The 57,671-nt window shown below is 40.5% G+C and carries 52 protein-coding genes and 2 pseudogenes (1 of these 54 running past the window's edge); 21 read left to right on the top strand and 33 right to left on the bottom strand.

Annotated features, from left to right (window positions below; translation table 11 throughout):
* Window positions 1-376, bottom strand: partial view of a carotenoid isomerase gene (gene crtH / locus IQ230_RS13120; RefSeq protein ID WP_193932425.1) — the 5' portion only. 1,154 nt of this gene lie to the left of the window's left edge; the window shows 376 of its 1,530 coding nt (coding positions 1-376); its start codon is at window positions 374-376; its stop codon lies beyond the left edge, outside the window.
* A 485-nt stretch (window positions 377-861) separates the two neighbouring features.
* Here crtH and upp point away from each other — a divergent pair, with 485 nt between their 5' ends.
* The 3 genes from upp (at window position 862) to IQ230_RS13105 (ending at window position 2,439) form a co-directional block, all read left to right on the top strand.
* Complete coding sequence (gene upp / locus IQ230_RS13115) at window positions 862-1,512, top strand: uracil phosphoribosyltransferase (protein WP_193932424.1); 651 nt, start codon at window positions 862-864, stop codon at window positions 1,510-1,512.
* Window positions 1,513-1,688: 176 nt separating this feature from the next.
* On the top strand, window positions 1,689-2,030 hold the full coding sequence (locus IQ230_RS13110; protein WP_193932423.1) for a hypothetical protein: 342 nt from the start codon (window positions 1,689-1,691) through the stop codon (window positions 2,028-2,030).
* A 127-nt stretch (window positions 2,031-2,157) separates the two neighbouring features.
* Window positions 2,158-2,439: a YggT family protein gene (locus IQ230_RS13105; protein ID WP_228054858.1), complete on the top strand. Its 282-nt coding sequence runs from the start codon at window positions 2,158-2,160 to the stop codon at window positions 2,437-2,439.
* Between the two features lie 13 nt (window positions 2,440-2,452).
* Here IQ230_RS13105 and IQ230_RS13100 read toward each other — a convergent pair whose 3' ends face one another.
* Window positions 2,453-2,881, bottom strand: a complete 429-nt coding sequence (locus IQ230_RS13100; protein ID WP_193932422.1) for a hypothetical protein — start codon at window positions 2,879-2,881, stop codon at window positions 2,453-2,455.
* Window positions 2,882-3,014: 133 nt separating this feature from the next.
* Here IQ230_RS13100 and IQ230_RS13095 point away from each other — a divergent pair, with 133 nt between their 5' ends.
* The 3 genes from IQ230_RS13095 (at window position 3,015) to IQ230_RS13085 (ending at window position 4,623) form a co-directional block, all read left to right on the top strand.
* Window positions 3,015-3,626 carry a hypothetical protein gene (locus tag IQ230_RS13095; protein WP_193932421.1) on the top strand — a complete coding sequence of 204 codons (612 nt, stop codon included), beginning with the start codon at window positions 3,015-3,017 and terminating at the stop codon, window positions 3,624-3,626.
* 222 nt (window positions 3,627-3,848) lie between these two features.
* Window positions 3,849-4,004 (top strand): hypothetical protein, encoded by a 156-nt coding sequence (locus IQ230_RS13090; protein ID WP_193932420.1) that lies wholly within the window; start codon window positions 3,849-3,851, stop codon window positions 4,002-4,004.
* Between the two features lie 55 nt (window positions 4,005-4,059).
* A complete protein-coding gene (locus tag IQ230_RS13085) occupies window positions 4,060-4,623 on the top strand; it encodes a carbonic anhydrase (protein ID WP_193932419.1) in 564 nt (187 codons plus the stop codon).
* On the opposite strand, the gene IQ230_RS13080 is transcribed toward IQ230_RS13085, so the two are convergent.
* The gene (locus IQ230_RS13080) at window positions 4,620-5,489 is read right to left on the bottom strand and encodes a shikimate dehydrogenase (protein ID WP_322742407.1); all 870 of its coding nucleotides are present in this window, start codon (window positions 5,487-5,489) and stop codon (window positions 4,620-4,622) included. The two genes, IQ230_RS13085 and IQ230_RS13080, sit on opposite strands and share 4 nt — an antisense overlap.
* Before the next feature lie 93 nt (window positions 5,490-5,582).
* On the opposite strand from IQ230_RS13080, the gene IQ230_RS13075 reads away from it, so the two are divergent.
* Window positions 5,583-6,524, top strand: a complete 942-nt coding sequence (locus IQ230_RS13075; protein WP_193932418.1) for an alpha/beta fold hydrolase — start codon at window positions 5,583-5,585, stop codon at window positions 6,522-6,524.
* Window positions 6,525-7,013: 489 nt separating this feature from the next.
* On the opposite strand, the gene IQ230_RS13070 is transcribed toward IQ230_RS13075, so the two are convergent.
* Both IQ230_RS13070 and IQ230_RS13065 read right to left on the bottom strand, forming a co-directional pair.
* Complete coding sequence (locus IQ230_RS13070; protein ID WP_193932417.1) at window positions 7,014-7,976, bottom strand: aldo/keto reductase; 963 nt, start codon at window positions 7,974-7,976, stop codon at window positions 7,014-7,016.
* 106 nt (window positions 7,977-8,082) lie between these two features.
* On the bottom strand, window positions 8,083-8,775 hold the full coding sequence (locus IQ230_RS13065; RefSeq protein ID WP_193932416.1) for a diacylglycerol/polyprenol kinase family protein: 693 nt from the start codon (window positions 8,773-8,775) through the stop codon (window positions 8,083-8,085).
* Window positions 8,776-8,836: 61 nt separating this feature from the next.
* Between IQ230_RS13065 and yidD the strand changes: the two genes are divergently transcribed.
* The gene (gene yidD / locus IQ230_RS13060) at window positions 8,837-9,049 is read left to right on the top strand and encodes a membrane protein insertion efficiency factor YidD (RefSeq protein ID WP_228054855.1); all 213 of its coding nucleotides are present in this window, start codon (window positions 8,837-8,839) and stop codon (window positions 9,047-9,049) included.
* Window positions 9,050-9,067: 18 nt separating this feature from the next.
* On the opposite strand, the gene IQ230_RS13055 is transcribed toward yidD, so the two are convergent.
* From IQ230_RS13055 to IQ230_RS13040, 4 genes are read right to left on the bottom strand one after another with little or no spacing between them, the layout of a single operon-like run.
* Window positions 9,068-9,763, bottom strand: coding sequence for a DevA family ABC transporter ATP-binding protein (locus IQ230_RS13055; protein ID WP_193932414.1), 696 nt, complete (start codon window positions 9,761-9,763; stop codon window positions 9,068-9,070).
* Between the two features lie 9 nt (window positions 9,764-9,772).
* Window positions 9,773-10,948 carry an ABC transporter permease DevC gene (gene devC, locus IQ230_RS13050; RefSeq protein ID WP_193932413.1) on the bottom strand — a complete coding sequence of 392 codons (1,176 nt, stop codon included), beginning with the start codon at window positions 10,946-10,948 and terminating at the stop codon, window positions 9,773-9,775.
* Window positions 10,945-12,135 carry an ABC exporter membrane fusion protein gene (locus IQ230_RS13045; protein WP_193932412.1) on the bottom strand — a complete coding sequence of 397 codons (1,191 nt, stop codon included), beginning with the start codon at window positions 12,133-12,135 and terminating at the stop codon, window positions 10,945-10,947. Before IQ230_RS13045 ends, devC begins: the two co-directional genes overlap by 4 nt.
* Before the next feature lie 27 nt (window positions 12,136-12,162).
* On the bottom strand, window positions 12,163-13,719 hold the full coding sequence (locus tag IQ230_RS13040) for an FAD-dependent monooxygenase (protein ID WP_193932411.1): 1,557 nt from the start codon (window positions 13,717-13,719) through the stop codon (window positions 12,163-12,165).
* A 129-nt stretch (window positions 13,720-13,848) separates the two neighbouring features.
* Here IQ230_RS13040 and IQ230_RS13035 point away from each other — a divergent pair, with 129 nt between their 5' ends.
* Window positions 13,849-14,517 (top strand): TetR/AcrR family transcriptional regulator, encoded by a 669-nt coding sequence (locus IQ230_RS13035; protein ID WP_193932410.1) that lies wholly within the window; start codon window positions 13,849-13,851, stop codon window positions 14,515-14,517.
* A gap of 133 nt (window positions 14,518-14,650) precedes the next feature.
* Here IQ230_RS13035 and IQ230_RS13030 read toward each other — a convergent pair whose 3' ends face one another.
* Complete coding sequence (locus IQ230_RS13030) at window positions 14,651-16,864, bottom strand: serine/threonine-protein kinase (protein ID WP_193932409.1); 2,214 nt, start codon at window positions 16,862-16,864, stop codon at window positions 14,651-14,653.
* 609 nt (window positions 16,865-17,473) lie between these two features.
* Here IQ230_RS13030 and IQ230_RS13025 point away from each other — a divergent pair.
* The 5 genes and pseudogenes from IQ230_RS13025 (at window position 17,474) to IQ230_RS13005 (ending at window position 23,305) form a co-directional block, all read left to right on the top strand.
* Window positions 17,474-18,535, top strand: a complete 1,062-nt coding sequence (locus IQ230_RS13025; RefSeq protein WP_193932408.1) for a WD40 repeat domain-containing protein — start codon at window positions 17,474-17,476, stop codon at window positions 18,533-18,535.
* A 106-nt stretch (window positions 18,536-18,641) separates the two neighbouring features.
* Complete coding sequence (locus IQ230_RS13020; RefSeq protein ID WP_193932407.1) at window positions 18,642-20,258, top strand: malectin domain-containing carbohydrate-binding protein; 1,617 nt, start codon at window positions 18,642-18,644, stop codon at window positions 20,256-20,258.
* A gap of 146 nt (window positions 20,259-20,404) precedes the next feature.
* Window positions 20,405-21,112 (top strand): M15 family metallopeptidase, encoded by a 708-nt coding sequence (locus IQ230_RS13015; protein WP_193932406.1) that lies wholly within the window; start codon window positions 20,405-20,407, stop codon window positions 21,110-21,112.
* 263 nt (window positions 21,113-21,375) lie between these two features.
* Window positions 21,376-22,389, top strand: a pseudogene (locus IQ230_RS13010) (peptidase domain-containing ABC transporter); the annotation flags it as partial.
* A 184-nt stretch (window positions 22,390-22,573) separates the two neighbouring features.
* A complete protein-coding gene (locus IQ230_RS13005) occupies window positions 22,574-23,305 on the top strand; it encodes a peptidylprolyl isomerase (protein ID WP_193932405.1) in 732 nt (243 codons plus the stop codon).
* An 87-nt stretch (window positions 23,306-23,392) separates the two neighbouring features.
* Here IQ230_RS13005 and IQ230_RS13000 read toward each other — a convergent pair whose 3' ends face one another.
* Together IQ230_RS13000 and IQ230_RS12995 are read right to left on the bottom strand one after the other, a co-directional pair.
* The gene (locus tag IQ230_RS13000) at window positions 23,393-24,982 is read right to left on the bottom strand and encodes a glycosyltransferase family 39 protein (RefSeq protein WP_193932404.1); all 1,590 of its coding nucleotides are present in this window, start codon (window positions 24,980-24,982) and stop codon (window positions 23,393-23,395) included.
* A gap of 16 nt (window positions 24,983-24,998) precedes the next feature.
* On the bottom strand, window positions 24,999-26,729 hold the full coding sequence (locus IQ230_RS12995; protein ID WP_193932403.1) for a hypothetical protein: 1,731 nt from the start codon (window positions 26,727-26,729) through the stop codon (window positions 24,999-25,001).
* A gap of 151 nt (window positions 26,730-26,880) precedes the next feature.
* Here IQ230_RS12995 and IQ230_RS12990 point away from each other — a divergent pair, with 151 nt between their 5' ends.
* Entirely contained in the window at window positions 26,881-27,231 is a 351-nt protein-coding gene (locus tag IQ230_RS12990; protein ID WP_193932402.1) for a hypothetical protein, read from the top strand.
* Window positions 27,232-27,370: 139 nt separating this feature from the next.
* Here the strand turns inward: IQ230_RS12990 and IQ230_RS12985 are convergent, their stop codons facing one another.
* The gene (locus IQ230_RS12985) at window positions 27,371-27,850 is read right to left on the bottom strand and encodes a hypothetical protein (RefSeq protein WP_193932401.1); all 480 of its coding nucleotides are present in this window, start codon (window positions 27,848-27,850) and stop codon (window positions 27,371-27,373) included.
* Between the two features lie 261 nt (window positions 27,851-28,111).
* Here IQ230_RS12985 and IQ230_RS12980 point away from each other — a divergent pair, with 261 nt between their 5' ends.
* Both IQ230_RS12980 and IQ230_RS12975 read left to right on the top strand, forming a co-directional pair.
* Window positions 28,112-29,404: a hypothetical protein gene (locus IQ230_RS12980; protein ID WP_193932400.1), complete on the top strand. Its 1,293-nt coding sequence runs from the start codon at window positions 28,112-28,114 to the stop codon at window positions 29,402-29,404.
* A 114-nt stretch (window positions 29,405-29,518) separates the two neighbouring features.
* On the top strand, window positions 29,519-31,711 hold the full coding sequence (locus IQ230_RS12975) for a GumC family protein (RefSeq protein ID WP_193932399.1): 2,193 nt from the start codon (window positions 29,519-29,521) through the stop codon (window positions 31,709-31,711).
* 5 nt (window positions 31,712-31,716) lie between these two features.
* Here IQ230_RS12975 and IQ230_RS12970 read toward each other — a convergent pair whose 3' ends face one another.
* The 19 genes from IQ230_RS12970 to IQ230_RS12885 form a co-directional block, all read right to left on the bottom strand.
* A complete protein-coding gene (locus IQ230_RS12970; protein ID WP_193932398.1) occupies window positions 31,717-32,844 on the bottom strand; it encodes a DegT/DnrJ/EryC1/StrS family aminotransferase in 1,128 nt (375 codons plus the stop codon).
* 6 nt (window positions 32,845-32,850) lie between these two features.
* Entirely contained in the window at window positions 32,851-33,915 is a 1,065-nt protein-coding gene (locus IQ230_RS12965) for a GNAT family N-acetyltransferase (RefSeq protein ID WP_193932397.1), read from the bottom strand.
* 3 nt (window positions 33,916-33,918) lie between these two features.
* Complete coding sequence (locus tag IQ230_RS12960; RefSeq protein ID WP_193932396.1) at window positions 33,919-34,806, bottom strand: phytanoyl-CoA dioxygenase family protein; 888 nt, start codon at window positions 34,804-34,806, stop codon at window positions 33,919-33,921.
* Between the two features lie 35 nt (window positions 34,807-34,841).
* Window positions 34,842-35,465 (bottom strand): sugar transferase, encoded by a 624-nt coding sequence (locus IQ230_RS12955; protein WP_193932395.1) that lies wholly within the window; start codon window positions 35,463-35,465, stop codon window positions 34,842-34,844.
* Window positions 35,466-35,585: 120 nt separating this feature from the next.
* Window positions 35,586-36,350 (bottom strand): class I SAM-dependent methyltransferase, encoded by a 765-nt coding sequence (locus IQ230_RS12950; protein ID WP_193932394.1) that lies wholly within the window; start codon window positions 36,348-36,350, stop codon window positions 35,586-35,588.
* A gap of 22 nt (window positions 36,351-36,372) precedes the next feature.
* Window positions 36,373-37,485 carry a GNAT family N-acetyltransferase gene (locus tag IQ230_RS12945; protein WP_193932393.1) on the bottom strand — a complete coding sequence of 371 codons (1,113 nt, stop codon included), beginning with the start codon at window positions 37,483-37,485 and terminating at the stop codon, window positions 36,373-36,375.
* 290 nt (window positions 37,486-37,775) lie between these two features.
* The gene (locus IQ230_RS12940; RefSeq protein ID WP_193932392.1) at window positions 37,776-38,903 is read right to left on the bottom strand and encodes a glycosyltransferase family 4 protein; all 1,128 of its coding nucleotides are present in this window, start codon (window positions 38,901-38,903) and stop codon (window positions 37,776-37,778) included.
* Window positions 38,896-40,017, bottom strand: a complete 1,122-nt coding sequence (locus IQ230_RS12935; protein WP_193932391.1) for a glycosyltransferase family 4 protein — start codon at window positions 40,015-40,017, stop codon at window positions 38,896-38,898. Before IQ230_RS12935 ends, IQ230_RS12940 begins: the two co-directional genes overlap by 8 nt.
* Window positions 40,014-41,228 carry an O-antigen ligase family protein gene (locus IQ230_RS12930; RefSeq protein WP_193932390.1) on the bottom strand — a complete coding sequence of 405 codons (1,215 nt, stop codon included), beginning with the start codon at window positions 41,226-41,228 and terminating at the stop codon, window positions 40,014-40,016. The genes IQ230_RS12935 and IQ230_RS12930 overlap by 4 nt, the downstream gene beginning before the upstream one ends.
* Window positions 41,229-41,261: 33 nt before the next feature.
* Window positions 41,262-42,368, bottom strand: a complete 1,107-nt coding sequence (locus IQ230_RS12925; RefSeq protein ID WP_193932389.1) for a glycosyltransferase — start codon at window positions 42,366-42,368, stop codon at window positions 41,262-41,264.
* A 21-nt stretch (window positions 42,369-42,389) separates the two neighbouring features.
* Window positions 42,390-43,490, bottom strand: coding sequence for a glycosyltransferase family 4 protein (locus tag IQ230_RS12920; RefSeq protein ID WP_193932388.1), 1,101 nt, complete (start codon window positions 43,488-43,490; stop codon window positions 42,390-42,392).
* Window positions 43,481-44,836: a murein biosynthesis integral membrane protein MurJ gene (gene murJ / locus IQ230_RS12915; RefSeq protein ID WP_193932387.1), complete on the bottom strand. Its 1,356-nt coding sequence runs from the start codon at window positions 44,834-44,836 to the stop codon at window positions 43,481-43,483. Before murJ ends, IQ230_RS12920 begins: the two co-directional genes overlap by 10 nt.
* 287 nt (window positions 44,837-45,123) lie before the next feature.
* The gene (locus IQ230_RS12910; protein ID WP_193932386.1) at window positions 45,124-46,575 is read right to left on the bottom strand and encodes a DUF4832 domain-containing protein; all 1,452 of its coding nucleotides are present in this window, start codon (window positions 46,573-46,575) and stop codon (window positions 45,124-45,126) included.
* Window positions 46,576-46,867: 292 nt separating this feature from the next.
* Window positions 46,868-49,621: a polysaccharide biosynthesis protein gene (locus IQ230_RS28090; protein ID WP_193932385.1), complete on the bottom strand. Its 2,754-nt coding sequence runs from the start codon at window positions 49,619-49,621 to the stop codon at window positions 46,868-46,870.
* Between the two features lie 681 nt (window positions 49,622-50,302).
* On the bottom strand, window positions 50,303-50,443 hold the full coding sequence (locus IQ230_RS12900) for a hypothetical protein (RefSeq protein ID WP_193932384.1): 141 nt from the start codon (window positions 50,441-50,443) through the stop codon (window positions 50,303-50,305).
* 22 nt (window positions 50,444-50,465) lie between these two features.
* Complete coding sequence (locus IQ230_RS12895; RefSeq protein WP_193932383.1) at window positions 50,466-51,797, bottom strand: ferredoxin reductase family protein; 1,332 nt, start codon at window positions 51,795-51,797, stop codon at window positions 50,466-50,468.
* Window positions 51,798-51,929: 132 nt separating this feature from the next.
* Window positions 51,930-52,280 carry a phage holin family protein gene (locus tag IQ230_RS12890; protein WP_193932382.1) on the bottom strand — a complete coding sequence of 117 codons (351 nt, stop codon included), beginning with the start codon at window positions 52,278-52,280 and terminating at the stop codon, window positions 51,930-51,932.
* Between the two features lie 247 nt (window positions 52,281-52,527).
* Window positions 52,528-52,650 (bottom strand): hypothetical protein, encoded by a 123-nt coding sequence (locus IQ230_RS27385; RefSeq protein WP_265576213.1) that lies wholly within the window; start codon window positions 52,648-52,650, stop codon window positions 52,528-52,530.
* A gap of 132 nt (window positions 52,651-52,782) precedes the next feature.
* Window positions 52,783-54,093 carry an APC family permease gene (locus IQ230_RS12885; RefSeq protein ID WP_193932381.1) on the bottom strand — a complete coding sequence of 437 codons (1,311 nt, stop codon included), beginning with the start codon at window positions 54,091-54,093 and terminating at the stop codon, window positions 52,783-52,785.
* Between the two features lie 411 nt (window positions 54,094-54,504).
* Between IQ230_RS12885 and IQ230_RS12880 the strand changes: the two genes are divergently transcribed.
* The 4 genes and pseudogenes from IQ230_RS12880 (at window position 54,505) to IQ230_RS27380 (ending at window position 55,630) form a co-directional block, all read left to right on the top strand.
* Entirely contained in the window at window positions 54,505-54,717 is a 213-nt protein-coding gene (locus tag IQ230_RS12880) for a hypothetical protein (RefSeq protein ID WP_193932380.1), read from the top strand.
* 413 nt (window positions 54,718-55,130) lie between these two features.
* The gene (locus IQ230_RS26635) at window positions 55,131-55,421 is read left to right on the top strand and encodes a hypothetical protein (RefSeq protein ID WP_228054853.1); all 291 of its coding nucleotides are present in this window, start codon (window positions 55,131-55,133) and stop codon (window positions 55,419-55,421) included.
* Window positions 55,361-55,498 (top strand): annotated as a pseudogene (locus tag IQ230_RS27910) (hypothetical protein); the annotation flags it as partial. The gene IQ230_RS26635 and the pseudogene IQ230_RS27910, both read left to right, overlap by 61 nt.
* Window positions 55,499-55,630: a hypothetical protein gene (locus IQ230_RS27380; RefSeq protein WP_265576212.1), complete on the top strand. Its 132-nt coding sequence runs from the start codon at window positions 55,499-55,501 to the stop codon at window positions 55,628-55,630. It begins immediately after the preceding pseudogene.
* A gap of 88 nt (window positions 55,631-55,718) precedes the next feature.
* Here IQ230_RS27380 and IQ230_RS12870 read toward each other — a convergent pair whose 3' ends face one another.
* Window positions 55,719-56,933 carry a PQQ-dependent sugar dehydrogenase gene (locus tag IQ230_RS12870; protein WP_193932379.1) on the bottom strand — a complete coding sequence of 405 codons (1,215 nt, stop codon included), beginning with the start codon at window positions 56,931-56,933 and terminating at the stop codon, window positions 55,719-55,721.
* Window positions 56,934-57,671 lie beyond the last annotated feature (738 nt).

Raw genomic sequence — 57,671 nt, 5'->3', positions numbered from 1 at the left:
GCTCTTGCAAAAATTTCTCATAATTTTTGTGGACTTTTAGCTCAATGCCCTTGGGCAAATGATAGTGAATCTGCACAGGGTCGGCAATTGTTTCTAGTTTGACTTCAACCGCTTCTAGAGCTTTTGTGAGTAGGTTAGTTGTACCTTGAGTCCCAAAGCCAAAAATCATCGAAGCCCCAACATCAAAGTGATAGCCTTCTCTTTCAAAGTATCCTGAACTACCACCAGGAATCGTATAGCTCTCAAGAACGAGAACCTTAGCACCCTTTGCTGCTAACTGAGTTGCACTCACTAGTCCTCCAATACCAGAACCTATAATGATGGCGTCGAAGCACAGGTGAGCATTTGGATGCGATCGCAAGGAATTAGCAAGCATGAAAATATTAGGTTACAAGAATTCTCGAAATATAGTGTAACGCTTCTTGCGATCGCTAAGCACTAGTTACTAAGGGGTGAGCCTATAAAAAAATAGGGATCAGTCTGCTACTGCTGACTAACCCCGTCTGCCGATCTTTAAAGAGAGGAGAACACTGAAAGTCAATATAAACTTGATTGATAAATCTTGTCAATAGCTAATGAAAATAATTTTCAACAAAGTGCAAAAACTCTCCATTGAATTGGCAATCAAGGTTACTCAAAGACTGGGAACACCAGAACCTGGGAACGTAAAAAGAATATCTCCCTGTCTCCAAAAATAAACTTAATGTTTAACGACTGATACCAATTCAAAAATAGTTGCAACAAATCACAATTCTCCTCTGCTCCCCAATATGTAGCAACCTGAAAGCAAAATGGCATGACAACCTCCCAAGCCGCGTTGGAAGAGAGTATGATGATGCAGACCAGTAATCTGATGAGACTATGACGCTGCAGTTGCGTGTTTACGTTCCACCCCACCCATTAATTCAGCATTGGCTAGGCGTTGCTCGTGATGCTGCTACGCCTTCAGTTCTCTTTAAAAGTGCTATGACAGAATTAGGACGCTGGTTAACTTATGAAGCAGTAAGAGACTGGCTACCCACGCAAGACGTAACTATAGATACGCCTTTGGCGAATGCACCTGCAACTTTAGTTAATCCTGAAGTACCGATCGCTGTTGTTCCTGTTTTACGCGCAGGATTAGCTTTACTAGAAGGAGCGCAAACACTGCTACCTTTGGCATCAGTTTATCACTTGGGCTTAGTCCGCGATGAAAAAACACTAGAAGCAAGTTGCTACCTGAATAAACTCCCTGAACGGTTCGCGCCAGAGACACGAGTTTTAATCACTGAGCCAATGTTAGCAACAGGTGGCTCAATTATGATGACATTAGCAGAATTAGAAAAACGGGGAGTTGATCCCAGTTTGACGCGGATTATTTCAGTTGTTGTCGCTCCTCCGGCACTGCAAAAAATAGGTGGAGCTTATCCAGGTTTAGTGATTTATACTGCAACAATTGATGAAATGGTTAACGAAGACGGATTTATTGTTCCTGGTTTAGGAGATGCGGGCGATCGCACTTTCGGGACTTAAGAAACTTAAACTCTCAGCAATAAGCTTAATCGCCTACCATTTGAATAAGATGAATTAAGCAGCCGGAGTGCAACGATAGTTACTTCATAAAGTCTACAATTTTGTTAATTGGGGAAAATCAATAACAAGCAATTGAGCACCAGGTGACAGCGTATTCCCAGAAGGCGGTAATTAATATGAATCAACGTGATAGCTTTGCCAGTGGTTTTTTAACTGGCACAATTGTTGGAGGGATTGTAGGTGGTGTTATTGGAGCTTTACTAGCTTCCCAAAATGCTAATTATGAAGCAACAGGCGATCTTCCCGAAAAGCGCAACTCAAAATTATCCGACAATAATAGACTGAAGCGACGCCCACTCAAAGCAGCATACTCCGATCAGAGTATTGAAACTGCACGGCGCAGTTTAGAAGACAAAATTGCTCAACTCAATGAAACGATTGATGAAGTTCGATTGACACTAGGACAAGTTAACGGCAATCAACCAGATAGCGAGCGATCGGTGTCTCAGGATTCCTAGTACACGACCTGCGGTTAATGTCAATGAGTTTGCAGATCTTTCTTGTTAAAGATCCCAAAAGCGTTAATATCGGCTAAATTAAAATCATTCTTGGTCTAAATGCAATTTAGTAACTGACTTCCTATCTATGAGTTCCATTTACTTACTGACGAGTACACTCGTTACATTCATCACCATTTACACCTACATCTTAATCATTCGGGTGCTGCTCACTTGGTTTCCTAACATTGATTGGTATTCTCAACCTTTTGCAGCAATTAGCCAGATTACTGACCCTTATTTAAATCTATTTCGCTCGTTCATTCCTCCATTAGGAGGAATTGATATCTCACCGATTTTGGCCATTTTGCTATTACAAGTAGCAGGTAGTTTGATCGGTGGATTACCAGGAGCCTTCGCTTACTACTAAAGAGTAATCTGACTTACCGTCGGACTTGACCACTAAAACCGGCTGCTTTAAACTGCTTTAACTTTAAAGGAGTAGGCTGATTAGCCGGTACAGAAATTCTTAGCTCAAAGTCGCTGATGCCTGGTGGTACTTCGGTAATGGAACCCAACCGAGTACGATTTTGCATGACGGGTTCGTTGTTGGCATCGTAAATTCTGCCAAAAATATCAGCATCATAGACTGGTTTGTTAGAAGCATTTTCAGCTTTACCAGTCACAATAAAACAGTTTGCTGCCATTGTAGTCCCACTTGTTACTGCTCCTTCGGAGAGTTCTTGGGGACACTCGTGATAAGTAACATTAGATAGTTTAATTTGAGTGAGTGCTAGTGCTGAAGGACTCCAGAAACAAGTTATCAGCCCGATGAAGCAGGTGACGAGAATGACAGTAAAACCGCGATACATAATAGACGAAGACAGAAAAACAGTAGTTGTTACCAACCTCAGCTTAAGCTGAGTTTTTTGTATGGACAAGCATTTTTAGAAGTTTTGTATTCAACTTTATATCGTAAAATAGGGAACCGAGACTTAACTTGCTATGAACCCTGCGGAGATCGAAGCTACCCTGCAAGCAGCATTTAACAACTGTGAAGCAGCTGGCTGCGCTCTTACTGAACAGCAAAAAGAAATTCTGATTCAAGCGATCGCACATCAGCAAAGTTCACTCGAAGATATAAATCGTGCTTCTACAAACCCACTTGCAGAACTCACAATAGAGGAACGTCGTAGTTTTTGGGAATACATTAAAGAACAACAACAGCAAGAACGTGATTGGAAAATTCAACTGTTGAATGATTGGTTAATGAGCCGTGATTCTGGAAAAGTGCAGTTTATTCGCGATCGCTACGGCTTGCAATGGTTAAATCGCATCAAACCAGTTCACATTGCCGAATATGCAGATGAGACAGAAGATGCTTTGAGACTCAAAGTTGGCGATCGCATTGAAGTCTCAAATGGCTTGTGGGAATGGGTACAAGAAACAGGTCCTTGTCAGCGTGAATGGTATAGCTGTACTGTACTCCAAATTAAAGAGGCATATGATGGGAATAATACTACAAGCTGTATTGTTCGTTTGAGTAATGGCGCAGAATACGAAATTCAAGGCGTGTATAGCTGGAACCGTTATAATTGGCGTTGGTCGCCAGAATGAAATTGACTTCGGGCGCATCACGCACTTCAACTAGATGATTGTCAAATACTTCTACTAAAGCATCAAGCATATTAAAAATAGCTGGGTCAAGTACAAAACGGATGCGATTTGTGCTTAATATGGACACCGCTCGACTTGTTGCGCTAGAAGACATTGACCATGACTTAAAATGACGAAACTATAGCTTACTACTGAGTGGGTTGCAACCCCAGGTAAAGCATAATGCTAGAACGTAGTGGCTTACTCGACAAAATAGGTCAAGAAAACTGTTTTGAAACTACCGATGCCGCAATTTGTGCGCTGTCTCCTGAACTAGGATGCCATCAAGAGTTAATATCTGTTCGTGAAGATCAAACGACTAAATTGCCTCTAGTTTGATGAGTGCCATACGAGCTTATTTCTTTTTATAGAAACATTTATACCAGATATCAAAATGCAACAAATTAGTGGCTGTGCCTGTAGTCAACCTCATCAATTTCCTCGTCGTCATTTTTTGCGATCGCTCTTGCCTGGAATTGTTGCTTTTCCTCTTTTGCTAAAAATACCAGCTACCGCAAATCATCAGGCGAAAGCACTAGTACTTAGTTGTATTGATTTTCGCTTTCTAGAAACAGAGCGATATTTTTTGTCGCTTCAACATCTTAGCAATCAATATGACTGGACAGCTTTGGCGGGTGCTTCTCTAGCATTATCTGGCTTTCCCCACACTGCTGAAGCCGAGGCATTTTGGGATCAACTAGAGTTATCTCACAATTTACATCACATCACAAAAGTGATCGTCTTAGATCATCAAGATTGTGGAGCATACGCTCGTAAAATTGACCTTGAGTTGAGCAATGACCGAGAACGCGAACAACAAGTTCATGCAGATTATTTAAATCGAGCTTATTGGGAGATTCGCAAGCGCTATCCTGATATCAACATAGAGCTTTATTTTGTGACTCTTAATGCCGAGGTTCAGTCTGTGATGCCTACAGCTGAATCAAGTCTCAGCTAACACTTGATTAATTGCTGTTGTAATGCCTGTCGCATAATATCGACAGGTACTGATTGCTGTAACCAGATTTTTAGCGCAGCCGCACCTTGTTGGACGAGCATTTCTAGTCCATCTATTGTCATTACACCTTGTTTTTCAGCTTGTTGGAGAAACTGAGTGGGACGTGGAGTGTAAACTAAATCGTATGCGATCGCTTCTGAAGATAAGAGCTTCATTTCCGTAATACTTAATGGTGATGCTTCAGTGTGCGGATGCATGCCAATAGGAGTCGTGTTTACTAATAAGGTTGCTTGAGGAATCAACTGTGGTAGTTTGTCCCAAGAATGAACTTGTAGTTTACTGCTGATATCCGCATCATTCCAACTAGCATAAAACTGCTGCAGCTTTTGGTAGTTACGACCGATAGTATAAATTCTCAGACAACCTAATTGAGCGCAAGCAGCTACAACTGCCCTAGCGGCTCCTCCATTGCCTAAAATAAGTACTACAGCACTGCTCCAATCGCGATTTAAATCTTGTAAAGGAGCAAGAAAGCCTTCGACATCAGTGTTAGTACCTACCCAAGTATTATCCTTACGCCAAACCGTATTTACAGCCCCCACAGCTTGAGCGACAGGAGAAATTTCTGACAGCAACGGTAGAATTGCCTGTTTATGGGGAATCGTTACATTAAAGCCTTTTAAGTTGATTGCTGCAAATCCAGCAACTGCTGTTGTTAAAGCTTCTGGTTTAACTGATAGAGGTAGATAGACATAATCGAGCTTTAAGTGGGCGATCGCTGCATTATGCATTATCGGAGACAGTGAGTGTTCTACCGGATGCCCCATAACGCCAAGTAGTTGTGTTTTACCTGTAATCACTTGTATTGATAAATGCAAATTTAACCTATCTATTTACATAGATTACATGGTTATACTCCGCGTTAAGATTATTAAAGTAACTTAACATTTATTGAGATTATGCAGGTGACTTCTGCTACTACCTCAATTCCTGGCAAATATTGGCAGTGGCGAGGGCAGTCAATTTATTATGTACGCGCTGGACAATCTTCACAGCATCCACCGATACTACTAATACATGGATTCGGTGCTTCAACCGACCACTGGCGAAAAAACGTTGCTGGGCTGTCGCGTGATTTTGAAGTATGGGCAGTTGATTTATTAGGTTTTGGGCGTTCTGCTAAGCCAAAGTGGCAATACAGCGGAGATCTATGGCGCGATCAGTTGTATGACTTTATTCGAGAAGTCATTGGTCAGCCAGTTGTGTTAGCCGGTAACTCTTTGGGTGGATATACTAGTTTGTGTGTTGCTGCCCAGCGAAAAGACGCAGCTGCGGGATTAGTTTTATTAAATAGTGCAGGTCCTTTTCATGAAGATCAGCCTACGCCGGAATCAGAAGCAGTACAATCAGAGATTCAACCACCAAAACAGTCTGATTTTGTGCAGAAATTCTTGCAAGAGTCGGCAAAGTGGTTTTTTCAGCAGCCCTTAGGACGTTTCTTATTATTTCAGTACATCCGTCAACCTTGGGTTATCCGGCAAACCTTAGAAAAGGTATACCTTGATAAAAGTGCGATCACAGATCAATTAGTAGAAGACATTTACCGTCCTGCTTGCGATCCTGGTGCCATCGATGTTTTTGCCTCTGTGTTCAGTACTCCTCAAGGGGAAAAAGTTGACACGCTGCTACGACAGTTGGATTGTCCCTTACTACTATTATGGGGAGAAGCTGACCCTTGGATGAATGCTAGAGAGCGATCGCCTAAGTTTCGCAAGTATTATCCAGAATTGACGGAATATTTTTTACGGGCAGGACACTGCCCTCATGATGAAGTCCCAGAACAAGTTAATTCTTTATTAAGCGAGTGGGCACTCACATTGAAAAGCTCTCAAAGCTACTAACTACTGGTGATTAGTGCTAATTGCTTGTGGCTTATCAAACGTCAAGGGTCTAGCCAGAATAGATGGACTAGACCCTTTAGGAAATAAGACTCAACTTCTTCAAATTGAATGTGGAATAGAGAGATAAGTGGAATAACAACTAAGGTTTACTAGTATCGCAACTCCAGCATAGAAGCGTCTTTCTTGACCAAGGTTAGGCGTTACCATTTTAGGTGTGTTGCCTCTGAAGCTATGCTTGGTATTTGCTGTTGGTAGTTCTACGACGGGAGACACCGAGCCGAGAACCTTTTTGGATGTGGTTTTATCCATCTGGTGCCTTAATATTTAAGTTATCACGTTGTTTGATAACTGCAAGTGGGTATTTACTCAAGTTTAAAAGTCTTTGAACTTTGCAACAACAACCGACATATTCAGCAAAACACCAATAACTTTCCTTTGTAAACCCCTTAACCTCTGAACCGTAGATCTGCGCAGCGTCCTCTATTCTTTCTACCAATTCCACATCACTGGGTTTTCGTCTAAATGGTCGGTCACGATGCGACCAATAGCGTCAATTTCTGCTAATTCTTCAGGACTTAGTTGTACTGTAGCGGCTTTAGCGTTACCAACAGCTTGTTCTGCGGTTCTTGCACCAACAATAGCTTGGGATTGGGGTTGGGCGATTAACCAGGCGATCGCCAAAGAAGCCAGGGAAGCTTGATGACGGTCAGCAATCGGACGAAGTTTCTCTAAAGCTTGCTGCGCCCGTTCGTAGTTTTCGCCTTGAAATAGTTTATTTTTGGCACGGTTATCTTGGGGATCAAATTGATGATCTCGACCAAATTTTCCTGTTAATAACCCTTGGGCAAGAGGAGAGTAGGCAAGAATCGAAATATTATGCTCAATGCAGTAAGGCATCACGTCTTTCTCAACCCAGCGCCAAAACAGCGAGTAAGGCGGCTGAATGCTATCAATGCGTCCATACTGTGCAGCTTCTTCTAATTGAGGGCGGGAGAAATTAGAAACCCCGATCGCCCGAATTTTACCTTGCTGCTTTAATTGATTTAAAGCACCCATCGTTTCTTCAATAGGGACAATTTCTGTATTGAAAGAACCCGAAGGCCAATGAATTTGGTATAGGTCGATATAGTCGATTTTTAGGTTTTTGAGAGAGCGATCGCAAGCTTCGAGCACTTGATCGTGTTTCAAATGATTGGCAAAAACTTTTGTGGCATAAACAATGCGATCGCGTGGTACATCATTTAAGGCTTGTGCAATTACTTGTTCTGAGTGACCATTACCATAAACCTCTGCCGTATCAATTGTTGTAATGCCAGCATCCACGGCAGCGCGAATGGCTTTGATACTTTCTTCATCCTCAATACCAACCCACTGTTTTTGACCAGCTTGCCATGTTCCCATTAAGATGGGAGTAATTTGAATATCGGTTGTGCCTAAGCGTCGCTTCTCCATTTCCACCTCCTAGTGTTCTTTGTTTATTGTGCAATCAGATTCACAAACTAGAATTCCAACTTATGGTAGTAGTTTGGCAAAGAATGACACTTACGATTGGCTTAACCTACAGCAACTGACTTAAAGCAAAAGCGATCGCTGCGCTACCCAGAGGAACTGTCAAATTATCAATACCAAATTTGGAGAAAGCTTCTAGAGTAGTAGCAACTAAGGCAATAACTAGTGAAATCAACCAGGTTTGCCAGACATTACCTTGTATCCCCAAAAAAATTAGGCTACTGACGATGTAACTGACGATAGTCATTGTCAAAGAACCTTCCCAGCTTTTTTGAATTCCCCAAATTTTGTAGCGATGCTTGCCAAATCTTTGACCAACTAAGGCAGCTAATCCATCACCCCACGTCATTACCAAAATGCCTAAAGCTGCATATTGAGGTTGTTCTACAGACCAAAACCAAGCAACCAAAACACCAATACTTACTGCATAGAAAAACGTGCCGAGGCTTTGGCGTCCAACACTGTTAATTCCAGGTAGTAGCGGAAATTTATATGAGAGCAGAGTAACGATACTCGCTACAACTGAAGCACCAATACCTATACTTGCAGGTATATCTAACCACCAAGCAAACAAAATGATGTTACCTGTGCCAATGTGAACAATCTTGCGCGTAATTTCTGAGTCGGCACTAGTATAGCGATTGGCAACTAATGCTATTAATAAGATCGCACCTACCCACGTTCCTACAACGGTAATTGGCTGCCACAATGGTACTGATTCTAACTGAGTTAAAGTAAGCAAGGTCTTGACTTAAGCTGAAGATAAGGATTCTTGTATCACTCTATCTAGATTTGGCTCTGTGATGAAACGTCTGATTCTTTTCTTAATTCGCGGCTATCGTATTTTAATTTCACCGCTATTTCCTCCTACTTGCCGTTTTCATCCTACCTGTTCGCAGTATGCAATGGAAGCAGTTGAACGCTTTGGAGTATGGCGCGGCGGAATTTTAGCTATGCGACGGGTGCTGCGTTGTCATCCTTGGCATCCAGGTGGATACGATCCAGTGCCAAAATAACTGCATCAATACTAAACACTAACCTACTGGTGAAGCCGTATTGCGCTTTAATACTCCATCTTCCATGTGAACAATGCGGTCGGCAACGTCTAAAATCCGATTGTCGTGGGTCACTAGTAAAATTGTGCAGCCTTGCTCTTTTGCAAGAGTTTGCATCAGGTTGACCACATCTCGACCAGATTTGCTATCTAATGCCGCAGTCGGTTCATCTGCAAGTACTAGTTTAGGATGGCTAACCAGCGCACGGGCGATCGCAACTCTTTGTTTCTGTCCGCCAGATAAACCATCAGGATAATAATTGGTGCGCTCTCCTAATCCTACTTGTTCTAACATCCTAATTGCTCGCGCTTTCATCTCTGTTGGAGGTATCTCTCGATGCAATTCCAAACCCATTTTGACGTTTTGTAACGTCGTTAAGCTGCTATGCAAGTTGTGTGCTTGAAAGATGTATCCGTGATGTTTTCGGGCTTGCGTGAGTTTTTGAGGTGTTGCGCCGCACAATTCTTGCCCCAAAACTTGTAAGCTGCCAGATTGGGCAGACCGCAATCCACCAATCAAGGTGAGTAATGTTGTTTTTCCAGAACCCGAAGGACCGGTCATAATCACAATCTCGCCTGTGTTAATTTCGAGATTAATATCAAATAAGACTTGCTTGCGAAGTTGACCTTGACCAAAGTAGTGATTGAGATCTTGAACTGAAATAGCGATCGCCATTGTTCGTTCCTAAAACATATCTGCTGGATCAGCGGACTGGAGTTTGCGAGTTGCGATCGCCCCTGAAAGCGCACACATTACAACCGTTAGTACTAAGACAAATACAGCCCTTGAAGCTGTCATATAAATTGGTAAAGCAGTTGCGTTAGCAGCTAGAGCATAAAGTCCCAAAGGAAGAATAGCACCAGGGATAAATCCGAGAAATGCCAGGATAATTGCTTCTTCAAACACAACGCTTAATAAGTAGGAATTACTGTAGCCCATAGCTTTGAAGGTGGCGTACTCCTTGATGTGCGCGTTCACGTCAGTTGATAGGACTTGATACACAATCACAACGCCAACGACAAACGCCATGACAGTTCCTAGCCCAAACACAAATCCAATTGGGCTTGCAGTTCTCCAATAGTTTTCTTCAAATTGCAGATACTCCTGAGTTGTCAGTACGCGTACATCTTCAGGTAAATGAGATTCTAAGGCAGCAGCAACTTGTTGAGGATTGTATCCCGATTTCACTTGAATCAACCCCAAGCTAACGCTAGCAGCATCTCGTCGCGGAAAGAGGCGGAGAAAGGTTTGATCGCTCACCATTAAGTTGGCATCTGCGCCAAAAGACGCTCCCAAGCTAAACAGCCCTGCGATTGTTAATGTCCGGCGATCGACTTCAGTAGTCGTTGTTTTTCCCTGCTCCACTTGGGCGATCGCCTCTGCATACTGACCTCTAGCACCGCGATCAAAAAGAACTGTATCCGGTAACTTCAGCTTGTCAAGTTGTTGATTAACTTCTGGTAAGTCAAACGCTGGCTCGTCGGGTGCAAATCCTAACACTTGCACAGTGGCATTGAGACGAGTTTGAGGATTTCGCCAGGTGATGCTGTTAATGTATAGTGCAGTTGACGTTTGGACACCTGGAACATCTTTTGCCTGGAACAGTCGCCGCCGTGAAAAGGTAGATAAATTTTGCAGATTAAGGGCTTTGGGACTGAGTAGAATAATGTCGGCTGACATCGCACGACTGACACGAGTATTACTGTCATATAATGCATTTTGAAAGCCAAGCTGCATAAACATCAGCACATCTGCAAAAGCAATGCCTGCTAGTGCAACTAGTAAGCGACCTTTCTCGTGGCTTAGTTGTAGCCATCCAAGAGGAGTGCGACGCTGTAATTGTTGAATGAAGCCAATCATTGTTCAATCACCACCTGAACTTGAAGATTCGTAAATTTGGCAGCTTCTTGACTGGAGGCATCATCTAAGTTGATCTGCACCTCAATCACTCTGGCATCAATATTGGCGCTAGGATCGGTGTTGACGATCGCTTGTCGGCGTACTTGAGAACCAATCCGTTCAACTGTCCCTGCTAATTCACTCGCAATTGAATCGCTTGTTACTCGAACTCGTTGCCCGACCTGAACTTTACTAATATCGCTTTGATAGACTTCTGCGATCGCTCGCATCTGTTGCGTTTGCCCAATCTCTGCAATGCCATCTGTCGAAACCACTTCACCCGCTCGTGTATAAATATCTAGCACTTCACCATCAATCGGAGAACGCACTACTGATTGCTCAAAACTTGCCTTTGCTTGATTGCGGGCAGCGATCGCTCGATTCACTTCTGCTTGTGCCGAACGCACATCGACAGGACGCACCTCAGCAATTTGCTCTAGCGTTGCTCTTGCCCTGTTCAACTCCGCAGGAGTTGTCGAACGCAGGCGAGCGAGATTAACTTGCGCTTCTTGGACAGATTTTTGAGCCGTGTCTAATGCTAAGCGTCTGCTGTCACGTTCAGATGCTGAAATTGCTCCTTCCTGATACAGTAATTGATAACGATTGAACTCGGCTTGAGCATTTTGCAACTCTGATTGCAACCGAGCTACAGTTGCTACTTGTGCTTCGATATTGCCTTGACGTTCTGCACTTAATCGAGCAATTTCTGCTTGTTGTGCATTGATTTCACCTTGTTTTGCACCTGCTTGAATGACGTCGAGTTGAGCGCGTGCCACATTTACTTGTTCCTCTGCTTCTTCAAGAGCAGCTTTACGTTGATCGTGCGAGTCTAAAATGGCAATAACTTGACCTGCTTGAATGCGATCGCCCTCTTGCACCAGTAATCGCTCAACTCGATTGCCTTGACTTGACGTTGGAGCCGAAAGCGCGATCGCTGTACCCCGTGGCTCTAATCGCCCTAGTGCAGTTACTGTTTGAATTACAGGCGTTATCACAGGTGCATCAGCCTCCTGTTCAACCGATGCCATTTGCATCCATCTATATATCATTGCACCACCGACGCCCAACAGTATAATTCCCGCAATTATCACTCCTCGCTGGGATATTGCTTTAATAAATTGATTCCGACTCTGAATCGTATCCTGCATAAGTCACATCCTGAAAGCGCAGATATATTAAGTTAGTCCAATCTTACGGAAGTAGGCTTTGAGGTCTTCTAAAGAACAGTCTGGCGAGAGTAATGCAATGTAGTTATCCGGTCGCAGCAGCACTTTGAATGGTTTCTGACTACCGAAAATTTCAACAACTTTTGGGTAAAGCGGAATGATATGAAAATCGATACACTCACCGAATTCTTCAAGTTCCAGTTTCAGATACTCATAATTTTGTTGCCCATCAGAAAACACGAGTAAGTGAAACTTAGGACTGCGCAACTGATCGTAAACGTTCTCACCATTGACAAGAAAATACGGCATTCGATCTCCTGCTTTGACCTCGAAGTGGCTTTGCTGATGTTGGCTTAAAGAACTATCGCAGTAGTCCAGTCCGATTTGCGAAATCATGGGAAACAGAAACTCTCTTGCTGCACTAAACTGGGTCACAAACCCCGCAATGCTTGGAAAAATATTGTCGCGGAAGAAACGGAAATACCAGCGATCGCTTGCTGCGACATCAAAAAATTGGTCAGTCGTCTGTAACAACCGTTTCGCATTCGCTACGCGTTCCTCGTTGTAAGTTGCTAGCAATGAATTGTGAGCATTACCCCGTAAAACGAAAGCCAGCTTCCAAGCAAGGTTGTAAGCATCCTGAATACCCGTGTTCATGCCTTGTCCCCCCGCAGGCGTATGAATATGTGCTGCATCACCTGCGAGAAAACATCTACCAACCGAGAAAGTTTCTGCCAGCCGAGTATGAACCTTGTATGTCGAAAACCAGTGTAAAGTTGTAATTTCCAGCGGGAGTTGCACTAATTGCTTCACTTTATGTTCGATTGCATCAAACAGAACTTCTCGATCAATTTCGTCTTCATACTCAGGCAAGTTACCGATCAGCCGCCAGCGGTTTTCACCTTGCATTGGCACCATCAGCACAAAGGAGTCATGCCCCAGTACTGGATACCCCGTGCCCTCGTCCCCTGAAAATTCCATCTGCACATCAGCGACATAAAATAAGCGCGGATGCGTTGAACCTTCAAAGGGCAGACCGAGGATCTGCCGCGTGGGACTACTCGCACCATCACACCCCACTAGATAGGATGCTTCGATTATTTGCGTTTCGCCACTGATAGTTTTGACCACCACCCTTACACTGTCTGTATCTTGTGTCAAGGTTTCTAATTCGGTCTGCCATTGAACAGTCTTGCCGTTGCGCTGGAGATGTTCGTAGAGTAAATGCTCGTTTTTGCTTTGTTCAAAGACAAGCATAAATGGAAATGGACTGAGTCCCTTACCAAAATCTGAAAAATCGAGGCGGGTACTGATTTTACCGTCATGCATGAGGGCGACTTTTTGCACCTGTTCTCCCCCTGCAACTGCTTTTTTCGCCAAGCCCACTTGGTCGTAAATTTCCAACGTACGAGCATGCACTACCAGCGCCTTGGATAGCTCAGTAACTCCTTCTTTCTTGTCAAAGATGACAAAATCAATGTTGTAGCGCATTAACTGCACCGCTAGCGAAAGCCCTGTAGGACCTGCTCCGACGATGATGACGTCTGTTTGAATGATGTTTTGCATACTTTTATGCCTCCTAGTTTCAGAAGCAATGAACTAAACTGATTAGTTCAGGTAGCTATTAGACTAAACTGATTAGTTTAGAATGTCAAGGTAAGATTGATGATTCAACTTTCTTAAGGACAACTTGGCATGAGACAGGCAAAACCTGGACGTACAGATAGACAGCTTTCTCCAGAAAAAACCGCAGCCATTTTAGAAGGTGGAATGCAAGAATTTTTAACTCATGGTTATGCAGCAACGAGTATGGATCGAGTTGCGATCGCCGCCAAAGTTTCAAAAGCGACGGTATATAGTCACTTTCAAGACAAAGAAAGTTTATTTATTGCGCTCATCCAACGTTTAGTTGAGCAAAGATTCCAATCTATTTTTGGTACAGCAGACGAGCAGATTTTACAAATGCCACCCCAAGTTGTTCTGAGAAATTTTGCTAATCGAGCCTTAGATATTGGGACAACTGAACCCCAGTTTCTCAATTTTATGCGGCTGATTTTAGGAGAGTCGGGACGATTTCCGCAATTAGCTCGTGCTTTTGTTCGTAATATTGAACAGACTGCATTTAGAAGGCTGTGTCACTATTTCACGCATTGTCCGCAACTTAAGCTATCTGATCCTGAAGCAACAGCAAGAATCTTTGTTGGTGCTGTTGTGCATTTTATGATTGTGCAAGAGATGTTGCATGGTAAGGATATTTTACCGATGGAGCGCGATCGCATCGTCGATAGCTTGATTGACTTGATTGTAGAACCGCCACTCACAGATAAATTTGATACAGGTTGCAACACAGTATCAGGTGGCTAGCTGCACTGATAGCTATTGAAAACTCAATAACCATCTTTAAGTACTGATCAATTAATTCTTGATTAGCAAGGTAAAAAGCAATACCACCGTTGTTCGAGTTCAAGCAAAGGAAAATTTTGGGCAATACTTTTGCTTAAGGTATAGTTTTTGTTGTCCAACTATATGATGGCTTTGCAGAAGTCGCGGTACGTGGTGGGGTGCTACGTCGCGCTTGAGTTGCTGCGGGGCGGCGGACAACTCTTGTAGTAGTTCGATTAACAGGGCGTGGTTGAACGCGTTTAACTGGAACTACTGGAGTACTTCTGCGTTGAGGAGTCACTCGTTTTGTAGTCGTTGGCGTGACTGTGCGTCTTGGAGTTGTCGTAGATGCAGGTTTTGCGATCGCAGCAGTACGGACTGCTGGAGTTGTTTTCTGAGGGCTAGTTGTTGACTGTGCTGTAACAGCAGTTTTCTTAACTTCTGCAAGCTTTGATTCGGCGGTTTGAATAATTGGCTGTGTTTGTTGTTGCCAATAGAGTGTGTCTAAAACTTTATTCGCTTCGGCGATCGCTTGTTCCCATTTTTCAGCTTTGAGAGCGGTTTTAGCAGCTTCAATGTGTTGATTGTTACTTTGCCACTCAGTATTCCATTGTTTGATTGTTGTTTGCGCTTCTAAGTAAACAGGACTTGATTCAGGAATGTGTCGCGCGATCGCGATCGCTTGCTGCAGATCGCCTGCTTGATATTCGTTAGTTGCAGTTTCTAGGATACTATTTGACCACTGTTCAATCAGCTGCTGAACATTTTGATAAAAAGCTGCCGAAGATGGTATTTTACTTGCTTCTATAATTGCAGCATGAAAGTTCCGTTCTCCTGCAAATCTTATGGCTTGGGCAACTTGACACTCATATAAAATTGACTGCGCATCTGCATCATAGCTGGATTTCTCTAACAAATTAGAAGCCTGACTAACGCACTCTTCATATCTTCCTTCCGCTTTGAGTGACTTCATTTGTTCTATCGGCTTAGAGATACTAGGACGTGGTTGCCAGTAGATGGCATATCCTGCAACTAAGCTCAAAATAATTGCTGTAATTCCTGCACCAATACGCAGCTTGTATTTACTTTGAACCGTATGACTAGTACTTGCAGGGTTATTTGATGGTGGATCAATGTAAGTGTTGTTAACTGAATTGACTGGCAGCGCAAAAGTACTTGTCTGGTCAGACAAGGGTTGTGGGGGGAGGGGTGGTGGCAGTTGTGTAACACTCATTTGACGACTTGGAGCAAGCGATTGCGCTCTTCTCAGCGCCAGAGGCGATCGCTCAATGATTGGGCTAACTAACTGCGAGCTAATTTGACCAGTGTACAGCTCTGTAGATCCTGCTAAGGTAACTGGAACAACGTGTTGAAGTTCTGATGTTCTGGTGTCTTCAGTAAAAATGATAGTGCTTTGTGGCGGACATGGTAGCGGAACTTGTTCTAATAAAAAGTCTGCTGTATTTGCTGGTTCTTCTGGTATGTTGATGCGTGCGAGATCTTGCAAAACTTCTGTTGCTGTTTGATAGCGATCTTTAAAGTGGTAACGCACCATTTTTGAAAGTAAGTGAGCAAGTGCCGAGTCAACTTGCGCTACTGTGTGTAACCACAAAATTTCGCCCGTGTCCAAATCTTCTTGAAAACGCATCGGACTTAGACCAGTTAGGGCTTGAATGCCAATAACACCTAAGGCATAAATATCACTATTCGGACGCGGTCTTCCTCGCCCTTGTTCAGTGGGCATATATCCTGGCGTGCCGATACCAATTGTTGCTGGGGTTCCTAGAGCAAAACTTGTTTTTGTCTGTCCGTGGGCAGTCACAACTTGCGTCCACGCTTGCTTTACTGAACCAAAATCAACCAAGACTAACTTGTTGTCCTCTTGGCGTTGAATTAAGTTGTTTGGCTTGATATCGCGATGAATCACTCCTTGGCTGTGGACGTATTCTAAAATGCCTAAAACTTCGCTTAACATATGATAGACTCTTCCCTCACTCCAGCGTCTATCTGCTTGTAACGCCACACTTAATGGATGACCTTGAATAAAATCTTGAACTAAGTAAAATTCTTCGTTTTCCTCAAAGTAAGCGAGTAGTCTCGGGATTTGGTCATGACTACCCAGCTTCTCTAAGGTTTGCGCTTCAGATTGAAAGAGACGCCGTGCATTCTCTAAAAAACTGGAGTTGCTGCTAGCAGGCTTGAGGTGTTTTACAACACATTTAGGACTACCTGGTCGGTGGATGTCTTGGGCAACATACGTTTGACCAAAGCCACCAGTGCCTAAAACATCTACGATTTGGTATCGCCCACCTAGCAATTTGCCTATCATTGCTTAACTCTCCCCAAGAGTTGAATCGCTTTGGTAAAAGTGACAACTACTCCACCACTTTTACTAATTTGAATTCATTGATCAGCTTAAATTTCAGTTTAAACAAATTAAAAAATAGTTGCTAATTCAATGGATAATTCAATGAAAAATGCCAAAAGTTGTGGCATGTTTTTTTTTGTAAAGTTCAGGAACAAAATTGCCTTCAGTAGCTTCTACGCGCTTTATTCACATACTCTATTCACAAATCAGCAACACCTAATAATCATGAGTAACATGCAAAAATACGCACAATTTTGTAGCTACGCATACAAATTAGATTTTGTCAACATTAGTAATTTTGGATAACAGCTTTTCAGAATTTGCTTGTTCTATTAAGAGATGTAAGTTTCCACAATAATTTTGACATAAAATGACAATATTTTCTGCTGCATTTGCTAGGAATAAGTCAAATACATTAAATTGATGAATCGCGACAATTTAAGCTAGGTTGCAGGAATCTATTCATCAGATTAGCTTTCTCAATCAGAGAGTTTTACACTGAGCCTATGAATAGCCAAAAGCCTCGGTAGGCTAATACAGTTAGTTGTGCAATCACCGAAAAAGGTAGCTATGTCTTTACAAGCAATTGTGTTTACCGCGCTTCCATTATTAAATTTTAGTGTTATGCCGTTATCTGCACTACCAGCAATACCACAGCTAACAGCAAGACAAACTCAACAGCTACAGACACAAAATATCTTGGCAGCGGCAAATGCGTGGCGTGGAAAACTCTCAGTAGATACAATTAGCGGTGGTCATGCTCGACCAATATACACAGTAAAATTTAGCCCCAATGGACAAGTTCTGGCTAGTGGAAGTGGCGATCGCACTGTGAAAGTTTGGAATTTGGGTGCCAAAAAGCTGCAATACACACTATCAGGACACAAAGACTGGATTAGTTCAGTAGCATTCACTCCGAATAGCCAAATTTTAGCAAGTGCAAGTGGTGACAAAACAATCAAATTATGGGATCTCAAGTCAGGTAAAATCATCCGCACGCTAGCCGGACACAAAGATTGGGTAAGTTCTATTGCCTTTAGTCCTAACGGTGTGATTTTAGTGAGTGGAAGTAATGACCGCACCATCAAAATATGGGATATCAGAACAGGACAACTTCTGCGGACAATTACAGATGATGGAGGCGTAGCAGCGATCGCAATGAGTCCAAATGGAGAAATGATTGCTACTGGTACTTTTCGCCAAAGAGCAAACCTCTGGAGTATGAAAACAGGTAAGTTACTTCATTCTTTATCAGGACACGCAAGACCAATCTACTCGGTTGCCTTTAGTCCTGACAATAAAACCCTAGCTAGTGGCAGTAATATCGGAGAAGTCAAACTTTGGAACACCAGTAATGGCGAACTTCGGCGTACTATAGCTGCACACAAAAAAGAAGTGACAGCAATTAGCTTTAGTGGTGATGGCGAAACTTTTGCAACAGCGAGTGAAGATCGAGTTATTCGACTGTGGAATATGGAAAATGGAGAAGTTGTTCGCAATCTTGCCGATCACTCTCAAGGAATCACGAGTGTAGCTTTTAGTCAGAATGGGCTAAATTTTGCTACTGCTAGTAAAGATCGCACGATTAAGATTTGGCGTGTTTCTCCTACTGGATCTATAAGTCAGCGGTGAGTCGTTAGGTAAATAATTTTTGTGAATATTTCTTGCCTGAATATGGTAGAGATTTTAGGTAGATCGCAAGTACTTTTTTACCTTTATTAAACCTACTAGGTCTGCAATGACGCTCAACTATCAGTCAGATACTTTAAATCATCGATCTTTTGAGTCGAATAGCAACAGCTTACTACAAACTAACAGTTTCAATGAATCGCAGGCTTTAAGTACACTTTCACCTTTAAGACAACATTCTTCAGTTCAAGCTGCAGCAAGTGGTCCTGAAATTGAAATTCAAAACCTCGACAATGTACCTTATAGCGATCGCCTTGTCTTTAGTCGTATTGGTAGCTTGAGCGACCCACCTGATAATGGAGTTCACGATACGGTTACGCTACGAACCAAAAACTTGGGCAGTAGCCCTCTCAGAATCACAGGCGTACCAATTACAGGACCTTGGGAATTGCTCAATAACATTCAAGTTCCCACAACAATTGCTCCTGGAGGACAGCTTGATTTACGAGTCCGCTTTAAAGCAACGAGTGGCAATATTCACAATGGTACATTAACTATCAAGTCTAACGATGCTGATGAGGCAAATAAAGTTATCCAACTTTCGGGTTTCTGGCAATCAGTATCCGAAGGCAATCAAGAACCCAGTCTAAATGAGATTTTGCGAGTTTTTGGCTATCAAACAAAAGTGACTGGTCCTGGACAAAAACTCAATCAAAATGGTTTAGTACAAGCTGTGGGTGATGAAGTTCTTTCCGCCTATTGGCAACGGGCAAATGCTGCTCAACCTGTCACTGTGAGGCAGTTAGCAGCTTATCATACCCAAGATAAAACTGCGACAATTTCCTGGCATAGCAAAGGTAGCGACGCAACTAAGATTGTTTTTACCCACACAGGTGTTGATGGACAAACGCTGCTACCACGTAAACGAGATTTGGTACAACCTGCACAAGGTTCTTTTACTCCCAATGGAGCTTTTGGCTTTAAAATTGACCAAGAGTGGAGCGATCCAACAAAAAATAATCAATTAATTGACCAACAAAAAGGTAGTCCTGGACCGAGTGGTCATCACGTTCGTTTTTGGGCAGTTCGCGATCGCCAAGGACAAGTGATTCCCAACACTTGGATTGTTGCAATGGACTACTCTGGAATTAACTACGATTACCAAGACAACGTTTATTTAGTCAGCAACATCAAGCCAGAAACGCGAAATACTCTGTATCGAATTAATGTAGGAAGTAACACTTCTTTTACAGATAGCACAGGTAAAGTGTGGTCTTCTGACACAGGGAAAGGCTGGCTTTCACCAACAAATGCACAAGCAGAGAATGCTGGGAATGTGCAGATCGCAAATACAACTAGTGATAAGCTTTACCAAACTTATCGCGGGAAAATTGCCAATAACACTCCTCTAGCATCGCGCGTGATTAACTTTAACCTCCCAGTTATCAATCCAAGTAATCTTGAAGTGCGATTACATTTTGCCGAAACCTACTGGGGTGCGCCTGGTAGGGGTCCTGGTGGTGTTGGTAGACGCGTGTTTGATGTCCTTGCAGAAGGTAAACTTGTGATGAATAACTACGACATCTCAAAGGCTGCTGGTGGTGCTTTAAACGCAACAATGGTCGCAATTAGAGGTGTACAAGTCACCGATGGCAAGTTAACTCTCACTTTCAAAGCAGAAAAAGACTTTCCTTTGATTTCTGCCATTGAAGTCTTACGGATTTAGCATAACGACCTTTTTAATCTCAGCAAAGTTTTGAGTTTTGAATTGAACAATTGCTTTAACTTTCTTGAACTCACGACTCGACAAAGGGTGGATATGGTTTGTTTAGCTGCGAATGAATTCCCACTCGCATTGATGCAGGAAGCTTAATGGAGAAGCCTTATCAGCAAGTTCCAATTTTAGAGTGTCATGAGCCACTTGTTCCGATTCCTCTAGAAAAGTTTGCGGTAGTTTCTCCTCATCCTTATCAGCAATTAGGAGCAATTTATAGCGATCGCTCTCCTTATTATTTACGTCAAAGTGTTGTATCGGCTTTACTTGTTGCTCAAACTCAACTGCAAAAACAGTATCCTTCTTGGCGAATTCTTATTTTTGATGCTTATCGTCCTGTAGCTGTGCAGCAATTTATGGTAGATTACACGTTCCAGCAAGTTGCGTGCACTACTGGATTGCAAGTAAGTAATTTATCCGCAACTCAACGTCAAGAAATTTGGGAACAAGTTTATCAGCTTTGGGCAGTACCTAGTTTAGACAAGCGCTATCCACCCCCACATAGTACTGGTGCAGCAGTTGATATCACACTAGTTAATAGTATGGGTGAGAACGTGAATATGGGTTCTGCGATTGATGAATTATCAGAGCGATCGCATCCCAACTACTATGTCAATAGTACTTGTGCTGAGGCACAACAATATCACCATCATCGCCAGATACTATTTAAGGTGATGCATTCTGCAGGCTTCCAACGTCATCCCAGTGAATGGTGGCATTTTTCCTTGGGAGATCAAATGTGGGCGTATTTAACACAAGCCAATTTTAACGATCCCATTGTCGCACGTTATGGTCGTGTGGATTGAGACAGCAAAAGATGGCTATCCTTCAAAGTGACTAAAGTTTTGTGACAGCACTTTAAATTTTGCATAAAACTAGCAAATAAAGTCCGAGAGATCATTTTAGAGGCTTGCATTGACTCTTTGACACTATTTAAAGTTGCACATGAATCAATCGGAGAATGAAGTAAATGAGCAACTCAAGCAACTAGCCCTAATTGCTCAGCATTACCCACCTTTAACTCAAGGGCGACAGCTAGCCCTCAAGCAACTAGTTCAGACAATCCTGAACTGGACTGCGGCAATATCTGCTAGATCACACTGCTCACAAAGTCGATCTAGCGCTGATTGTTGGTTTCATTAGCCATACCTTTCGACTACCCTTAAGCTACTTCGAGTCTCGTTACGTGGGCGATATCATTTCTTGCGTACAAGAAAATCGCAAGATTCAACGCTTTCTTACGGGTGAAGCACTATCAATTTTTCTCGATTTGCTGACAGTATTCATCTATGTAGGATTGATGTTTTGGTATAGCTGGAAGATGGCGCTACTAACGTTAGTCATTATCCCACCGTTTGTCTTACTAGCACTCATTGCTACACCCTTCTTGCAACGTGTTTCACGAGAGATTTTTGGTGCTTACAACGAAGAGACTGGGTACTTAATTCAATCCCTGACTGGTATCCGCACAGTCAAATCGATGGCGGTTGAGCAGACAGTGCGCTGGCATTGGGAGGAACTGTTTGGTAAGTCAATTAAAAAGACATTTTCTGGACAAGTCATCGGCAACACGCTGCAAATTTTTAGCTCAGGTATCGAAGCTATAGTGACTACGGCGTTGCTGTGGTTTGGCGCTTGGCAAGTTATTCAAAACGAACTCACAATTGGGCAATTAGTTGCTTTCAATATGTTGTTAGGAAATGTCATTAACCCTTTTCAGCGGTTAATTGTGCTGTGGAATGAGTTGCAGGAAGTAGTCATTGCAGTTGAACGTATCAGTGACGTGATTGATGCTGAACCTGAAGAAGACTTGCACTTATCAACTCGTCAATTTCTTCCGCCAATTAGAGGCTATATTCAGTTTCTTGCAGTTACTTTTCGCTACCACTCAGAAAGTGATATCAACACGCTGGAAAATATTAGTTTTGATGTGCAACCAGGACAAATGGTAGCGTTGGTTGGGCGCAGCGGTTCGGGGAAAACAACGATTTCTAAACTGCTTTTGGGTCTTTATCCCTCAACACAAGGGAAGATTTTAATCGACGGCTACGATATCACTGGCTTGACATTGCGATCGCTCAAACTGACATTCAATCCCAAAGTATTGCCTTAACACCAGGTCAAACCGCAACTGCAGAAGTGATTGTGCGGCAACGCCGTTTAATTGATTTCATCCTCGATCCATTTAAGAAATTACACAAAGGTGGCTTAGAACTTTAAAACGACTGCTTGATTATTCGTTTTTACCATCAAATAGGAGCTTTTTTATGTTGGAAGTATTGACTATCTCCCAAAATGACATTGTGCATCAAATTAAGCTTTCTTGCGAATTGCCATCTATTCTTGAAAGTATTATGACTCGTCAAATTATTACACGAGCAGCATCAGAAATAGGAATTAAAGTTGAGTTGGAAGAACTTCAGCAAGCAGTAGACAATTTCCGCCTAATGAACCATCTCGGTAGCACTGATGCTACTTGGTTATGGTTGCAAAAACACAGTTTATCTTTAGACGATTTAGAAGAAATAGCTACAGTAAGTGTGTTGTTCTCTAAATTATCTCAATATCTCTTCGCTGCTCAAGTTGAACATTTTTTCGTTGAACATCAACTTGATTGTGTTCAAATTGTTATGTATGAAGTGATTCTAGACGATGAGGACTTAGCTATGGAACTTTTCTACGCCATTAAAGAAGGCGAGATAAGTTTTTCTGAAGTTGCTCACCAATATATTCAAGATCCAGAACTACGCAGAAAAGGAGGATATTTAGGTAAACTTAAGCGCATAGAGCTTAAACCAGAAATTTCTACTGCTGTTTTCTCAGCAACTCCTCCAGCAATTCTTAAACCAATACTAACTGCTCAAGGAGCACACTTAATTTTAGTTGAGGAATTCATCCAACCTAAGCTAGATAATGTATTGCGCTATAACATTCTCTCAAACTTATTTTCTGAGTGGCTTAAACAACAAATTGAGCAGTTTCAAGTTAAAATTGACTAGAGAAATAAGTCGCGCAACTAAAAATAAATATTAAATATGGGGTAGGTATCTGCCTGCCCTGGGTATAAACTCAGAGAAAATTAAAAACTACCGGATTCTCCAAAGTTGACCGATAGGGTGAATTATTTCTAAGTTATAATTTGGACTTTGTTCAAGAGCTGCTAGTAAATCTGCCTCTGGTCTAAATAAGAAAATATCACTAAATTGACTTATATTTTTAGGAATTTCAGTCTCACTTACTAATAAAATACTTACTTTGGTGTCAAGTTCATAGCTAAGAGACGTGATTCGACTGACTCGTTTTTGGCTACTAATAACTAAAGGTTGATTTGTTTGATTAATAATATTAGCAATCTCTGGATTATAGTAGCTGCTATATTTATTCCACCAAGTTTCTGCTTGGTTAATGATAACACAAGATAAAATTCCACCGGATAACACTATAACCAAAATAATACGCCACGCTTTTTGTTGCCAATGTTGAAAAGATGTAGTAAACCGATTAGCAAACAAATACGCAACAGCTAATTGTATGCCAAGATAACTGGGAAACAAATATCTTGCTATACTTGAGCGTTGTCCTCCAGATACTAAATCTGGGATGAACAAACTACTTGCAGGAATTATGACTAATGTACATATAAAAAGCCAGCATGATAATGGTGTATTGCGACACAATACATAAAATGAATATAATACTAAAACAATAACTAAAGGAATTAAATATAATAAAGGTTCACTAAAGCTAAATTGAAAAATATCATTGCCATTTTCTACATCAAAAAAACGAACGTTATTATAGCCAAACTTTATATCAAAAAATACGGCATTTAAATTTAATAACCATCTTTTAATAAGCGTGTCAATACCAATTGTTCTTGCTGTCCACTCACCAATGCTACTTGCATTAATAAAATATAAAATTATCCAGGGAACAAGTGTAAGCAAACCTGCTATGGAAGCTTTCAGATAAGCAATAAAATTCTTAGTTATTTGAAATTCTTGAATGAATAAGTAAGTTCCATGAGCTACACACACTAGTATAAAGATTAGATGAGAGTATAGTCCTAAGGCTACCGTTAAAGCATATATTCCCCAACTTAACTTTGATTTTTGTCGCATAGCTCGCAGCAGAGTAATACTTGCGAGTAAAGTAGTTACTGTGAGTAAACTATATTCTCTAGCTTCTTGAGCATACAGTACATGTAGTGGAGAAACTGCTACTAATGCTATGGCAATCCATCCAACAAGTGGCGAAGCAAATAACTCTAAACACAGCCAGTAGATGTATGGAAATACAAATAAACTAATAATAGCAGCAACACCGCGAGTAACTGTGATAGAACTACCGAAGATTTGCATTGCGAGTCGAGCGATCGCATAATATGCTGGTGTATGTTCTGCATTACCTGCCAAAGCATTTATTGTATCTAGCCAATCTTTTTCTGGAGATAAATATTGAAAAACTTGTAAATCTCCAACATTGATAATGCGATCGCTTGGTACTTGATCGACAAACTCTGTTTTCTTATAACCAACAACACGCACAGAAGTATGAACTTCATCAATCCAATAAACTTTTTTGTCTAGATTGGAAAACCTAAAAAATATACCTAGAATTAATGCACTAATAACAAAAATCTTAAAATAATTGGGTGGAGTTTTATAGGCATTCATTTAGATTTTAATCTAGTTACGATTGTTTTTGGATACACTGTGCTTGTAGAACTACAAACCTGTCAACTTCAAAAATAGTACATTGGACACTGATATTACTTAAAGCCGGTACTGTTTGTTGTAACTGTTGAATTGTATTTGTAGCAAGTGGTTGAAATTGTTGAATCCAGCGATCGCTTGCAATATACTCTGGAGTAAAAGCATTTTTTTCTAATAACCAGAAATCTATACTGTATTGCCGAACAAATTTTTGTACGTCTGTTAAATCTTGACTGTATTGTGCCTGAATCAGATCAAGAGTACGCTGACGAAATTGACTATAGTATCCCCAATGATAAGGTATAGCATACTCGCTACCAACGAGAATAGAACGTTGAGCAAAACTTGGCAAGTTATTTGCTTCATCTGCTAGTGAAGCTATCAGGCTATTTGCAGGTTGCTGTTGAAAAAACTGATATAAACTAGGGCTACTACCGACAACATAACCTGTCCATAAAAAATTATTTAATATAGATGGATAAAATATTAATGCAAGAGTAATTACGATAGCTGCGGTAAACGTGAAAGCACGTTTTAACTTAGGTATTCTTCTACGATAAGCAAATGATTGCCGTAATAGAGTATCTAGTAATAAAGTTAAAGCGATCGCAGCGGCTATTGTGATAACAATCCGCAAACTATGTTGAGTGTAGCGACTCGGAAGATGTAGTTTAAATATCAATGCATGAGCAATGAAAAACATGACCAATGACGCAAGTAACAGCTGTGGTAAGAGAATAATATTACGGCGGATCTTGGTTGCTAAAGGAAACAGCGACGGATACAACAACATAATCGGTAGCAAAATTCCAGCATAAACAAGTGGTGGCATCAGTGCGGAAGTCAACCGAATACCACTACGACTTTCATTAAACCAAAACTCCCAAAGGTCGTGATTAAAAAAGCTGCTTCTTCCTCCTGGTGAGAATTCAGGCAAAGTTCTTGCAGTCGATATGGGAATTGTAGGTGCAAATTCACTCGTATGCAGTGCATAAGGCAATAGTACAAGAACAACAACTCCAATTCCAGCTATGCAGAAAACATAATCTCGACGATTACGTGACAGATATAGTTGCCAATGACGCCAGTGGCAAATTTGAAATAGTAAAATTAAAGTACAAACGAATAAGAGGGAAGGATAAAAGAGTCCTAATAGTGCGATCGCAATTAAACAAAGGATGAAAGAACGTCGTAAAAAATAGTAGAGAAATGCTAAAAATAGTGGATAAATAAAAGCTTTTGGTGTAGCCGAAATTAAGCCATCTTGCATCCACAAATTTTGATTGAGGAGGATTGATCCGATAAATCCAGTTATCGGTATCGGTAATAGCTGTAAGCAAACACTAAAACTATAAGCTGTAGTAATTAACCCTAAAACAATGGGTAAAACTTTACTCAACCATAGCGGATCAATACCTAATAAAGCGAAGCTGCGATAAAAGAAGGCGTATCCTAATGGTGCAACAGATTGAAAATAATCAGCAATTAAATCGTTAGGAAACAATGCAGAGTTTAAAAACCGCCGCATCCAAAAAACATGCTGTCGCGCATCGTCTTGCACAATATACTCACTACCAAAAGCGTGCTGAAGCGCTAGAATGCCATAAAGAGTGGCAAAAATTAGACTAAGACCAAACCAGAATTTAGCATGAGTGTTAAATTGATTTGTTTGTGGTGGAATGAGAAGCTTATGCAGATGCCTTAGCATGAGCGCGATCGCTAGTAAATAAGTATAAAATTATCTCTAACTTCTGCAAGGCATTTAGCTAGAGCAGAAAGTACAGCGATTGTCTATGAGAATTCTACTTTCGTCAATAGGGATACTCTTTTTCAGAACAACTAGAAAATCCTACTCAAAAATGTTTAGAAAAATTATATTACTCAGTATTGCAGCGATCGCCGTAGTATTTACTTGGAGTAGTTTATTTGCTCATCCTGCTGCATCGCAAGCACAATCTCGCATTAATGCACTAGAAGTAGATCTCAGAGGTGTGCGATCGCGACTTAACCGTGTAGAAGCCCAATTGAATCAATTGCGTGGCGTTCAGTCACCAAGAACACCAATTACACTACCAACTCCACCAGGACCAAGAGCACAATTAAGTCAAGACCAAATGTTTGATCGATTAGCAACGCTCGTAGTAGAAGTAAAGCAACAAGTAAATCAACTAGAAACTCGCGTTTCTGTGTTAGAAAAACGAACTCAATAAGACAATCAATTTATTGTTTACCATTACGCAGCTAGTAAGTCAACTTCATCAACTCTTAGATAGTAGTTTCATTGTCGGGTGTGGGTGGGCAGGCAAGATGCTTACCCCACTGAATTATTTTAATTTAGAACTTAATCTACTAAGATTCTGCTGATTTCAAGGCACGGTCAAGGATAACGCGGGCTTCTTCAGCTTTTGCTCTTGCTTCTTGATAACGAAGATTAACTTGTGCAAAGTTTTTTAATGCTTTGAAGCCTTCTTTGATGCGAGTAATTTCTGCTTCACTTACAGACTTATCTGTAAATAATACATCAATAGCAGTCCGAACAGCCATCGCTTCATCTCGCGACTCTTGCACTTTCAGCTTGAGGGTAGCCAGATTGCTTAAAACTTGTACCGCTTGCGTTACTGCATCTTCATCACTTGCTGTCTCTGTGGTTGATTCTTTTAACTCAATTAGCTGTTGAGAACTAAAACCTTCTGCAAGATCTGTTGGAAGTTGACCTTCATCCATCAGTTCCATCAGCTGATCCATCGCTTTCTCACGCGCTTTCGCTGAGTCTTTGCCGGAAACGGTGAGGACAATTTCTGGACTTTGAGGCAAGGTGTATTTAACCATAGTTGCTTACAATAAATTCTTCATGTGTATTGCTGAGTCTAGTCGTTTTTAGCAGCAGTACTCATAACACAAGAGATAAATTTTAACTCAAGTGGTTAGGCGATCGCTTAGCCATGCTTTTGGATAAACACTCGCTCAACTCAATGACCAAAACTTAGAACCTTATACTAAAGAAAGGATACTGATTTCTCAAGGGTTTTGTGTACCGCAGGGTCAATCCCAAATCAAGAATCCACAATTGATTTGACTGAGGGCGTGTGAATGGCTCCAAATCCTACTATTATTCAAGCTGTAGAACAACTGGGCTACCGCGTTACTGTTGGAGACGTTGCGACTCAATCAGGATTAAACGTCAGCTTGGCACAACAAGGATTATTGACACTTGCTTCTGAAGCTGGCGGACATATGCAAGTTGCTGAGTCTGGTGAGATTGTCTACCAATTTCCCAAAAATCTCCACACAGTTCTAAGAAACAAATTTTGGCGGTTGCGGCTACAGGCTTGGTGGCAAAAAGTCTGGCGAGTTTTGTTTTATTTAATTAGGATTTCCTTTGGTATTGTTTTATTGCTCTCAATTGCGATTATTTTTCTGAGCATCGTCATTATTATCAGCGCGGCAAATCGCGACAATGACAATCGCAGCGATCATTCTGGTGGTGGGATGATGTATATGCCGCGCTTCTGGATTGGTCCTAATTGGTATTGGTTTTTTTATCCTGACTATGGTAGGCGCTATCAACAGCAGCGTCGTGAAACCAGCGAACAGAATTTTTTAGAGGCAATCTTCTCATTTTTATTTGGCGATGGCAATCCGAATGCCGATTTAGAAGAACAGCGCTGGCAAACAATTGGAACTATCATTCGCAATAATCAAGGTGCAGTTGTTGCCGAACAAATTGCGCCGTATCTTGATGAAGTGGGTACAGGCTACGCTCAAGAGTATGAAGATTATATGTTACCTGTGCTGACTCGGTTTAACGGACAACCTGTCGTAAGCCCCCAAGGGCAATTGGTGTATCATTTTCCTGAATTACAGGTAAGTGCCTCGCAACGGCGATCGCGTTCTGTTGCACCATATCTACAAGAATCACTCTGGCGCTTTAGTACTGCAAGTTCTGGGCAAATCGCTTTAGCTGCAGGGTTGGGTTTGTTAAATTTTGTTGGTGCTGTATTTTTAGGTTCTTTATTAGCCGATGGTGCTGTTGCTGCGGAACTAGGAGGATTAGTCGCGTTTGCCCAAGGTATTTACTGGCTACTTCTGGGCTATGGTACAGCGTTTTTAGCAGTTCCTCTGGTACGGTATTTCTGGATCAAATGGCGGAATCGTCAAATTAGCGATCGCAATCATCAGCGACAGCTTAGAGCAGGAACTTTAGTCAATCCTGATGCGACTTTACAACAAAAAATGTCTTATGCTAAGCAATTCAGTGCGAATACAGTGATTACTCAAGAAGACTTGATCTACACTACCGAAACAGATCTCTTAGAACAAGAAGCAGAATCTGATAGTATAGATGCAGAATGGCAACGTCGATTGCGTCGCTCTGATTCTTAAAAGGAATCTCAGTTGCCCTCATTTCGTGGCAGCCCAAATTACTGAATGGTTACGTTAGTATTGTTGTAATTTGGTATTTTCTACGTTCAACGGAAACATTTTCACAAGTTAATTATGGAATCTAGGGAAGCTTCTACAGGATTCCAGCAGTACTGGCTAATGTTGAAGCGGCGGTGGTTACCTGCTTCTATAGTTTTTAGTGTCATTTTTGCCTTGACTGCTGCGGGTCTATTAATACGAAAACCAACTTATGTAGCTGAAGGAAAGTTACAATTTCGTAGAACCAGTCCAACATCCTTGCTGACAGGATTAGGAACAGAAATAGGGCAATTAGATCCTTTGCAATATCAAAACACACCCCTTGATACTGAAGCAGAAGTGATGCGATCTGCGCCCATTACAACAAATACAATTAATAAACTTAATCTGAGCGATCAAGAAGGTAGAGCACTCTCACCAACTCAGCTTCTCAACCAACTCAGCGTCAGAAATATTACTGGTACTGACGTGTTGCAAGTAACTTATAAAGATAAAAATCCAGAACGAGCAGCAGCGGTTGTGAATACTCTGATGACTTCGTATCTTGAGAACAATATAGTTAATAACCGCAGTGCAGCGGCAGCAGCGCGAAAATTTATTGAAGAGCAGTTACCAGAAGCAAAAGCAACTTTACAACAAAGAGAATCGGCTTTACGTGCTTTCCGCGAACAAAATCGAATTGTCTCACTTCCAGAAGAAAAACGGACTGCGGTAGATACATCTGCAGATATTCAAAGACAGATTAATACGATTCAAACTCAGCTAGCAGACGCACAAGCACAATCAGCACTGCTACAAAGACAACTTGGTAGAGGCTTACAACAAGCAGGTACAGCTACCGCCGCAAGTCAGTTACCTGGTGTCCAAGAATTACTCGCAGAAATTCAACGTGTTGAGTCACAACTAGCAACAGATCGCGGACGTTTTCAGCCAGATCATCCTAGTATTGTGTCTTCGGAAGCAAGACAAGCTGATTTAGAACGGTTGTTACAACAGCGAGTTCAAAGTAGTTTTGGTGCTAATCAGCCACAAAACATTCGTGGTTTACAACTGAGTCCGTATGAGCAAAACTTGACTCAAGACTTAGCACGCTCTGAGGCAAGAAGACTAGGGTTGAATAGTCAACTAACAGCTTTATCAAACCTACAAACAGCTTACACGCAAAAACTCAATGGTATTCCTCAACTAGAACAACAACAAGGAGATTTAGAACGCGAACGAGATACCGCGCAAGCTACATACAACTTGTTACAACAGCGCTATCAAGAAGCACGAATTGCAGAAAACCAAAATGCAAGCAACGCGAGTATTATTTCAGCAGCTTTTGTTCCTCCAGAACCAGTAGGTTCTCGTCAGTTGTCAATTTTGGCAGCAATACTACTAGGTGGATTTGCCGCAGCAGCTACAGTTTATATCTTAGAAGCACGAGATAAATCACTGAAAACAGTTGATGAAGCGAAAAGAATTTATGGTTTGCCATTGTTAGGCATTATTCCAGCTTTTAAAAAATCAGACAAACCTGCCCTGCGCCAAGGAATGGAACGCACAATTCCAGAAGTTGTGGTGTTGAATGCCCCGCGATCGCCTTTTAGTGCCGTGTACCGCATGTTACAGGCAAATCTGAGGTTTCTGAGTTCTGACAAGGAACTGAAAGTTATTGTTGTTTCTAGTGCAGTACCCAAAGAAGGTAAATCGACTGTAGCAGCTAATTTAGCAGCGACAATGGCGCAATCAGGTAGAAGAATCTTACTTGTGGATGCGGATATGCATCGTCCTGTACAGCATCATGTCTGGGAAACAACGAATCAAACAGGTTTAAGTAATCTTTTAGTTGGGCAAGCAGAATTTAGAACAGCAATTAAATCCGCAATGCCTAATCTAGATGTTCTTCCGGCAGGAGTCACACCACCTAACCCTGTTGCATTACTCGATTCCCAGAAAATGGCAGCTTTGATGAGGCGATTTGTCAAAGATTACGACTTCACAATTATCGATACACCCGCAATTAATGTAGATGCTGAAGCACCAATTTTAGGCAAAATGGCAGATGGAGTATTGCTTGTTGTCCGTCCTGGAGTATCAGATGCTAATAATGCGGCTTTGGCTAAACAGTTTCTGCAACAGTCAAACCAAAATATTTTAGGGTTGGTTGTGAATGGTGTTGTCCCTGAAAACGAACCCCAAAGCTACTACTACTTTTCGCAAGAGTACAACACTGTTGATACAAATTCCACACCACAAGCTGTACAGCCCAAAGTAGGCAAATAGAGTTATCAAGGGTGGAGATTGGCGATCGCTTGAATCACTCTGGCTAAATCTTCTGATGTTAAGTTAGAACCTGATGGCAAACATAGACCACGGTCAAATAAATCTTCTGCGATCGCCCCACCAATACATTCACATTCAGTAAATACGGGTTGCAAATGTAACGGCTTCCATACCGGACGGACTTCAATTTGTTGTTGTGCTAATGCCAAACGAATCTGTTCGCGATCGACACCAAAAGTATCAGGATCAACTGTAAGACAAGTTAACCAGCGTGTAGCACGCCCAAAGGTTGCTTCTGGCATAAACTCAATTCCTGGTAACTTACCTAACGCTTGCTGATAAGTTCCAAAATTATGCCGTCGCGCTGCAACTCGATCTGCTAGAATACGCAATTGACCGCGACCAATTCCTGCTAAAACATTGCTCAGACGGTAGTTATAACCAATTTCAGAGTGCTGGTAGTGTGGTGCAGGATCTCTAGCTTGCGTTGCTAAAAAACGAGCTTTGGTTACTAAATCAGCATCTTCAGACACTAACATCCCGCCGCCAGAAGTTGTGATGATTTTATTGCCATTAAACGAAAAAATTCCCATCTGCCCAAATGTCCCAGGCGATCGCCCTTTATATGTCGCACCTAACGATTCAGCAGCGTCTTCAATTAGTGGAATTTCGTATTCATTGCAAGCTTCTACAATTGGTGCAAGATCGGCACTTTGTCCATAAAGATGAACGACAACAACGGCTTTAGGGAGTTTCCCCTGATGCGATCGCTTGGCTAAAGTTTCTCGCAACAAGTCGGGGTTCATGTTCCAAGAAGTGCGATCGCTGTCAATAAATAGTGGTTTTGCCCCTAAGTAGGTAATCGGACTTGCCGTTGCAATAAACGTTAGTGTTGAGCAAACGACTTCATCACCTGGTTCAATACCAATTAAGCGTAATGCTAAATGTAAGGCGGCAGTTCCTGAACTAACTGCGGCTGCATGACTTGCACCAATGACTTGACAAAACTCTTGTTCAAAAGCATCAATATGAGGACCAACAGGCGCAATCCAATTAGTTTCAAAGGCTTCTTGGACAAACTTAAGTTCATCACTCCCCATGTGTGGTGTAGACAACAAAATTGGTTTAGTCATCACTCGCTATGCAAAACGATAAGCAGGAAAAAACTCTTTTTCTAGAAGTTCTTCAGGCTGAATATTCAAAGCCTGTGCGCGTAGTTTAACTAAATCGCGATACTTTTCAGCATCTGTAATTAAACGTAAAGTCAAAAACTCATGTTTTTGCCGCGAATAACCTGATTTGAACTTAAACAAGCTATCTACGCTTCCTCCTACACCACCACCAAGATGTAAAAATTTATTACCTCTAGATTTTGCCCAGTATCGCACGTAATCTAGTAACAAATTAAAAGGGGATTGTTCAATAAATTGATTTTGCGTTCCGCCTAGATGGGCTTGCACAATACTACAGCACTCAAAAAATAGACAAGCCGCAGCAATTTCTGTGTCTTTTTCTACAATACATAGATGAAGTTTGTCACCTAAAGCCAACAGACTATCAAAATAATTATCATCAAAATAATACAATTGTTTTGCAGAAACTCGATTCATTGTTTCTACATAAATCGCCTTTAAAATATTCATGTATTCTGCGCAGGGAACCATACGTGCTGTGAATCCTAGGCGCTTACATTTATTAATTGTACTTTGATGACCTTTTCTAGTGTGTGCCCAAATTTCTGCTTCAGAGAGTGTTAAATCAACAGAAACTGTTTCTCCATTATGAGTAAATGTATCAGATGCAAAAAATGTGGTTAAATTGTGATTTAAAATAGGATGCATTCGCCCAAAAACAGAGCATATTCCTTGAGCTTTTAAAACTTGCTGTAATTGTTGCATTGCCAACTTGGCGAATCCAGGAGTATGTATTGCTGCTTCACTTAACAAAATGCCTGGATATCCGTAGGGAGAAACAGCATCAAATACTTGTGTTGTTAATTGATCCGAAATGCCCCTACACTGGCGTAGAAGATACGGAAAAAATAACACCTGATCGCCATTCATAACAACAACTGCTGCGGGAGTTGTTTGAGTTCTTTGGGCTTCTGCTGCAACATACTGGGGTAAGTGATACACATCATGACGCAGTGTTTCCAGCGTTTGCATCCACAGCGGATCTAGGAGATCAATAATTTGTGCCTTCATTTGTTACGAACTGGCTTCAGTCCATAGTACAGGAAATACTTTTGGATCGCTAAAATCTGGATCGCCATTGGCTAATTTTCGGCAGAGAACTTCATCAAAAATGTGAATTTCTTTTCCCTGATGGTTGCGAAAAGGACGATAATGATTTGCAGCATCTTGGAGGTGTACAGCTAGCGCTAAGCGAGGTGAGGTACTGTAGTTCGAGTAACTACCGTGAATTGTCCAGCGATGGTGAAAACTGACCTGACCTTTTTGCAAAGTCATCGGAACTTTGGTAATCTTGCGCCCAGGAGCATAAAATTTTTGTTCTGTCTCAGTCAGATTTTGCTGATTGAAATAGCGGATATCTTGTAATCCAGACCATTTATGACTACCGTCAATGACAACGAGTGGTCCTCTAGTTTCATCACAATCATGAAAAGGAATCCATGCGGTGAGTAAGTTAGGGGAACTACAGGTAGCCCAATAAGCACCATCAGCGTGCCAGCCTACAGCACTTTGGCGTTTTTTACTGGGTGGTTTATAAACGAGTTGATCGTCTAGAAGGCGAATTTGAGTTGTACGGGCAAGTCGGGCGGCGATCGCCCCGATAATTGGTTGTAGTGCAAGGAGGCGCAACTGCTGATTTTGCAATGAAACAAACTCGTTATTGCGGACAATATTGTCGCCATCTTCAGGCTTCCAATCACTAAATCCGCTCTCTACTGCAAGACGGTAATCGCGATCGCCACGATAATACTTTTCACTTCCTTGAATTGCGGCATCAATCACTTCATCAGGAATGACTTTTTGGGATATGTACCAACCGTGTTCCTCGTAAAAAGCAATATCTTCTTCTGTAGGTAATAATGCTAGTTGTGCTTCTGTCAGACGTGGAGTGAGTGTCTGCATCTGCAATATCTCCTCTAACCAATTTGCTCGTGATGTTAATGTTCGTTAAGTTGACCTTTAAATTCTTCGCACGTAGCGTAGCCTTGTTGGCTAATGCCCTCACGTTGCAGAACTTTCCACACTGTCAACCAAAGAATTTTGAGATCGAGCCACAAGCTCCAACTATCAACATACCAAACATCGAGTTTAAATCTTTCCTCCCAAGAGAGGGCATTACGTCCGTTGATTTGTGCTAAGCCAGTAATACCTGGTTTGGCTTCATGACGGCGTGCTTGTTCAGGAGTGTAACGGTCGAGGTATTTAATGAGTAAAGGGCGGGGTCCAACAATACTCATATCGCCCTTAATGACGTTCCATAGTTGTGGAAGTTCGTCTAAACTTGTACGACGGATAAATTGTCCTACTGGCGTCAAACGTTGTTCGTCAGGAAGTAAATTACCTTGGGCGTCACAATCATTAGTCATTGAGCGAAACTTGTAGAAATTAAAGATTTTGCCGTCTTTCCCAGGACGCTGCTGCGTGAAAAAAATTGGTCGTCCAATCTGTGTAGCAATGGCGATCGCAACTCCTACCATGATAGGAGATAATAAACTAAGAGCGATGATTGCTGTAATTTTGTCTAGGAAAGATTTTACCAAGCGGCTAAACTTGCTATTCATTAGCACCCATCAGAAAATTTTTATTTTTCCTAAAGAATTAGTTTATCCTAGTTTTGAACCAAAATGAGATTTGATAGGGGCAGGGCAGGATGACTACCCCACTTTTCTTTGTGGTACCGATCAAGTCTTTTGACAAACACAGTAAAGCATTCCTGCGATGGGCTGATGCGCTAAACTTTCAGAATCAAGCATTTGCTGTTGTTGAAGTTGATAACTTGAACCAAGTGCTAGTATTGTGAAACCTACAGATGTTAATGCTAAAGTTGCTTCGTGCAGACTATACCAATACATATACGGTTCGCGATCGCAAAGTGCCTTCCAGTTGGGCTTTCCACCAAGTTTGAGCCAAGGTAGATAGTTCAGCGTTCGGTTTGATCCGCGTAACTTTCTTGTTGTTCTGAGATACATCAAGAATGGTAAATAGACTAGATTTTGAAGTCTAGATTCGAGATATAAAAACGAGAATAAAGCGATACCTTTCCTTTTTAAAATTCGATAAGCTTCTTGAATTGCTTTTGTTCGTCCTACTTCAGTTTCAATTGAGCTAACAATCTGCTGTAAATAAATTATCTGCTCAAAGCTAGAATCTGTATACTCTAACTGAGTTGCATCTTGAACTTCAAAACTAATTTTAGAATTAGGATTTTTTTGTTGAGCTTGTTCAATATACTCAGGCATATAGTCATAGCCATAAAGAGAATTAAAGCCCATTTTCTCCATTTCTAAAAGAATTCTGCCACCACCAGTACCTGCTTCCAACGTTTTTCTTTCTTTATCTAAGTAAGTATCAACTAAATACTTTTCCTCATCAAGCAGATTTACCCCATATGCCCAGGCATCAAATTCTGCTGTGCTGTATATTTGTTTGTTATTAACTTTTGACATGATTTAGTTAGTAGTTTGCTATTTAACTGCAACGATAAGCAGGAAAAAATTCAGAGTTCAGTAGTTCTTCAAAAGAAATATTTAATTCTGCTGCACGTTTTTGAACTAAATTGTGGTATTTTTTTTGATTTACAACTAAGCGAATTGTTGAAAATGTATGTGTCTGTTTGGAAAAACCAGCTTTGAAATGAAAAAGGCTATCTTTTACACTGCCAACACCGCCACCAAGGTGTAGAAACTCATTGTTACATTCTTTAGCCCAAGTGCGGACATAGTCAAACATGAGTTTACTCGGTGCTTGTTTGAGAAAGGCTGATTTTGTGCCACCCAAGTGATATTGAACGATGCCACAAGCTTCAGTAAATAAACCACTACAAATAACTTCATTGTCTAATTCAACAATACATAAGTGAAGTTGATTTTTGAGAGCTTGCGATAGTTCGACAAAATAATCTCTGCCAAAGTAGTAGGATGGACTTGCTCCTACACGATCCATTGTTTGCTCATAAATATCAACAAAATCATCAATATATGCTACGAACGGCACTATTTTGGCTGTCATCCCAGCGCGTTTGCATTTGTTGATTTTATTGCGATGTTCTGGTCTGGTTTGACTCCATATTTCTGCAAGTGATAATTTTAGATTGACCGAAACAGTTTCGCCGTTGATTTTGTTACATGGATACTCGCTTACATTTTGATTGAGTAGAGGATGAAGTCGTATAAAAGCCGAGCAAACATTTTTTTTAGATAACTGGCGTGTTAACTCATTAATGGCAAACCTAAGGAATTCTGGATTGTTAGCTGCTTCGTTTAATAAAATTCCTGGATAGCCATAAGGAGAAATAACATCAAAAAGATTGATCTGGGGCTGAAGAATTGGAAATAGATCGTCACACGAGCGTAGCAAATAGGGAACAAAGAAAATTTTGTCGCGTTCTGTAATTAAAATAGCTTCAGGAATTGCTTTAATTCTTTGTGCTTCTAAAGCTACATATGCAGGTAGATGATAAATATCATGGCGTAAGATAGTTAATGCTTGTTGCCATAAAGGATTTGCTAAATCAAGTACTTGACAGATGGGTTTGTTTGAGAAAAGAGTATTTATAGATTGAGCTTTGTGGCAGCTTTTCATGTCATATCCACTCAGGTCTATCACAGCAACTTGAAATTTTCTCTCAAGGTGTAAATATTTTAACTAATTACATGTACGTAGTTTCCATAAATTACTACTGTGATAAGAATTTTCAATTTTACTGAGTACTATAGATACATATATCAAACATTGCTTGATAAACATATGAGTTATATCAAATCCAGTTAATTACGATTCAAGTAGCTAGTGAATAATGACTAGCAACTCAATAATAGTTTGGTTATTCAATCAGAGATCATATTAATCATAAGTCTTTCAATGTACTAAACTTAGATATCATTTAAAGCTTCAGCATAGAGTTGCTCGTGTTTGGCGATAACTTGCTGTAAGTCATAATTAGTCATGCGATCGCGTCCTTTTTTCCCTAAATTTTGAGCAGCTTCAGGTTGATCTAGCACCCAACTCATAGCTTGTGCAATTCCAGAGACGTCTCCTAACTGAACTAAAAGATGAGATTCTAAAAGATCTTGAATACCTCTAATATCAGTACCAATAACAGGAACTTCTAAACTCAAAGACTCCATCACACTCCGAGGTAATCCTTCTTGGGCTGAAACAAGTAAAGTTGCGACTGAGGCACGAATCAGTACCGGAATATCGCGTCGCAGCCCCAGAAAATGAGTGCGATCAGCAATACCCAACTCAGAGGCTAAGCTTTGCATTTGTGCTTGCAACGATCCTGTTCCTGCTAGTGCCAAGTGGGCTTGCGGTTTTAATAAAGCAAAGGCTTGCAGAAGATCGCGATGACGTTTACGAGGAATAAATTCTGCAATTGACAAAAATAGGGGAGTTTCTGGGGTCAAACCCAATTCTTGACGTACTTGCCTCACCTCAGTCGGTGCAACTGCGTGAGGACTGTAGTAATCTGTATCTACGCCGATTCCTGGCATGTATCGAACTTTAGTTGCAGGAACAATTTGATTCGCAGCTTGTTCATCTTCGCGATTAATCACGACAAGATAATCTGTCCATTGCCCTGCGAATTTTTCTAGGGTTTGAAAAATTAGATTTTTTATGGGTGAACCACCACGATAGAAGTGAAATCCATGCGCTGTATAAATGACTCGTGGTTTTGTTGAGTTTTGCCAACAATTGATAGCATAACGAGTGACAAACGCTGCAACTGGGGTGTGAACGTGGACTAAATCATAATTTTGTTGGTCAAGAACTTGCTGAATTTGACGCGGTGCATTGATGAAGTTGCGTGGATCGAGAGGATTTCGCGACCATTCGATATCCCAAACGCGATCGCATGCACTAATACACTCGTTACAATCAGTAATACCTTGTGCCATAGCATCAACTTGCCAACCTTGTGCGCGAAAGTGGGCGATATAAGGCAACAGAAACGCCCGCACAGTAGCAGGAATTGTTGTAACAATCAAAAGTCTATACATATAAAGCTTGATACTGGGCGACAACGGCATCAAGGGCAAAATTTTCTTGAATTCTGACTCTTGCTGCTTGACCTAAAGCAGTTCTTCCTGCTGAACCGATTTCAATTAATTCTTGCCAAGCCTTAGCGAGGGCTTGAGGATTTTTTGGTGGGACAACTTTTCCGGTGTTGCTAACAATCCACTGAGAATCACCAACATCTGTAACAGTACAAGGTACTCCACAAGACATTGCTTCTCCTACTACCAAAGGAAACGCTTCACCATAAGCTGAGGCTGAAGTTGCAATATCGAGGGCAGCCATTAAGTCTGGTATATCACTACGTTCACCCAAAAGATGAACTTGAGACTGTAGCGCTAGATCGTCAATAATTTGTTGCAAATTTTGATTTGCTGCATCAACGTCTGTACCTGCTAGCAAAAAATGAACGTTTGAATATTTTTTAGTTAAAATTGCCGCAGCTTGCAAAAAGTTTGCATGATCTTTCATTGGATGATAGCGACAAAATAATCCGATTAATAATGTATCTGGGGCTAATCTCAAAGCAGTGCGAAGATTGATTCTTGCCTGTAATGAAGGTTGAAAGCGTACAAGATCAAAACCGTTAGGAATAACGCAGCTATTTTGATGACAATATCCTAATGCTTCGTGTTGCGATCGACTTGTTTGCGAAACAAAAACAATTTTTTTAGGAGAATCAGATATTTTTGCACCTAGTTTAATAATTGCTTGCGTCATTTGCTTTTCAGCATCAAGTGCCGCAATTGAGTGATGAATTCCCCAAATAACTGGAATTTTAGGTGTAAAAAAACGACTAGCAACGTATGCAGCTAAGTTGCCGTGATACATCCAACCTTGAATTATATTTGGTTGCAATTGACGTAAAGTCCGAATCAAATTCCAGAAAATATTTGGTGTAGGAAGTGCCCCTGGTTTCATACCAAGGGAATATACAGGGAGATCTAATTCTAAAATGCGATTGCCTAATGTTCCTTGTTCCAGCAACGAGACTACACTTGGGCTAAAGCGATCGCGGTTTATCCGCGACAACAGATTGTAAAGCATGATTTCTGCACCACCAGTAGAAAGTCCGGTGATGACATGAACGATTCTCATATTTGGTGCCTTAAGTGATATTTCTCCTCTTGTTGACTTGTCACATTCAATGCTGCCATTAAAGCAAAGCTGAGTAAAATGAATCTATCTTCAAGTATTGTGTGACTAAACAAACCCCACAATAGGATAAGTATGGCAAATGATAGGGCAATGTATCGGTTTTTTCCTCTATTAGGATATGTTACGGCATAAACAAATAAGGGCAGAATTAAGATACCTAAAAAACCATGATCTGCCATAAATACCAAATACATATTATGCGTCGAGATTCTATAACTCCAATCTATAGTTGAAGCAATTCCATTTCCCCATAATGGACTTTGAATGAATAATTGCCATCCAGCAATTAAAATTGCCATCCGCGAATCTGCAGAGTGTTCAGAAGCAGTTGGGTCTTCAAACCATTCCAACCTTTCGCGAACTCCGTACGGAAGTTGATTGATATTAATAAAGTTACTGCCCAGTAGTCCCAATCCAATAACAATAATTCCTGTTCCAATCAGCCAGTAGATTAATTGATGTTTAGTAATAACTTTTTGCTTAAGAAAAATGAGGATAACTAAAATCCATCCTAAAATTGCTCCACGAGAAAAAGTCAGTAGAATTCCCAATCCTATAAATGCAATAAAATATGGGCGATATTTTCGAGGTACTAAACCAGTACCAAAGATCATACTTAAAACAAGAGCGCATCCAGTTCTGTTAGGATCTACATAAAACCCTGCTGGACGACCTGTATCATTAAGTCCACCAAATACCAAAGGATTTAAAAGTTCATAAATATTGTTAAGAACTCCCATGATACCAACAATGATAGTTGCATATCGTGCTGATGATTGAACAGCACGATATCGAGAAAATATCAGTAGCATGATTAGAAAAAACAAAACTGATAAAATCCGTAGTCTTAATTCTTGATAACCAGCATCAGACGATAAAAAGATCAGAAAAGACAATAAAGAAACTAATAAATAACTACTACACCAAGTAACAATAGGTGCTGAAAAAAAATCAATTCTACTAAAAATTGAAAGTAGTAACGGAAGCGATGCAAATCCAAATAGAACAATCAACATCACAGGTGCAGGCGCTTGCCCAGTTCTGAAAAAATAAAGATCTATATCAGAAAAGAAGAGAATAACAGCACCTACTGCTAGTATACATTGATAATAAAGAAGCAGATCGTGTTTTCTATCTAAAGCAGGAGTCATAATTTTATAGATACTATTTTTTACACGAGCGTTTTAGTAACCTAACAAACTCAGATATTTAGGAACTGCTTGTTGTAATGAAAAATCTTGCGATCGCTGAATCAATAATTCTTGCTTAGTAGGACTGCTTAATACTTTTAACATTGCTGCTGCTAAAGCATGAACATCCCCTACTGGTACTAAAACCCCATATTTACCATCTGCTAGAATTTCTTCTGGACCACTAGGACAGTTAGTAGAAATAACAGGACAACCACAAGCCATTGCTTCAATTAATACAGTTGGTAAACCTTCCCAGCGCGAAGAAAGAATAAAAGCAGTAGCCTTACTCATGTAGGAATAAGGATTATCAACAAATCCTGCTAAAGAGACGTCTTCAGCAATTTTTAGTTCTTGCATTAGTGCTTCTAGTTCTTGTCGTGCTTCACCTTCTCCTAAAATTAACAATCGTGCTTGTTGGGTTTGACGTAAAATAGCAAAAGCTTTAATTAAAGTGCTGAAGTCTTTTTGTAGAGTAAGTCTTCCGACAGCTAGAAATACAGGTAGAGCTTGACTTTGAAACCAAGGATGATCTAGAGTTGCTTTTGCTTTATTAATCAGTTCTTCATCAACAACCGGATTATAAATTGCATGAAGCTTATAGGGAACAATATTTAAATGTTTGCTTAGATCATCGGTTACGCCTTGAGAAACTCCTACAACTGCATCAGCACTTGGATACAACCATTTCATAAATAATGGGACAAGTTTTGCCCGCAGAAGTTTAGATCTAGCCACAGATAAGGTGTCATGTTCTACCAAAACAAGTCGAGTGTTTGTCGATGCTAGTTTATTTGCCATGACTGCGATCGCATTGGCATGATTCATATGTGACAATAATGCGTCTGGTTTAGTTTGACGTAGATAACGCGATAAAGGTGCGATCGCCTTAATGACTCTTCCTGCTTCTAAGTCAATAATTTTGACTTGAGAGGGAACTTGTTCCAAGTATGGACCTTCTTTGCTGGCTAAAACTAAATCTAAAGACACATCATATTGCAACATTCCTTTAAGAAGATTTATTGCTACTTTTTCTGCACCACCACCATGTAAAGCAGGTAGAAAAAAAGCAATACGTTTTGTTGATGAAAATTCAGGCATAGTACTAAGCTGTAATTTGTGCTAGCGCACAACCTCGTCAAATAATGCTTCCCATTGACGCATTGCACTATCAAGACTAAATCTTGTGGAAACTTCTGGCGCACGGTTAGCTAGTTGCTGACGCGCTACTTCATCTGTCATTAAATACTTCATTGCTGTAGCTAGCGCTGTAACATCTCCATTAGGTACTAAAATACCATCTATGCGATCGCGAATAATTTCTCTAGGACCGCTAGGACAATCTGTACTAATCACAGGTAAACCGCAAGCTAAAGCTTCTCCATGCACCATCGGAAAGCCCTCGAATCGAGAAGCCATTGCAAAAAACTTTGCTTGTCTGAGGATCGCAAAAGGATTATTTACAACTCCAGCTAGAACAACTTGATGTGACAAACCTAACTTATTCACATAAGTTTCTAACTCTTGCCGTAACTCTCCCTCACCTAAAATAATCAATTGCCAATCTGAAAACTGATCAGCTATTTTCTGGAATGCAGCTATTAATAAGTCAAAGCCCTTTTGATAAGTCAACCTACCCATAGCAACAATCCACTGCTTGTGCGGGTCAAATTGCGGCAGATTAGCTACATGTTGATTTTCACGAATGATGAGTGGATTGTAAATGACCATTCTTTTTCTTGCAGGTAGCCACTGAAAAGCACTGTCTACACCTTGACTAACACTAACAAGCTTCGCTGTACGAGGATAGGTAATTCGGCGCAGTTTTTCCCAAATAGCGCCACCATATTTCATGCCAACATCACAATGTTCTGTGACAATCACTGGATAACCTGTTGCTTGCAGCGATAACACAGTTGTAATGTTAGTTTGATCGACAAAAGAAATCACTACATCTGGTTGAGTAGACTGAATTGCTCTCCTTAACTGTAACAAGCGATAAAGATTATTTCTTACGGCTTGAAAAAGATTAGGAGATTTTTGCATCACATCTAAAGCAATTCTCGTCACTTTTGGTGGCAACTGATAAAAATCATTTTCCTTTCCTGAAAGTGTTACTACAGCAACATTATGTCCTTGCTGCAAAAAGCCCTCTGCCAGCAGAACCAAAACTCGTTCTGCCCCACCACAGGTAAGAGTTGCAGTTACTAGTGTTAATCGCATTGTGCTGCAAATATTTTTAAGTTTTTGTTAGCAAAAAAGAGTAAATACAAAAAAGAGAATAAGTAGACACAGCTAGTGGATAAAGCAATACCACTCACTCCGATCCATTGCATAAATAAGTAGTTGAGACTAATATTAATTAGAAGATTGAAGACTGACACCCACATTAAAATATGATTTAGTCGCATTGAAGTGAGGAGCTTTACCACAAAAATATCTGCTATATAAAAAGGAATTTGAAGGGCGTACAAAGATTGAATTTGAGCAACTGTTTGTGTATCTTCAGATGTAAAAGAACCCCGTTGGAATAAGATTTCTACTATTAATTCAGAACTTAGTAGTAGTAATCCAGTAAAAGGTATAGACACAGCAAATATCAACCACATATAGCGATTTAATGTGTGGCGTACCCCTGCCCATTCATTGCAAGCAACCATTCTAGAAAAATAGGGAATGACTGCTGTACTTAAAGCTGTTGTTGCAAGCGTAATAGGAAATGCAATCACTCGATTGCCATAATTAAGTGATGCCACACTTCCTGGTGCCAGCATAGCAGCCATAGATTGATCGACCAAAGTAGCACTACACATAATAAACGCGCCAATCAGTGCTGGTACGCATTGATGAGCAACTTGGCGTATTGCTGGATTAATACCATACCACTTTGGTAGCAAAAAGATACCTTGTTTATGCAGTGCCAACCCTAGTAAAATAATTTCTATTGCCGTACCTGCAACGAGTCCTGCTGCTAAAGCAAAGATCCCCCAAGATTTGATAAATAGAAAAATAATAGTAACTGCTGGAGTGGCGATTGGAGCTAGTGCCGCTAATGCAAAACGCTCGCCGGCGTTCAAAACGGCTCCCCAAATGGTAACAATACTACTGAGTAAAATAATTGGGGCGATCGCACACAGCAAGTAAAATGTTAAACCGAGTTTTTCTGAATCAAACCCAGCTGCAATCAATGGTAGATAAACTGGTGCTGAAAGGATCGTGAGTAAGGTCGTTATTCCAAGTAAACCTAACCCCCAAATCATGGTTGCAGAAAATAAATGTTGCGCCGCTTGTATACCTTGTTTTTCTCTAACTTGAATGTAAGTAGGAATTAAAGCCGCATTAAAAGAACCAGCAACAACATTAATAATAAAAGCAGGTACTAACAAAGCAATTAAAAAAGCATCAACTGCATCACTAGTACCGAACCTCCAAGCAACTACTAATTCTTTAATTACAGCTGCGATTTTGACAAATGCAGTTAGGATAGCAACCGTAATGGCTGCACCAAAAATTTTCCGATTGACGGAAGTGCTTGTTAGTTTTGTCCAACCATTTATTAATCTTTGCACTTGCCAATTCCTTGAAGTAGCTTTCTACTTTATGAAACTATTCTACTTTAATGAAGTTAACTTACTTGTCTTGATGATAGCTTCATGTAGTAGACAACTATTTTGCTTTTTTAAATATGCCTAATAAGGAGTTATGATTAGCTGTTTGCAATATATATTTTACAATAAACAGCTATATATCATCATAGTTTTGGCAATAAATTTATTTTAAAAATTGAAAGTAGCGGAAAATCTCTCATAAATTCCGCTACAGACTGCTATATTTAAAACTTGTAAAGACTGAGGAATTACCGAGAAGTAAAAATTTGAGTACCTGAATAATTACTTCCCGAGCCGTTTGAAGTAACTGTAACAGTGGTTGATAATAAATTATAACCTGTTGCTGCTTCCCATGTATTTTGATTTGCTAGCCGAACAGAGTATGCTGGGCGATTATATAACTTAGATGACGGATCGGGAAGATTAAGGAGAACTTGATACTCTCCACTCGGCATATTTGCTGGAATACCTGCCTTAACTGTGACAGTTTTTGTACTACCAGGTAGCCATTTGCGCGGATCTTCATTGACTGGTATGTAGTATTCTTTTTTTGTCTGCTTATGACGTAAAACAATTTCTACTTTACGGGGATTGTAAGCATTAGCCCAGCCGTCATTAGTCACAACAAAATTCATTGCAAAAGTACCTGCGGGCTTAACTTGGTTAGGAATTGTTGACTTGAGTAACCGAAAGCGGTAGCCTAGACGTTTTTTAATTTCTGGCATACAGCCTTGCTTTTCCCAACCTTGTACAACTGTGTGATGAAATTCTAGATTTAAGACACTCCAGCGTAGTTGTGCCATTTCTGTTAACGCATTTGCACAACCAATATAAGGTTGTGCATGGCTACTAGCACTTGCAGTTTCACCACCATGAACAACATACAAATTATCTGTACTTAAGTATTGTTTATCTCTTTCTACCTGGCGATAAGTATAAAACCCTAAATTATCAGAACTTGCCAAGAAACCATCATTGTGAGTCGCTGTTCTAGCGCGATCGCTTCCGCTAAAAGCTTCACTCGATTTGAGTGGTTGAGTTGTGTTAAACATATCCATTTTCTGCTTGGGAAATGGTAACGCAACCATTCTTTGTGGAGGTAAGACAGTCAGCATTTTAGAAAATATTGCTCTTGAATCTGCTGTAACATCTAAATTTGTGTTATTAATCAACTGATGAGAAGAGCGATTCCACTGTCCCCAAGCACCAATAAATCCTGCTTCTAAATAAGCAATCACATCATGGTTATTTGTTAACACAGGTCGCAATTGTTCTAGATGATTTAAAATAACATCTCTTGGTGCATCATATCCACCAATGTCCCAATTATAGGCAAAGCGAACTACTAATTTTATCCCAGCTTGTCGAGCTATATCTAAGTCTTGTTTGACAAATTCGAGAAAAGATGGCGGTAAGCTATTGTAACGATATTGTGGAATGATGTAAAGACGTCTAACTAAACTTATATTCCTGCTTTTTAGTGTTGCTAACTGAGAAGCTTTTAAGGGAGATTCTTGATGTCTTGTCAGGTAATTTATATAGAATCCACGCTCAGGATTAGTAAAATTTTCTTGACTTACTTGATAATTTTTCGTTTCTCCACTAATAGTGGTAGCAGCATGACATGAACCAGTAACAGTTAAACTCAATAATGAAAAAATAATAGGTGTTCGCAAACGCTGTAGAAGTTGTCTTACCATGATTTATCTGAATAGGAAACATCTCATATTTAGTTTTGATAGTTAGATTTTTATAATAACTATACATAACCAAATGACAAATTGAAGATAGCTTTACTTATATTTTTTACCCTAGAGTAAATCTACTGAAAATAGAGCTATATTCTGTTTTTCCTTATGCTGATAATTCAGGATTTTTACTCATTTAAGAAGCTATCCTCAACAAAATTGAGGGAAATATTCAGTAAGATCTCAGTATTTGAATAGACATTTTGCATCTACTGTTATTTTACTACCACCAATAATTATATACCTAAAAGGTATTGATTGGAGTGTAGTGTGTTGCTAGTAATGGTTGAATTGCTTGGCTTTCTAGAGGTTCTGAGAACAAATAACCCTGTCCATATTTACACTCAAGTGCCCGAACCTGTGCAAGTTGCTTTATTGTTTCTACACCAGTAGCCGTGAGGTTTATATGCAAGTCGTGCGCGATCGCAGCGATAGTTTGCATAATTTCTGAAGTTTCACTGTCAGTAGAACTAATGAGCGTACGATCCAGCTTTAACTTACTAATTCTGTGATTTTGTAGAAGTTGCGGTAATTGCTGAAGTAAGCTCAAGAAAGAGTATCCAACACCAATATTATCTATTTGTAACTGAACACCTAAATTATTTAACTGTTGAATGACTGCCGAAGCACGATCGAGATTTTCTAAAATAACGTTCTCAGATATCTCTAATCTCAAACTACCTGCTGTCAAATTGACATCTTGCAAAATTTGGGCAACTTGTTTGCTCAAGTCAGGTTGAAAAAACTGCTTGTGCGAGAAATTGATACTCATCGTTAAGCGAATGTGAGGAAATTGGTGTTGCCAAGTTCGGAGTTGTCTGCAAGCTTGACGCAACACCCACCAGCCAATTGGGATAATTAAATCTGTACTTTCGGCGAGATCGATAAATTTAGATGGTGTTATCAAGCCTTGTTGAGGATGTTGCCAGCGCAATAAAGCTTCAAATCCTGTAATCTCATTCGTGTTTAAGTTGACGATCGGTTGATAGTGAATGCGAAACTCGGATTGTGTTAAAGCATTTTGCAAGTCTTTTGCGAGTTGTTGTGGTTTTGTGACTTGATGTAGGCGATCGCTTGAGACAACTGTACTATCCTTAGGAATTGCATTACTTCCTGGTTGATACTCGATGACTAGCTGTTTTAACAAAGAAGCAATAGCTCGATTATCATTTAAATTTGCGGCTTCACAAAGCGCTGCCACCATTGCATCTAAATTTAAAGGAATAATTCCACTCGCATTGCCAACTGAAACAATCTTCTCGTGCTGCGTTGGTTCGTAACGTTCTCCAGGAATAAACAACTCCTCATACAGTTTTTCTCCTGGTCGCAGCCCTGTATACACAATATCAATGTCTTTACCGACTTCATAACCAGAAAGGCGAATGAGATCTTTTGCTAAATCGACAATCTTAACAGGTTCCCCCATTTTAAGCATAAAGACTTCTCCACCTTGACCAATCACCGCAGCTTGCAGTACAAGTTGAACTGCTTCGGGAATTGTCATGAAATAACGGCAAATATCAGGATGTGTAATTGTAATTGGACCGCCTGCTGCAATCTGTCGCTTAAATGTCGGAACTACACTACCTCGACTCCCTAATACATTGCCAAAACGCACAACAACAAAAGGTTTTTTACTTTTTTGTGCTGCTTTTAAGACCAACATTTCTGCTGCCCTTTTGCTTGCACCCATAATACTTGTGGGATTCACAGCTTTATCGGTAGAAATCATTACAAAGTGTTTTACGTTGTAGTGCAGTGCCAAGTCGAGTAGATTTTTTGTTCCTACAACATTATTCGTAATTGCTTCTGGTGAGTTTGCCTCCATTAATGGCACATGTTTATGTGCTGCTGCATGGAAAACAATATCTGGTCTAAATTGCTCAAAAGCATATTCCAGGCGCAATGCAAAGCGAATATCAGCAATTAACGTTGTCAGCCGAGGTGGATTTGGGCAAGAATGCCAAGAGTCTAAGACTTGCTTGAGTTCCTGTTGAATGTTGAAAACAGAGTTTTCTCCGTGTCCGACAAGCAATATTTCTGCAGGACAACATTGCAATACTTGACGGCAAATTTCACCACCTATTGAGCCTCCAGCACCTGTAATCAAAACTCGCTTGCCATTGAGAAAGTGTGAAACCTCCTTGACATCTGTTTTAATTGGTTCGCGTCGCAGCAAATCTTCAATTTTGACATCTCGAATACTGGCAACACACGCATTACCACTAAGGATTTCATGCATGCTTGGCAAGGTACTTGTCGCCACACCTAAAGATTGACAGCGATCGACAATTTGTCTCACTGTTTTTCCAGAAACAGTCGGCATGGCAATAATGACGCGCTCGATGTTGAAAGCGCGAACAATATCTGGAATGTTACGGCAATCGCCTAAAACGCGAATTCCCCGAATGCGTAAGCCTAGTTTTGTTACGTCATCATCAATAAAACCGACTGCATAAAGACCTAGTTCAGGATTATGTTGAATTGTTTGAACTAGCGACACGCCCGCATTACCAGCACCAATAATCAACGCCCGTTCGTACTGGTGAGTTGTTTGCGGTAATTGATACATGCGCTCTACAGCACGTACGCTAAAGCGTACTCCACCAACTAAGAGTAAACTAAGTATGCCATCGAGTAGTGGTAGCGATCGCGGTAAGTCGTCTACTAAGGCACTACTGTAGTAAAGCAGGTAAAATAACCAACTTTGAACAATAACAGCAGCAGTCATAGAAGCCACGACTTGAATAAGTTCATCAATACTGGCATAACGCCAACAGCGGCGATAAAAACCAAACAAGTACAGCAGTACGATCTTTACAACTAAAAATAGGATTGTTACAATAAGAACGTCGGTGCCATACACTCTATAGACAAATAATTTGTCTAAGCGCAACGCGAGTGCTAATGCAGGTGTTAATAAGAAAATTGCTGTATCAACAGCAAGAAAATGGCGGTTACGTAACCTCAGCCAAACACTTGATAGTGTATCTATCATGACTTTACGTCCAGGCAAATTTTCAAGACAATCTCCTTTCCTCAACTCAAACTGAAGAAGGATTTTCGTTAACTTAGTAGTATTTGATTAAGGAGATTGGTGGATTTTGGGCAATCGCTCGATATCCGTTGTTTACACAAATAAGAATTTGAACAGGCTTATATAAGATTTATTGATGAACTGAAAATTTAATTCAATTACTCCTCGATTAGTCATTACGGACAACCACACATGATTAATAATAATTAGGGTTTGCACTAGTTCGTCTCAGTCTCATAGACTAAGCTAATGCTGTATAAGACATTAATTTGTACACCAAGAAAATTATTTGTTCCTACAAGATACCACTAATATTGATAGCTTTTTACTAATTTTTTGTTAAAGCTTCTGTAAATTTTCAATGTTCATTTAATGAAAGCATGCTTTAACTGTAACTTTTACAGTAAGACTTAAATATAAAAACCAGTCCAAAGATAGATAAAAAATTGCGTTTATCTCCAGTTGTCGTACCTGGTGTCCAAACATTAATATTTGCGTTAGCTTCTAGAAGAAATTGTGCTGAGCAAAAACTAGTTTCAATTTAGTCGGATTGAGAAGATCCTGGTTGAGCAGGCAAAAAATACCTAACCCTGGGTGATTCATTGGTGTGGTTAATGCACCAACTTTACATCAAATACCAAGTTAGTTAGTATTAGGTTCAACCCAACCCGAATCAATGCTTGGCTCGACTGGGCGTCTTTGGACATAAGCAAACAATGCTGACGCCAATACAAGGACAACAGAGACAAATGCCACTACTTCAAGCATGATTTTAAAACGCATAATTTTTAAGCTGTGACCTCTATCAAACAAGATTAAAGTGTTCCATGTGAATGTATTTTGCTGGAACTTTTAGCTCGTGCAGAGCTTTTTCTGCTTCATCTAAAAAGCGAGGAGAACCACAAAGGAAATAGCGCCAGCCTTCGCGATTATCGGGAATGTGTCGTGCTAGGAGATCTTTATCTACGTAACCTGATTCTCCTGCCCAATCTTCAGGAGGTTCTTTAATAACATGAGTCACTGTGAGACTATCTAAGCGCTTGTTGAGATATTCCAAGTCTTCCCGAAAAGCAACATCGTCCCACGAACCGTTGGCGTAAATTAAGCGAATTGGTCGATGATCGCCGCGTTCCGCAAGCGTAATCATAATACTGATCATTGGGGTAACACCGACACCGTTGGCGATTAGAACTAAGCCAGCGCAGTCAAAACGATCAGGCGTAAAAGCCCCGTGAGGACCATCTAGAAAAGCTTTTGTTCCAGGCTGAACATTTTTAATTGTATTTGTGAAGTCACCAACAGCTTTGATTGTTAGTGCAACTTGGTCGCCGCGATCGCCATTAGAAGAAAATGAAAACGGATGCTCTTGAATGCGATACGGAGAACGATCCAAAGTAAGCCAAGCAAATTGTCCTGGCAAAAAACGAATGCCTTCGTGTCCCTGCGGACGCAGTACTAATGTGTAAACATCACCCCGCTGAGGTACAACAGTTTCTACCCGATAGGGTTTTTGCATCATCAGCCACGGTTTGATCAAGCGGACATATATTAAAGAACCAAACGCCAGTAAGGCTAATAGTATCCACAACATCGCCTTCCACGGCAGTGCGAGATAGTAGTTTACACCAAAAGCATGAGCTAGCCCTAAACCTACCGTCGCAACCGCCAGAATTCCATGACTCGTCCGCCACACTTCATAGTTCAGCTTCAGCTTCTCTCGCCATAGTGAAGTCACAACTAGTAAGATTAATGATATCGTCGAAATAACCGCAAATCTTGCTCGCCAAGGTGCTTCAAAGAAGTTGAGTAGTCGTAGATATTCAGCGTCCTGGAAAAATAAAATGATTGGGTGAATTAGGATTAGCGCAAAGGCAACTTGGGTAATATAGCGATGGTACTGCAAGACAATATCAATGCCGTAAGGTGCGGCGATCGCATCAAAACGAGCTGTCAATGCAAATTGCAGCATCATCATTGCCAAGCCCACATAACCCAATGCTGCGGAAAATTCGATCCAAAATCCCCTCCCTCCTGGTGCTGGGTGAATTAACAGAATTAACAAGGGAGAAAGGGTTACTAAGAGGTATAAAACAATCCAAAATGTTCCTGCAACCCAGGGATTTTTCATTTGAAACATCTTTCTCTTTCCACTTAATTTGAGATTGACGTTGAACTACAGCAGTCTTATGTTGACTGTGAAAAACGGTAGAATTTGGTAATAGCTCTTTTTAAAAATTTTGATTCAATGAGCTTGCCATAAAACTAACCTTTATATTCCTACTGTACCAAGCAAGCCGAATAAAATAGAGTTGACGATGCTCAAAGCAATTGTGCCAATTAAGGCACTCCAAATTCCCCAACGCAAACGAAATCCATGTACTAACAATGCTGCTAATCCAAAAATAATTGCATTGATAACAATGCTGAATAAACCCAAAGTTAAAAGATTGATGGGAAAAGCTAGAAAAGCAATAATTGGTCGGACAAAAGCATTGAGAAGTCCAAAAACTGCTGCAGATATTGCGGCTTTCCCAAAACCGTCAACTTCAACACCAATAGGTATTTTTGAAATAATTAAAAAACTGATTGTAGTTACAATCCAATTAATAATAATTCCCATTTAATAACTCCTCTAAAAACTCCTTTAGAGTATTTGGTTCAAATCGAGAACCATACACTGTTCATAATTTCATATTATTTGCAGACAATGTGGCGAAAAAGTGACAAGGTACTTATTGTAATTGAATTAGTTTAAATTAAGTGAGGTGGGTTACTGCCCACCTCAAATAGAAAAGTCAATCAGAACAACAATTGACTATCTTTTTGCTGTGCCAGCATAAGTTACACGGTAAATAACACCATTGGTATCATCTATAAATAATAATGCTCCATCCGGTGTCATACCAATACCCTACTGGTCTACCAAATTGTGCAGTTCGTTGGTAGTGTTCTACACCTGTGGATGTATCAAACAGCCCGAGCAAATTCATAGCGGTTGATGAACAATCCAATCACTATATCGTGTAGCCAGAACAGTTTTTGGTTTTTGATTAAATACCTGCAATCATTTTTACAATTTTCACATAGTATTGTCTGTGATCGCTATCAACAAACACTGTTAATCACTTCATTGAAGATGACATAACAAGTTTTCTAATCACAGTTTTCCATATCAACCCAGCAACAATCAGTCCAATACCGACTAACCAAACTCGCTGTTCTACCCAAAAAGCTAGGAAAAGACAAGCGGATAAACCGATCCAAGCAATCCATTTGGGATAAAGCCGTTGTTCATCAGGAATTTGTAATGCTGATAAATCAGTAATGGCATAGTAAATTAATACAGAAAACGCACTAAAAGACCAAGTTGTTCTCACATCACCAATTAACACCAAACAGGCGATCGCTGTTCCCATAATGAGTACTGCGATATAAGGTGTTGTGCGTGATGAATTCATTTTAGAGACAAATTTGGGCATATCTTGACGCCGCCCCATAGCTAGCAAAACGCGAGATAAACCTAAAACTAAATTCAGTAACACGCCTAATGTTGCTGTCACAGCACCAACTGCCAAAATTAAACCACTACCAGGAATATTAATGCTACGCGCCGCAATTTCTAAAGGTGCAACTTGTGCGCTAGTCACTGCTCCTAATGTCTCTGCTCCTACTGTACCAATACCCACAACGACAACACCGATATAGAGCAACATCGTTATCGCTAGTGTAATTATAATTGCTTTAGGAATCGTCTTTCGTGGTTCTTTGACCTCTTCGCCAAGTGTCGCAATTCGTCCGTATCCAGTATAAGCAACAAACATCAAGGCGGTTGCTTGTAAAACTGAAGCAACCGGATTACTGGTATCTGCGACAAACGGAGTGAAATTTTCAAATTCAGTAGATACCACTACTGGTAAACCAGCCACAATAAAGAAAATCAAAGAGAGTAGTGTAATTGAAACAATAGTTATATTGACAATCTTTGAGCGTCGTACTCCACCCAAAACAATCAAAGTGAGTAAGACAACAGCTGCTAATGCCGTAGGAACCAAGTAAGTGCGATCGCTAATTCCCAATAAATTCAACAAGTAACCCGCAAAACCCAAAGCCGCAGTCGCTGCTGAAGCCGATTTTGCTACCAAAAACATCCACCCTGCTGTAAACCCTAGCCAAGGCGTGAGATATTTATAGCCATACTCATAAGCACCACCACTCACAGGATGACTCGCGGCTAATTGAGCGCTATTTAAGCCATTACAAACTGCCACACAAGCCGCGATCGCCACCGAAATAATCACAGCAGGTCCCGCTACACCCGCAGCAATTCCCGTACTGACAAATACACCAGCACCCACAATTGAACCTAAACCAAGGGCAACTGCACCAACTACACCTAATTCTCGCTTGAGTGATGGTGATGAATTCTGTGACATGGTTTCTTGCTTAGACTTAAGTATATATAAAGATATAGCGATCGCTTACATAACGCTATTCTGCATCAGAACTATCTTCGTCTTCACTTGCTAGTTCAGTTGTCAACAACATCACCTCAAAACTACATATTTGCATTTGATTACGTCGTTAATAGTCAGTTAATAAGAGGTTAAATAAAATATAAATATCAGTATTTTATACCTATTGGTATAAATTATTATTAAATAATTTTTGTACTTTCAAATACTTTTTGACTAGTTGGCAATGCCTCTACTAATCTAACTGCCTCAAGACTCTGTTAAACTTCATCAAAGCTTAATGTTTCTGAAATTATCTCTGCTTTGCGACTGATGCATTTAAATCGCAAGGCATTGAAAACTTAGTATTAGCACCAAATAAAGGGAAAAAACATGAATTCTGAACAAAGCAAAAATAATATTCCGGCAGGCTACAACTCAGAAGAAACAACAGGCATCTCCCCTGATATTGCCACTGAGGAAATAGATCAAAACACTGCTAGTCAAGAAACCGAAAACACTGATACAGTAACTCCTGACGATACTGCTCCCGCGCCTGGAGAAAACGTTGTTGATCGTCAAATAGACATCATTGCTCGAATGTAAGTAGAAACAAACTAAGACGAGGTATTTGCCTATGGGGTAGGTATTTGCCTCCCCACAATTAAGCTAATCCTAAATTTAAACAATTAGCTTTCATACAGCAGTTAAGTAGTAAACTTAGTACAAGCATCTTCACTTCTCGCCCTGAAAAATTATTTCAGGGCGAGTGTTTTTTTATACTAATATTGTTTTATAATAACAAAAGATTAAACTCAATTTAACGAGCGATTAAGTTTAAATTTTTACTACACAGTGTAGAAGATTCAGAAATTTTATAGTAGAAAATTTAGTCATTAATTCTACAGCTTACTTAAACTAGAATTGACAGCAACTCACAATAAATTTAGCAAAATCTATTGCAGTGATAGAAATTTTTAGGCATTTACTTTGATCGCAAATCGTAGAGGTTGAATTGCATGAATAAATTGCTAATTATTGGTGGTAGTGATGCAGGCATCAGTGCAGCTTTACGTGCTAAAGAAGTTAATTCGAGTATCGATGTCACAGTTGTCGTAGCAGATTGCTTCCCCAATTACAGTATTTGTGGTTTGCCATTTTATCTCAGTGGTGAAGTGACAGATTGGCACAACTTAGCCTACAGAACAGCATCAGAGATTGTAGATGCAGGAATTAATCTTTTACTCGACTGTACTGCTCAAACTATCATGTCCGCATCACAGGCGATCGCCGCACCCAGCGTTTATTAGGCGCTCAAATTGTCGGTCATTGCCAAGCAGAAGTTGATAAGCGAATTGATATTTTCGCAACTGCTCTATTTCATAACATGAAGATCGAAGATCTCAACGACCTCGATCTTAGTTATACACCACCTCTCAGTAGCCGTTGGAACCCTGTGCAAATGAGTGCCCAAGCATGGCTAAAGAAATACTCCTTTTCATTACTTGTCTCGGCTTAAACGCAGATCAGGTAGTGGAGAGTTATGAGTTATGAAGAGTCTTTTAATTCAAAACTCAAAATTCAAAACTCAAAACTTCTTTAGCTACTTACCGAGTAACGCGTAGTATCTTATCTTGTCCTGCGGGACAGCTACCTCTGCCATCACAGTTACTTGTTGTGATATAAAGTTCTCCATCAGGACCCATCACAGCATCTCGTAGCCTACCATGTTCGCCCTGTAAGTAGACTTCATGTTGTTTGATTTGCTGAGAATTAGGATCGAAAGCAACGCGATGTAAGTGTTCAGAACGCAGTGTTGTAATCATCAAATTACCTTGCCACTCTGGAATTGCATTTCCGGTATAAATTGTTGCGCCTCCTGGCGGTGCGGCTTCTCGCCAGACTAAAGAGGGAGTCACTAATCCTTCCTGCGATTCACAGCGATAAATTTTGGGCCATCCTAAATTATCACCTGCTGTGGCGACACTGACTTTATCGTGACCGCTTCTCCCTAATTCGCCACTAGGACCGTGATCTGTCACCCACATCGTTGATTCGTTTGCCCAGTCAAAACCTTGCGTGTTGCGAATGCCGCTGATATATACAGGATTACCTGGAAATGGATTATCTTGGGGAACTTCACCATCAGGTGTCACGCGCAAGATTTTACCAGCTAAGCTGCTATTATCCTGAGAAATATCTGGATCTCTCGCATCCCCAGTGCCAATATAGAGCATCCCATCTGGACCAAAGCGAATACGTCCGCCGTTGTGATAAAGTGCAACTGGAATATCATCAACAATGATGCGATCGCTAGTAGCACTCGTTCCGTCTTGAGATAATTGCCAGCGTTCAACTCTATTTACTGGCGTTCCACTGCGCTCAGCAGTGTAATATACATAGAACAGACGGTTTTCTGCAAAGTCAGGATGAGCTGCAATGCCAAGTAAGCCACCTTCACCGCTATCAGTAACACTAATTGTTGCCACAGGTGAGGATTGTAATTGACCATTTCGGACTAATCGCACTCTTCCTGGTCTTTCTGTCACCAACATATCGTTGTTAGGCAGAAATGCGATTCCCCAAGGAACTTCTAATCCAGTCACAACTTCTTCGGTTCGCACACTAACTTGTCCTTGTGGACCTGCGCCTTCGGGTACTAAAGTACAAGCTTGTTGGTTTGCACTTGCTAATTGTGATTGAGGTGATTGAGCAACGTTGTCATTACTAGAAACTTGTTCTGAGGATTGTACCCCACAAGCCGCAACACCTAATGTACTAATACCTGCTACTACACTGCCAATAATTCTTGTCAGCTGCATTTATACCCTCCAATTATGTTAACTTGAAATTTGATATAAACTTGCTTTTTACGCATTCAAGTTTTGAGAAAATGACATCATCGATATAGTTTTCTTGATGAATATTTCATTGAAATTGTTTCATTGTCTGATTGGCAATCAAGTATAAAATTAATATCAATCAGTTGACAGATAAAAAATCTCAAATTCAAAATTCTTAGCGATTATAAATTGCAGCTATACATACAAAATTAACTTTGCGGCTTATTTTTATTCAGTTTATATATCTTGGAATTTGTTCGTTTATTAACGAATTTCCACCAATTGTTTCTGAGTTTTGCACTTACAATGTGATGAAAATATTCCTGAACTCATTACTTAATACTGCTAATTTAAGCGAAATTATGTATTTTTAACTATTATAGCGTAACAGTAGAAGTTAACCGCTGCCATAAGAACTTGTACTTCTATATAATTCTTCCTATAGATAGAAGACACATAGTTAAGTAAGCCAAATCTAAAAAACTAAGATCAAGAGAAAGGAACTCAGCAGTTAATGTGAGATCGTGCGATCGCCGATTGCCCAATTAGCTAGATCTTCTTAAAAATATCAATTGAGGAGTAATATTTGATACAGCCTATTGCAAGTTTATGAGGTACAGTAAGAGGAGTACACAAATGAAGTCTAATGAAACCGTACTCGCTCGACTTGCGAGAAAAAATAGTTAAGGCATACACACAAGGTGACACCTCAATCAG

Origin of the sequence: Gloeocapsopsis crepidinum LEGE 06123 (genome assembly GCF_015207655.1) — a bacterium.
Classification (GTDB): Bacteria; Cyanobacteriota; Cyanobacteriia; order Cyanobacteriales; family Chroococcidiopsidaceae; genus Gloeocapsopsis; species Gloeocapsopsis crepidinum.
This window is presented reverse-complemented; position numbering and strand designations above follow the sequence as displayed.

What these genes read in the sequence shown, in the direction of transcription:
- upp (WP_193932424.1), top strand. Translation starts at nt 862, where the DNA reads ATGACGCTGCAGTTGCGTGTTTACGTTCCACCCCACCCATTAATTCAG.
- IQ230_RS13110 (WP_193932423.1), top strand. Translation starts at nt 1,689, where the DNA reads ATGAATCAACGTGATAGCTTTGCCAGTGGTTTTTTAACTGGCACAATT.
- IQ230_RS13105 (WP_228054858.1), top strand. Translation starts at nt 2,158, where the DNA reads ATGAGTTCCATTTACTTACTGACGAGTACACTCGTTACATTCATCACC.
- IQ230_RS13100 (WP_193932422.1), bottom strand. Translation starts at nt 2,881, where the DNA reads ATGTATCGCGGTTTTACTGTCATTCTCGTCACCTGCTTCATCGGGCTG.
- IQ230_RS13095 (WP_193932421.1), top strand. Translation starts at nt 3,015, where the DNA reads ATGAACCCTGCGGAGATCGAAGCTACCCTGCAAGCAGCATTTAACAAC.
- IQ230_RS13090 (WP_193932420.1), top strand. Translation starts at nt 3,849, where the DNA reads ATGCTAGAACGTAGTGGCTTACTCGACAAAATAGGTCAAGAAAACTGT.
- IQ230_RS13085 (WP_193932419.1), top strand. Translation starts at nt 4,060, where the DNA reads ATGCAACAAATTAGTGGCTGTGCCTGTAGTCAACCTCATCAATTTCCT.
- IQ230_RS13075 (WP_193932418.1), top strand. Translation starts at nt 5,583, where the DNA reads ATGCAGGTGACTTCTGCTACTACCTCAATTCCTGGCAAATATTGGCAG.
- IQ230_RS13070 (WP_193932417.1), bottom strand. Translation starts at nt 7,976, where the DNA reads ATGGAGAAGCGACGCTTAGGCACAACCGATATTCAAATTACTCCCATC.
- yidD (WP_228054855.1), top strand. Translation starts at nt 8,837, where the DNA reads ATGAAACGTCTGATTCTTTTCTTAATTCGCGGCTATCGTATTTTAATT.
- IQ230_RS13055 (WP_193932414.1), bottom strand. Translation starts at nt 9,763, where the DNA reads ATGGCGATCGCTATTTCAGTTCAAGATCTCAATCACTACTTTGGTCAA.
- devC (WP_193932413.1), bottom strand. Translation starts at nt 10,948, where the DNA reads ATGATTGGCTTCATTCAACAATTACAGCGTCGCACTCCTCTTGGATGG.
- IQ230_RS13045 (WP_193932412.1), bottom strand. Translation starts at nt 12,135, where the DNA reads ATGCAGGATACGATTCAGAGTCGGAATCAATTTATTAAAGCAATATCC.
- IQ230_RS13040 (WP_193932411.1), bottom strand. Translation starts at nt 13,719, where the DNA reads ATGCAAAACATCATTCAAACAGACGTCATCATCGTCGGAGCAGGTCCT.
- IQ230_RS13035 (WP_193932410.1), top strand. Translation starts at nt 13,849, where the DNA reads ATGAGACAGGCAAAACCTGGACGTACAGATAGACAGCTTTCTCCAGAA.
- IQ230_RS13030 (WP_193932409.1), bottom strand. Translation starts at nt 16,864, where the DNA reads ATGATAGGCAAATTGCTAGGTGGGCGATACCAAATCGTAGATGTTTTA.
- IQ230_RS13025 (WP_193932408.1), top strand. Translation starts at nt 17,474, where the DNA reads ATGTCTTTACAAGCAATTGTGTTTACCGCGCTTCCATTATTAAATTTT.
- IQ230_RS13020 (WP_193932407.1), top strand. Translation starts at nt 18,642, where the DNA reads ATGACGCTCAACTATCAGTCAGATACTTTAAATCATCGATCTTTTGAG.
- IQ230_RS13015 (WP_193932406.1), top strand. Translation starts at nt 20,405, where the DNA reads ATGGAGAAGCCTTATCAGCAAGTTCCAATTTTAGAGTGTCATGAGCCA.
- IQ230_RS13005 (WP_193932405.1), top strand. Translation starts at nt 22,574, where the DNA reads ATGTTGGAAGTATTGACTATCTCCCAAAATGACATTGTGCATCAAATT.
- IQ230_RS13000 (WP_193932404.1), bottom strand. Translation starts at nt 24,982, where the DNA reads ATGAATGCCTATAAAACTCCACCCAATTATTTTAAGATTTTTGTTATT.
- IQ230_RS12995 (WP_193932403.1), bottom strand. Translation starts at nt 26,729, where the DNA reads ATGCTAAGGCATCTGCATAAGCTTCTCATTCCACCACAAACAAATCAA.
- IQ230_RS12990 (WP_193932402.1), top strand. Translation starts at nt 26,881, where the DNA reads ATGTTTAGAAAAATTATATTACTCAGTATTGCAGCGATCGCCGTAGTA.
- IQ230_RS12985 (WP_193932401.1), bottom strand. Translation starts at nt 27,850, where the DNA reads ATGGTTAAATACACCTTGCCTCAAAGTCCAGAAATTGTCCTCACCGTT.
- IQ230_RS12980 (WP_193932400.1), top strand. Translation starts at nt 28,112, where the DNA reads ATGGCTCCAAATCCTACTATTATTCAAGCTGTAGAACAACTGGGCTAC.
- IQ230_RS12975 (WP_193932399.1), top strand. Translation starts at nt 29,519, where the DNA reads ATGGAATCTAGGGAAGCTTCTACAGGATTCCAGCAGTACTGGCTAATG.
- IQ230_RS12970 (WP_193932398.1), bottom strand. Translation starts at nt 32,844, where the DNA reads ATGACTAAACCAATTTTGTTGTCTACACCACACATGGGGAGTGATGAA.
- IQ230_RS12965 (WP_193932397.1), bottom strand. Translation starts at nt 33,915, where the DNA reads ATGAAGGCACAAATTATTGATCTCCTAGATCCGCTGTGGATGCAAACG.
- IQ230_RS12960 (WP_193932396.1), bottom strand. Translation starts at nt 34,806, where the DNA reads ATGCAGACACTCACTCCACGTCTGACAGAAGCACAACTAGCATTATTA.
- IQ230_RS12955 (WP_193932395.1), bottom strand. Translation starts at nt 35,465, where the DNA reads ATGAATAGCAAGTTTAGCCGCTTGGTAAAATCTTTCCTAGACAAAATT.
- IQ230_RS12950 (WP_193932394.1), bottom strand. Translation starts at nt 36,350, where the DNA reads ATGTCAAAAGTTAATAACAAACAAATATACAGCACAGCAGAATTTGAT.
- IQ230_RS12945 (WP_193932393.1), bottom strand. Translation starts at nt 37,485, where the DNA reads ATGAAAAGCTGCCACAAAGCTCAATCTATAAATACTCTTTTCTCAAAC.
- IQ230_RS12940 (WP_193932392.1), bottom strand. Translation starts at nt 38,903, where the DNA reads ATGTATAGACTTTTGATTGTTACAACAATTCCTGCTACTGTGCGGGCG.
- IQ230_RS12935 (WP_193932391.1), bottom strand. Translation starts at nt 40,017, where the DNA reads ATGAGAATCGTTCATGTCATCACCGGACTTTCTACTGGTGGTGCAGAA.
- IQ230_RS12930 (WP_193932390.1), bottom strand. Translation starts at nt 41,228, where the DNA reads ATGACTCCTGCTTTAGATAGAAAACACGATCTGCTTCTTTATTATCAA.
- IQ230_RS12925 (WP_193932389.1), bottom strand. Translation starts at nt 42,368, where the DNA reads ATGCCTGAATTTTCATCAACAAAACGTATTGCTTTTTTTCTACCTGCT.
- IQ230_RS12920 (WP_193932388.1), bottom strand. Translation starts at nt 43,490, where the DNA reads ATGCGATTAACACTAGTAACTGCAACTCTTACCTGTGGTGGGGCAGAA.
- IQ230_RS12910 (WP_193932386.1), bottom strand. Translation starts at nt 46,575, where the DNA reads ATGGTAAGACAACTTCTACAGCGTTTGCGAACACCTATTATTTTTTCA.
- IQ230_RS28090 (WP_193932385.1), bottom strand. Translation starts at nt 49,621, where the DNA reads ATGATAGATACACTATCAAGTGTTTGGCTGAGGTTACGTAACCGCCAT.
- IQ230_RS12900 (WP_193932384.1), bottom strand. Translation starts at nt 50,443, where the DNA reads ATGCGTTTTAAAATCATGCTTGAAGTAGTGGCATTTGTCTCTGTTGTC.
- IQ230_RS12895 (WP_193932383.1), bottom strand. Translation starts at nt 51,797, where the DNA reads ATGTTTCAAATGAAAAATCCCTGGGTTGCAGGAACATTTTGGATTGTT.
- IQ230_RS12890 (WP_193932382.1), bottom strand. Translation starts at nt 52,280, where the DNA reads ATGGGAATTATTATTAATTGGATTGTAACTACAATCAGTTTTTTAATT.
- IQ230_RS27385 (WP_265576213.1), bottom strand. Translation starts at nt 52,650, where the DNA reads ATGAATTTGCTCGGGCTGTTTGATACATCCACAGGTGTAGAACACTAC.
- IQ230_RS12885 (WP_193932381.1), bottom strand. Translation starts at nt 54,093, where the DNA reads ATGTCACAGAATTCATCACCATCACTCAAGCGAGAATTAGGTGTAGTT.
- IQ230_RS12880 (WP_193932380.1), top strand. Translation starts at nt 54,505, where the DNA reads ATGAATTCTGAACAAAGCAAAAATAATATTCCGGCAGGCTACAACTCA.
- IQ230_RS26635 (WP_228054853.1), top strand. Translation starts at nt 55,131, where the DNA reads ATGAATAAATTGCTAATTATTGGTGGTAGTGATGCAGGCATCAGTGCA.
- IQ230_RS27380 (WP_265576212.1), top strand. Translation starts at nt 55,499, where the DNA reads ATGAAGATCGAAGATCTCAACGACCTCGATCTTAGTTATACACCACCT.
- IQ230_RS12870 (WP_193932379.1), bottom strand. Translation starts at nt 56,933, where the DNA reads ATGCAGCTGACAAGAATTATTGGCAGTGTAGTAGCAGGTATTAGTACA.